This is a genomic window from Streptomyces sp. NPDC002004, from assembly GCF_053593975.1.
On the sequence record NZ_JBSFDP010000016.1, the window covers coordinates 36,026 to 92,631 of the forward strand.

Annotated in this window: 51 protein-coding genes and 1 riboswitch (1 of these 52 cut by a window edge); of the genes, 26 read left to right on the forward strand and 25 right to left on the reverse strand. The window is 73.3% G+C overall.

From position 1 onward, the window contains the following. Positions 1–131: 131 nt before the first annotated feature. The gene (locus ACWCP6_RS23040; protein ID WP_450934385.1) at positions 132–1,673 is read left to right on the forward strand and encodes a S8 family serine peptidase; all 1,542 of its coding nucleotides are present in this window, start codon (positions 132–134) and stop codon (positions 1,671–1,673) included. 66 nt (positions 1,674–1,739) lie between these two features. Beyond that, the gene (locus ACWCP6_RS23045) at positions 1,740–3,239 is read left to right on the forward strand and encodes a CoA transferase (protein WP_450934386.1); all 1,500 of its coding nucleotides are present in this window, start codon (positions 1,740–1,742) and stop codon (positions 3,237–3,239) included. A 108-nt stretch (positions 3,240–3,347) separates the two neighbouring features. Here ACWCP6_RS23045 and ACWCP6_RS23050 read toward each other — a convergent pair whose 3' ends face one another. From ACWCP6_RS23050 to ACWCP6_RS23085, 8 genes are all read right to left on the reverse strand, one after another. Then, positions 3,348–4,391, reverse strand: coding sequence for a zinc-dependent alcohol dehydrogenase family protein (locus ACWCP6_RS23050; RefSeq protein WP_450934387.1), 1,044 nt, complete (start codon positions 4,389–4,391; stop codon positions 3,348–3,350). A gap of 88 nt (positions 4,392–4,479) precedes the next feature. Further along, the gene (locus tag ACWCP6_RS23055) at positions 4,480–5,199 is read right to left on the reverse strand and encodes a lysoplasmalogenase (RefSeq protein WP_450934388.1); all 720 of its coding nucleotides are present in this window, start codon (positions 5,197–5,199) and stop codon (positions 4,480–4,482) included. Then, on the reverse strand, positions 5,196–6,098 hold the full coding sequence (locus tag ACWCP6_RS23060; protein WP_450934389.1) for a sterol desaturase family protein: 903 nt from the start codon (positions 6,096–6,098) through the stop codon (positions 5,196–5,198). The genes ACWCP6_RS23055 and ACWCP6_RS23060 overlap by 4 nt, the downstream gene beginning before the upstream one ends. A 162-nt stretch (positions 6,099–6,260) precedes the next feature. Then, positions 6,261–6,989, reverse strand: coding sequence for a VIT1/CCC1 transporter family protein (locus ACWCP6_RS23065; protein WP_450934390.1), 729 nt, complete (start codon positions 6,987–6,989; stop codon positions 6,261–6,263). A gap of 125 nt (positions 6,990–7,114) precedes the next feature. After that, on the reverse strand, positions 7,115–8,341 hold the full coding sequence (locus ACWCP6_RS23070) for an amidohydrolase family protein (protein ID WP_450934391.1): 1,227 nt from the start codon (positions 8,339–8,341) through the stop codon (positions 7,115–7,117). Further along, a complete protein-coding gene (locus ACWCP6_RS23075; RefSeq protein WP_450934392.1) occupies positions 8,338–9,642 on the reverse strand; it encodes an amidohydrolase family protein in 1,305 nt (434 codons plus the stop codon). The genes ACWCP6_RS23070 and ACWCP6_RS23075 overlap by 4 nt, the downstream gene beginning before the upstream one ends. A gap of 9 nt (positions 9,643–9,651) precedes the next feature. Continuing rightward, positions 9,652–10,539, reverse strand: coding sequence for an SDR family NAD(P)-dependent oxidoreductase (locus ACWCP6_RS23080; RefSeq protein WP_450934393.1), 888 nt, complete (start codon positions 10,537–10,539; stop codon positions 9,652–9,654). Next, complete coding sequence (locus ACWCP6_RS23085) at positions 10,536–11,336, reverse strand: acetoacetate decarboxylase family protein (protein ID WP_450934480.1); 801 nt, start codon at positions 11,334–11,336, stop codon at positions 10,536–10,538. Before ACWCP6_RS23085 ends, ACWCP6_RS23080 begins: the two co-directional genes overlap by 4 nt. A gap of 205 nt (positions 11,337–11,541) precedes the next feature. Here ACWCP6_RS23085 and ACWCP6_RS23090 point away from each other — a divergent pair, with 205 nt between their 5' ends. From ACWCP6_RS23090 to ACWCP6_RS23115, 6 genes are all read left to right on the forward strand, one after another. After that, positions 11,542–12,219: a TetR/AcrR family transcriptional regulator gene (locus ACWCP6_RS23090; RefSeq protein WP_450934394.1), complete on the forward strand. Its 678-nt coding sequence runs from the start codon at positions 11,542–11,544 to the stop codon at positions 12,217–12,219. A 205-nt stretch (positions 12,220–12,424) separates the two neighbouring features. Continuing rightward, a complete protein-coding gene (locus ACWCP6_RS23095; protein ID WP_450934395.1) occupies positions 12,425–13,435 on the forward strand; it encodes a DEDDh family exonuclease in 1,011 nt (336 codons plus the stop codon). A 124-nt stretch (positions 13,436–13,559) separates the two neighbouring features. After that, on the forward strand, positions 13,560–13,793 hold the full coding sequence (locus ACWCP6_RS23100; protein ID WP_143637050.1) for a hypothetical protein: 234 nt from the start codon (positions 13,560–13,562) through the stop codon (positions 13,791–13,793). 72 nt (positions 13,794–13,865) lie between these two features. Further along, positions 13,866–14,666, forward strand: coding sequence for an SURF1 family cytochrome oxidase biogenesis protein (locus ACWCP6_RS23105; RefSeq protein ID WP_450934481.1), 801 nt, complete (start codon positions 13,866–13,868; stop codon positions 14,664–14,666). A 193-nt stretch (positions 14,667–14,859) separates the two neighbouring features. After that, entirely contained in the window at positions 14,860–16,641 is a 1,782-nt protein-coding gene (locus tag ACWCP6_RS23110) for a glycoside hydrolase family 15 protein (RefSeq protein ID WP_450934396.1), read from the forward strand. Between the two features lie 4 nt (positions 16,642–16,645). After that, positions 16,646–17,401: an SDR family oxidoreductase gene (locus tag ACWCP6_RS23115; protein ID WP_450934397.1), complete on the forward strand. Its 756-nt coding sequence runs from the start codon at positions 16,646–16,648 to the stop codon at positions 17,399–17,401. Between the two features lie 45 nt (positions 17,402–17,446). On the opposite strand, the gene amaP is transcribed toward ACWCP6_RS23115, so the two are convergent. The 8 genes from amaP to ACWCP6_RS23155 form a co-directional block, all read right to left on the reverse strand. Then, positions 17,447–18,025 (reverse strand): alkaline shock response membrane anchor protein AmaP, encoded by a 579-nt coding sequence (gene amaP / locus ACWCP6_RS23120; RefSeq protein ID WP_450934398.1) that lies wholly within the window; start codon positions 18,023–18,025, stop codon positions 17,447–17,449. A 5-nt stretch (positions 18,026–18,030) separates the two neighbouring features. Then, positions 18,031–18,732 carry a DUF6286 domain-containing protein gene (locus tag ACWCP6_RS23125; RefSeq protein WP_450934399.1) on the reverse strand — a complete coding sequence of 234 codons (702 nt, stop codon included), beginning with the start codon at positions 18,730–18,732 and terminating at the stop codon, positions 18,031–18,033. Beyond that, positions 18,729–19,076 (reverse strand): hypothetical protein, encoded by a 348-nt coding sequence (locus ACWCP6_RS23130; protein ID WP_450934482.1) that lies wholly within the window; start codon positions 19,074–19,076, stop codon positions 18,729–18,731. The genes ACWCP6_RS23125 and ACWCP6_RS23130 overlap by 4 nt, the downstream gene beginning before the upstream one ends. Before the next feature lie 59 nt (positions 19,077–19,135). After that, positions 19,136–19,321, reverse strand: coding sequence for a hypothetical protein (locus ACWCP6_RS23135; protein WP_450934400.1), 186 nt, complete (start codon positions 19,319–19,321; stop codon positions 19,136–19,138). A gap of 129 nt (positions 19,322–19,450) precedes the next feature. After that, positions 19,451–19,906 (reverse strand): Asp23/Gls24 family envelope stress response protein, encoded by a 456-nt coding sequence (locus ACWCP6_RS23140; RefSeq protein WP_450934401.1) that lies wholly within the window; start codon positions 19,904–19,906, stop codon positions 19,451–19,453. Between the two features lie 214 nt (positions 19,907–20,120). Further along, positions 20,121–20,912 (reverse strand): enoyl-CoA hydratase/isomerase family protein, encoded by a 792-nt coding sequence (locus ACWCP6_RS23145; RefSeq protein WP_450934402.1) that lies wholly within the window; start codon positions 20,910–20,912, stop codon positions 20,121–20,123. Positions 20,913–21,041: 129 nt separating this feature from the next. Further along, positions 21,042–21,263 carry a helix-turn-helix domain-containing protein gene (locus ACWCP6_RS23150; protein ID WP_450934403.1) on the reverse strand — a complete coding sequence of 74 codons (222 nt, stop codon included), beginning with the start codon at positions 21,261–21,263 and terminating at the stop codon, positions 21,042–21,044. A 403-nt stretch (positions 21,264–21,666) separates the two neighbouring features. Then, positions 21,667–23,265 carry an ABC-F family ATP-binding cassette domain-containing protein gene (locus tag ACWCP6_RS23155; protein ID WP_450934404.1) on the reverse strand — a complete coding sequence of 533 codons (1,599 nt, stop codon included), beginning with the start codon at positions 23,263–23,265 and terminating at the stop codon, positions 21,667–21,669. Between the two features lie 354 nt (positions 23,266–23,619). Here ACWCP6_RS23155 and ypfJ point away from each other — a divergent pair, with 354 nt between their 5' ends. Both ypfJ and ACWCP6_RS23165 read left to right on the forward strand, forming a co-directional pair. Then, positions 23,620–24,507: a KPN_02809 family neutral zinc metallopeptidase gene (gene ypfJ, locus ACWCP6_RS23160; RefSeq protein WP_450934405.1), complete on the forward strand. Its 888-nt coding sequence runs from the start codon at positions 23,620–23,622 to the stop codon at positions 24,505–24,507. 194 nt (positions 24,508–24,701) lie between these two features. Continuing rightward, positions 24,702–25,118, forward strand: coding sequence for a VOC family protein (locus ACWCP6_RS23165; RefSeq protein ID WP_450934406.1), 417 nt, complete (start codon positions 24,702–24,704; stop codon positions 25,116–25,118). Between the two features lie 112 nt (positions 25,119–25,230). Here ACWCP6_RS23165 and ACWCP6_RS23170 read toward each other — a convergent pair whose 3' ends face one another. From ACWCP6_RS23170 to ACWCP6_RS23180, 3 genes are all read right to left on the reverse strand, one after another. Next, complete coding sequence (locus ACWCP6_RS23170; protein ID WP_450934407.1) at positions 25,231–26,622, reverse strand: hypothetical protein; 1,392 nt, start codon at positions 26,620–26,622, stop codon at positions 25,231–25,233. 155 nt (positions 26,623–26,777) lie between these two features. Then, complete coding sequence (locus tag ACWCP6_RS23175; RefSeq protein WP_450934408.1) at positions 26,778–27,905, reverse strand: alpha/beta hydrolase; 1,128 nt, start codon at positions 27,903–27,905, stop codon at positions 26,778–26,780. Positions 27,906–28,345: 440 nt separating this feature from the next. Next, on the reverse strand, positions 28,346–29,011 hold the full coding sequence (locus ACWCP6_RS23180) for a class II aldolase/adducin family protein (RefSeq protein WP_450934409.1): 666 nt from the start codon (positions 29,009–29,011) through the stop codon (positions 28,346–28,348). A gap of 467 nt (positions 29,012–29,478) precedes the next feature. On the opposite strand from ACWCP6_RS23180, the gene ACWCP6_RS23185 reads away from it, so the two are divergent. From ACWCP6_RS23185 to cobI, 9 genes are all read left to right on the forward strand, one after another. Further along, complete coding sequence (locus ACWCP6_RS23185) at positions 29,479–30,762, forward strand: anion permease (protein WP_450934410.1); 1,284 nt, start codon at positions 29,479–29,481, stop codon at positions 30,760–30,762. A gap of 12 nt (positions 30,763–30,774) precedes the next feature. Further along, positions 30,775–30,999, forward strand: a complete 225-nt coding sequence (locus ACWCP6_RS23190) for a hypothetical protein (RefSeq protein WP_450934411.1) — start codon at positions 30,775–30,777, stop codon at positions 30,997–30,999. Positions 31,000–31,225: 226 nt separating this feature from the next. Next, positions 31,226–31,356, forward strand: a riboswitch (cobalamin riboswitch). A 133-nt stretch (positions 31,357–31,489) separates the two neighbouring features. Further along, positions 31,490–32,440: a cobalamin biosynthesis protein gene (locus ACWCP6_RS23195; protein ID WP_450934412.1), complete on the forward strand. Its 951-nt coding sequence runs from the start codon at positions 31,490–31,492 to the stop codon at positions 32,438–32,440. After that, entirely contained in the window at positions 32,437–33,969 is a 1,533-nt protein-coding gene (locus ACWCP6_RS23200) for a cobyric acid synthase (RefSeq protein WP_450934413.1), read from the forward strand. Before ACWCP6_RS23195 ends, ACWCP6_RS23200 begins: the two co-directional genes overlap by 4 nt. Next, positions 33,966–37,616 (forward strand): cobaltochelatase subunit CobN, encoded by a 3,651-nt coding sequence (cobN, locus tag ACWCP6_RS23205; RefSeq protein WP_450934414.1) that lies wholly within the window; start codon positions 33,966–33,968, stop codon positions 37,614–37,616. The genes ACWCP6_RS23200 and cobN overlap by 4 nt, the downstream gene beginning before the upstream one ends. Next, positions 37,613–39,715 (forward strand): putative cobaltochelatase, encoded by a 2,103-nt coding sequence (locus ACWCP6_RS23210; protein WP_450934415.1) that lies wholly within the window; start codon positions 37,613–37,615, stop codon positions 39,713–39,715. The genes cobN and ACWCP6_RS23210 overlap by 4 nt, the downstream gene beginning before the upstream one ends. Continuing rightward, positions 39,715–40,323 carry a cob(I)yrinic acid a,c-diamide adenosyltransferase gene (gene cobO / locus ACWCP6_RS23215; RefSeq protein ID WP_450934416.1) on the forward strand — a complete coding sequence of 203 codons (609 nt, stop codon included), beginning with the start codon at positions 39,715–39,717 and terminating at the stop codon, positions 40,321–40,323. The genes ACWCP6_RS23210 and cobO overlap by 1 nt, the downstream gene beginning before the upstream one ends. Next, positions 40,323–41,726, forward strand: a complete 1,404-nt coding sequence (locus ACWCP6_RS23220; protein ID WP_450934417.1) for a cobyrinate a,c-diamide synthase — start codon at positions 40,323–40,325, stop codon at positions 41,724–41,726. The genes cobO and ACWCP6_RS23220 overlap by 1 nt, the downstream gene beginning before the upstream one ends. Further along, positions 41,723–42,472 (forward strand): precorrin-2 C(20)-methyltransferase, encoded by a 750-nt coding sequence (gene cobI / locus ACWCP6_RS23225; protein ID WP_450934418.1) that lies wholly within the window; start codon positions 41,723–41,725, stop codon positions 42,470–42,472. Before ACWCP6_RS23220 ends, cobI begins: the two co-directional genes overlap by 4 nt. A gap of 17 nt (positions 42,473–42,489) precedes the next feature. On the opposite strand, the gene ACWCP6_RS23230 is transcribed toward cobI, so the two are convergent. Further along, positions 42,490–43,218: a ZIP family metal transporter gene (locus tag ACWCP6_RS23230; protein WP_450934419.1), complete on the reverse strand. Its 729-nt coding sequence runs from the start codon at positions 43,216–43,218 to the stop codon at positions 42,490–42,492. Positions 43,219–43,332: 114 nt separating this feature from the next. On the opposite strand from ACWCP6_RS23230, the gene cobM reads away from it, so the two are divergent. The 5 genes from cobM to cobC are packed head-to-tail and all read left to right on the forward strand — an operon-like array spanning position 43,333 to position 49,291. Beyond that, positions 43,333–44,202, forward strand: coding sequence for a precorrin-4 C(11)-methyltransferase (gene cobM, locus ACWCP6_RS23235; RefSeq protein ID WP_450934420.1), 870 nt, complete (start codon positions 43,333–43,335; stop codon positions 44,200–44,202). Beyond that, positions 44,199–45,479 (forward strand): precorrin-6y C5,15-methyltransferase (decarboxylating) subunit CbiE, encoded by a 1,281-nt coding sequence (cbiE, locus tag ACWCP6_RS23240; RefSeq protein WP_450934421.1) that lies wholly within the window; start codon positions 44,199–44,201, stop codon positions 45,477–45,479. Before cobM ends, cbiE begins: the two co-directional genes overlap by 4 nt. Further along, positions 45,476–47,317, forward strand: coding sequence for a precorrin-3B C(17)-methyltransferase (cobJ, locus tag ACWCP6_RS23245; RefSeq protein ID WP_450934422.1), 1,842 nt, complete (start codon positions 45,476–45,478; stop codon positions 47,315–47,317). The genes cbiE and cobJ overlap by 4 nt, the downstream gene beginning before the upstream one ends. Then, positions 47,314–48,243 carry a sirohydrochlorin chelatase gene (locus ACWCP6_RS23250; protein ID WP_450934423.1) on the forward strand — a complete coding sequence of 310 codons (930 nt, stop codon included), beginning with the start codon at positions 47,314–47,316 and terminating at the stop codon, positions 48,241–48,243. The genes cobJ and ACWCP6_RS23250 overlap by 4 nt, the downstream gene beginning before the upstream one ends. Further along, positions 48,209–49,291, forward strand: coding sequence for an Rv2231c family pyridoxal phosphate-dependent protein CobC (cobC, locus tag ACWCP6_RS23255; RefSeq protein ID WP_450934424.1), 1,083 nt, complete (start codon positions 48,209–48,211; stop codon positions 49,289–49,291). The genes ACWCP6_RS23250 and cobC overlap by 35 nt, the downstream gene beginning before the upstream one ends. A 114-nt stretch (positions 49,292–49,405) precedes the next feature. On the opposite strand, the gene ACWCP6_RS23260 is transcribed toward cobC, so the two are convergent. From ACWCP6_RS23260 to ACWCP6_RS23280, 5 genes are all read right to left on the reverse strand, one after another. Then, positions 49,406–50,344 (reverse strand): SCO1860 family LAETG-anchored protein, encoded by a 939-nt coding sequence (locus tag ACWCP6_RS23260; protein WP_450934425.1) that lies wholly within the window; start codon positions 50,342–50,344, stop codon positions 49,406–49,408. A gap of 306 nt (positions 50,345–50,650) precedes the next feature. Further along, entirely contained in the window at positions 50,651–51,742 is a 1,092-nt protein-coding gene (locus ACWCP6_RS23265) for an amidohydrolase family protein (RefSeq protein ID WP_450934426.1), read from the reverse strand. Positions 51,743–51,954: 212 nt separating this feature from the next. After that, positions 51,955–52,767 (reverse strand): amino acid ABC transporter ATP-binding protein, encoded by an 813-nt coding sequence (locus ACWCP6_RS23270; RefSeq protein WP_450934427.1) that lies wholly within the window; start codon positions 52,765–52,767, stop codon positions 51,955–51,957. After that, positions 52,764–53,597 carry an amino acid ABC transporter permease gene (locus ACWCP6_RS23275; RefSeq protein ID WP_450934428.1) on the reverse strand — a complete coding sequence of 278 codons (834 nt, stop codon included), beginning with the start codon at positions 53,595–53,597 and terminating at the stop codon, positions 52,764–52,766. The genes ACWCP6_RS23270 and ACWCP6_RS23275 overlap by 4 nt, the downstream gene beginning before the upstream one ends. Then, the gene (locus ACWCP6_RS23280; RefSeq protein WP_450934429.1) at positions 53,594–54,439 is read right to left on the reverse strand and encodes a transporter substrate-binding domain-containing protein; all 846 of its coding nucleotides are present in this window, start codon (positions 54,437–54,439) and stop codon (positions 53,594–53,596) included. The genes ACWCP6_RS23275 and ACWCP6_RS23280 overlap by 4 nt, the downstream gene beginning before the upstream one ends. Before the next feature lie 192 nt (positions 54,440–54,631). Here ACWCP6_RS23280 and ACWCP6_RS23285 point away from each other — a divergent pair, with 192 nt between their 5' ends. Both ACWCP6_RS23285 and ectA read left to right on the forward strand, forming a co-directional pair. After that, complete coding sequence (locus ACWCP6_RS23285; protein ID WP_450934483.1) at positions 54,632–55,786, forward strand: pyridoxal-phosphate-dependent aminotransferase family protein; 1,155 nt, start codon at positions 54,632–54,634, stop codon at positions 55,784–55,786. Positions 55,787–56,105: 319 nt separating this feature from the next. Beyond that, positions 56,106–56,606: the 5' portion of a diaminobutyrate acetyltransferase gene (ectA, locus tag ACWCP6_RS23290; protein ID WP_450934430.1), read on the forward strand. 90 nt of this gene lie beyond the right edge of the window; the window shows 501 of its 591 coding nt (coding positions 1–501); the start codon lies at positions 56,106–56,108; its stop codon lies beyond the right edge, outside the window.

Here is a 56,606-nt window from a genome sequence, read left to right on the forward strand (position 1 = left end):
CCGTTATCGTCCCCCCCCACACGGCCTTTATCAGGCACTGCGCCGGGGCGGCACCCGAACCCCCCCCCCGCGCCGACGCGCGCCCCCGCGCGCGTCGCCGGCACACCGTTCTCGAACGAAACGGAGACCTCATGACGGCGCCTCTCGCGCGCTCCCGCCGTACGCTCGCCCTGCCGGTCGGCCTCGCCGTCGCATCGGCGCTCGCCTTCCTGCCGAACACCACGGCGTCGGCCGCGGACACCCCGCAGGCCCCCGCCGCCCAGGGGCGGTCGGCGGCGGACGCGACCGGGTTGAGCTACGTGGTCAACGTCCGCCCGGGACACGGGGCGTCCCGCTCCGTGAAGAATGCGATCACCGCTGCGGGCGGCACCGTCGTCGTGTCGTACGACCGGATCGGCGTCGTCGTCGTCCACTCGTCGAACCCCGATTTCGCCAAGGTCATACGCACGGCGCACGGCGTCCAGTCCGCCGGCGCCACCCGCACCGCCCCGCTGCCGGCGCAGTCCACCACCGACCTGGGCGCCCCGAAGGTGCTCACCGACGCCCAGGCGAAGGCGGCGGCAGCGACGACCACGGCGGGCCAGGACCCGCTGGAGCCGCTCCAGTGGGATCTGCCCGCGATCAAGGCGGACAAGGCCCATGAGAAGACGCTCGGCAGCCGGAACGTGACCGTGGGTGTCATCGACACCGGTGTCGACGACACCCACCCCGACATCGCACCGAACTTCGACCGCGGGGCGTCGGTGAACTGTGTGTCGGGCAAGCCCGACACCACGGACGGCGCCTGGCGGCCCAGCGCGTCGGAGAGCCCGCACGGCACGCATGTCGCGGGTGAGATCGCCGGCGCGAAGAACGGCGTCGGCATCACCGGTGTCGCGCCGGGCGTGAAGGTCTCCGGCATAAAGGTCGGCAACCCGGACGGCTTCTTCTACACGGAGGCCGTCGTCTGCGGCTTCGTATGGGCCGCCGACCACGGCGTCGACGTGACCAACAACAGCTATTACACCGACCCGTGGTACTTCAACTGCACCGACGACCCGGACCAGAAGGCGCTCGTCCAGGCCGTGTCCCGGGCCGCGCGGTACGCCGAGAAGAAGGGCACGGTCAACGTCGCGGCGGCGGGCAACGAGAACTACGACCTCGCCTCCGACTCGATCACCGACCCGTCGAGCCCCGACGACGGGACACCCTGGGACCGTGTCGTCGACCCGTCCAAGTGCCTGGACATCCCGACCCAATTGCCCGGTGTCGTGACCACCGCGGCGACCGGCGCCAAGGGCATCAAGTCGTCGTTCTCCAACTACGGCCTGGGCACGATCGACATCGCGGCCCCCGGCGGCGACTCGACCGCCTACCAGCGGCCCGCGCCGCCCGCCACCAGTGGTCTGATCCTGGGTCCGCTGCCCGGTGACAAGTGGGGCTACATGGCCGGTACGTCGATGGCCTCCCCGCATGTCGCGGGCGTCGCCGCGCTCATCAAGTCGACGCATCCGCACGCCTCGGCGGCCCAGGTGAAGGCGCTGCTCTACAAGGGCGCCGACGCCACGCCCTGCACCGACCCGTACGACATCGACGGCGACGGCAAGGCCGACGCGGTGTGCGAGAGCGGCAAGCACCGGACCGGCTTCTACGGCGCCGGCATCGCCGACGCGCTGAACGCCGTGACGAAGTAACCACGCGGCAGCGGGGTTGCGGGGGGCACCGGTCCGGCGCCCCCCGCAACCCCGCACACTGCCTGCATGACTCATGATTCCTCGAGGGGCACCCGTTCCGCCTGGGCCGCACTCGGCGGTGACCCCGCCCTGGTCTCCGGCGTCTCGACGGTCGTACGGGACGGTGCCCTTCCGGCACGTCTCCCGGTGCTCGAACTGGCGCGCGCCTGCGTCGGGGTGTGCGCCCTGGCCGCCGCCGAGCTCGCCGCCCGGCGTACGGGGCGGCCGGTGCCGCCGGTGCGCGTCGACGACGGCGCCGTGGCCACCGCATTCATCAGTGAACGGCATCTGCTGGTCGACGGCCGCGCACCGGTCAACTTCGCACCGCTGTCGCGGTTCTGGCGCACGGCCGACGGCTGGGTCCGCACGCACGCGAACTATCCGCACCACCGCGCGCGCCTGGCGGCGGCCCTGGGCCTCGGCGAGGCGGAGGCCGACGTGGACCGGGTGGCGGCGATGCTCGCCGAGCGGCCCTCCCGGGACATCGAGGAGACGGTGTACGCGGCCGGCGGTCTGGCCGTGGCCCTGCGCTCGCCCGAGGAGTGGGCGCGGCACGAGCAGGCCCGGGCGGTCGCCGCCGCACCGCTGGTCGTGCGGAGCTCCCCGGCCGGTGCGGCGCCACGCCGGCTGCCGGCTCCGTCCGGGGGTCCGCTGCTGCCGGCCGCCGGGCTGCGCGTCCTCGACCTCACCCGGGTCATCGCGGGCCCCGTCGCCACCCGCACGCTCGCCCTGCTGGGCGCCGACGTCCTGCGCGTCGACTCTCCGGAGCTGCCCGAACTCGACGACCAGCACGCGGACACCGGTTTCGGGAAGCGGTCGGCCGTGCTCGACCTCGCCACGCGCGCGGGGCGGCGGTCGTTCGAAGAACTGCTGGCGCAGGCCGACGTGGTGGTGAGCGGCTACCGGCCGGGGGCGCTCGACCGCTTCGGGCTCTCCCCCGACGCCCTGGCGGAGCGCCGGCCCGGGATCGTCGTCGGGCAGCTGTCCGCGTGGGGGTTCGACGGGCCGTGGGCCGGGCGGCGCGGCTTCGACAGCCTCGTCCAGGTCGCCACCGGGATCGCCGCGACGGAAGGGTCCGCCGAGGCGCCCGGGGCACTGCCCGCGCAGGCCCTGGACCACGGCACCGGGTATCTGACGGCGGCGGCCGTGCTGCGCGCGGTGACCGACCAGCTGGACGAGGGCGGCACGCGCGTCGTACGGCTGGCGCTCGCGCGGACCGCGCGATGGCTGACGAGCGGCCTGGCCGACGACACGGATGCCGTGCAGCCCGCGAACACCCCACGCCGCGCAACCGCCACGCCGGCCGGGGGCGCGGCGGCCTCCGGGGACGGGGGAGGTGCGGCCGCGAGGGTGCGCGGGGCGGCGTACGCCCCGCAGGACTGCTCCCCCTGGCTCGCGGTGACCGACAGCCCCATCGGGACGCTGCGGCATGCGCTGCCGCCCGTCGCCTTCGACGGCGGTCCGCTCGACTGGACGCGCCCGCCGGGGCGTTGGGGTTCGGACGCGGCCGTCTGGGAGCGCCCCTGAGACCGGCGCCCGGCCATCGGCGGGAAGGCCCGGCCGGAACCCGTCCGGTCGTCCGGCGGTGCCCGGCCGGCCGTCGGCTCCGCTCGCCGGCCGGGCACCCCGGGCCGGTCAGGCCGTGACGAGCACCTTCAGGGCGGTGCGCTCGTCCATCGCCTTGTAGCCGTCCGGCACGCCTTCCAGGTCGACGGTCAGGTCGAAGACCGGCGACGGGTCGATGGCGCCGTCGAGGACGTCCGGCAGCAGCTCGGGGATGTAGGCGCGGACGGGCGCGACACCGCCGCGCAGCGCGATGTTCCGGTCGAACAGGACACCGAGGTCCAGTCCGGTGCCGCTGCCGTGCGGGACGCCGACGAAGCCGATGGCGCCGCCGTCGCGGGCGATGTTCACCGCGGTGCGCATCGACTGCTCGGTGCCGACGGCCTCGACGACGGCGTGGGCGCCCTGGCCCCGGGTGAGCTCGCGGACCGCTTCCACGGCGGCCTCGCCGCGCTCGGCGACCACGTCGGTCGCGCCGAACCGGCGCGCGATGTCGGTACGCACCTGGTGGCGGCCCAGGGCGATGATGCGCTCGGCGCCGAGGCGCTTCGCGGCGAGCACGGCGCACAGGCCCACCGCGCCGTCCCCGACGACGGCGACCGTCGTACCCGGCCGGGCACCGGCACCGAGGGCCGCGTGGTGGCCGGTGCCCATGACGTCCGAGAGGGTCAGCAGCGCGGACAGCAGACGGTCGTCGGAGACCGCGTCGGCCGGCAGCTGGACGAGGGTGCCGTCGGCGTAGGGCACGCGGACGGCCTCGCCCTGACCGCCGTCGTAGCCGACGGAACCCCAGAAGCCACCGTGCTCGCAGGACGTGGTCAGCCCTTCGCGGCAGTAGTCGCACACGCCGTCCGACCACATGAAGGGCGCGACGACCAGGTCGCCGCGCCGCACACGGGTGACCTCCGCGCCGGTCTCCTCGACGATGCCCAGGAACTCGTGTCCGATGCGCTGTCCTGGCTGCCGCTCGGCCTCGCCGCGGTAGGCCCACAGGTCGCTGCCGCAGATGCAGGCGCGCAGCACCCGCACGACCGCGTCGGTGGGCAACTGCACCACGGGTTCGGGCACGTCCTCCACGCGCATGTCGAAGGGGGCGTGGATGGTGGTCGCGCGCATGGTGGGGCGGTCCTTCACTCGGCTGGTCAGGGGCGGAGCCCGGTCGGGGCCCGACGGGCGCGGCGCGGCGGGTGGCCGGTCGCGCCCGTCAACCGTACGCCCGCTCCGTCCGGCCCCGCGCGCCGAGGGTCCCGAGCGCGCCCCGGGCGAGCAGGTACTGGGCCGCCAGATAGGTAAGCATGATCCAGAAGTCGGGTCGCGGCAGCTGGGGCCAGTGGGCGACGCCGGTCGCGATGAGCGAGTCCGAGAGCAGGAACAGCGCGCCGCCCGCGCCCGCGACGAGACCGAGCCGGGTGGACCCGTACGCCATCGCCGTGAGCAGCAGGCTGTACCCGGCGACGGGTATGCGCAGGCCGGCGGGCAGATCGGGCCAGAGCAGCGCGACGCTTCCGACGAGCGCGGCTCCGTAGGGCAGCACGAGTGCCTGCGCCCGGGTGAGGCCCGCGCCCGGGCTCCTGAGGAGCGGTCCGGTGACCGGCTCGCGGCTCTTGAACAGGACGAGGTAGCAGACGTGCCCGACGGCGAACGAGCCCATGCCCGCGAGGAACGCCGGGTCGGCGTGGGAAAGCAGCAGCACGTCGCCGCCCCAGCCGAACAGCAGCGCCGCGATCAGCAGGCGCGGCCCGCCGCGCACCGCGACGTACCCGGCGAGCAGGGGCATGAGCAGCGGCTTGGCCACGGTGTGCCCGGTGCCGGAGCCGACGAGCAGCGCGACGAGGTCGGCGGCGGAGACGACGGCGAAGGCGCACAGGAGCACCTGTGCGAGCGGCACCGCGCGGGTGCGGTCCGCGGTGGAGGGCCCGGTCATGCCGCGCTCCCCGCAGCCGGCGCGGCCTGGGCCTCGGCCGCCGTGTGCGGCGCCGGGCCTTCCGCCGGTGGCTCGGGCTGCCATCCCGGGCCCTTCAGGACGCGCCCGGCCCGCTCGCGCCAACTCGAGGCGCTCCTGACGTCCTTGGCGATGGCGGCGTACTCGTGCGTGGCGACACGCAGCGGGTTGTGGGTCGCGATGTTCTTGGTGAGTCCGTACACGGGGCGCTCCGTCTCCGGCACGAAGGAGCCGAAGAGACGGTCCCAGACGATGAGGATGCCGCCGAAGTTGCGGTCCAGGTAGCCGCCCTGGGAGGCGTGGTGGACACGGTGGTGCGACGGGGTGTTGAAGACGGACTCGACGGGGCGGGGCAGCTTGTCGACGCGTTCGGTGTGGATCCAGAACTGGTAGACGAGGCTCACCGACGAGCAGAACGCGACCGCCGCGGGGTGCACTCCCAGGGCGATCATGGGCAGGTAGAACGGCCAGGACGTCAGCGAGGTCCAGGGCTGCCGCAGTGCCGTGCTGAGGTTGAACCTGCGGCTGGAGTGGTGCACCACGTGGCACGCCCACAGGATGCGGATGACGTGGTGCCCGCGGTGCTGCCAGTAGTAGAAGAAGTCCTGCGCGAGCAGGATCAGCGGGACCGTCCACCACAGGAGGGGCACCCGCAGCGGGGTCAGCGCGTAGACCGCCGAGTAGATCATGACGACCGGGATCTTCCACAGGGCGTCGAAGACCAGGCTGCCCAGGCCCATGGAGATGCTGGTCGCCGTGTCCTTGACCTCGTAGCCCTCGGCGTCGTCGTCGGGATGCAGGCGGTAGCTCACGATCTCCAGGACGGTGAGCAGCACGAAGGCAGGTATGGACCACAGCACGACATCGGGCAGGTTCGGCATGCGTGCACCGTAGAGGTGGCCGGCCCGGCTCGACTAGATGGTGTTACCGACAAGTATTACCAGCGGTATGGGGGCGGTTCTTGGCCATCTCCGCCAACGCGGCGGGTACGGCGCCCGCGCCGTACGCCGCTCCCCCGCTCACGTCCCCGGCGGCGCCCCGGGTCACACCCCCGCCACCCCCAGGAGTGTCCCCGCCGCATAGGTGACGCCCATCGCCACCGCGCCGCCGCTCATGTTGCGCAGTATCGCGGGCCGGAGCGCCGCGGCGCCGAGGCGGGCGCTCGACCAGCCCGTGAGGGCGAGGGCGGCGAGGACCGAGACGACGGTGACCGGAACGCGCCAGGGTGCGGGAGGCAGCACGATCGCCAGGAGGGGAAGCAGGGCGCCGGCCGTGAACGACAGGAAGCTCGCCCAGGCGGCGTGCCAGGGGTTGGTCAGCGCGTCGGGGTCGATGCCGAGTTCCACCCTGGCGTGGGCGCGCAGCGCGTCCCGCTCCGTGAGCTGTTCGGCGGCCTCGCGCGCCACGGCACGTGTGAGGCCGCGCTCCTCCAGCAGCTCGGTGAGCTCCTCCAGTTCGGCCTCCGGCTGTTCGCGCAGCTCCCGCTTCTCCATGGCGATCGCGGCCTTCTCGGAGTCGCGTTGCGTCGACACGGAGACGTATTCGCCGGCCGCCATCGACAGGGAGCCGGCGAGCAGCCCGGCGAGCCCCGCCGTGAGCAGCGCGCCGCGGTCCTGGGTGGCCCCCGCGACACCCACCACGAGGCCCGCGGTCGAGACGACGCCGTCGTTCGCGCCGAGGACGGCGGCGCGCAGCCAGTTGAGCCGTTCGCCGAGCGCGCCGTGGTGGGCCTCGCCGTGCTCCGGAACGTTCGAAGATGCCGGTTCGCTCACCCCGGGAGGATCCCATCCGTGCCGTACGCCTCCGCAAGGGCGCGCCGCGCCGTCGGGGACACCGGCGACGGCCGGGTCGCCGTGCCCCGGCCGTCGCCCGGGGCGGCCCGCGCGCGGCGGTGCCCTCACCACACGCGCACGGACCCGCCCCGCGCGAAGACCGGACTCGTGGCGTCTGCCGGGGGCTCCCCCAGCGGCCGCGTCAGTTCCTCGACGGTGGGGCCCACCTTGGCCGCGATCCCGTCCAGATAGGAGAGGTCGAAGCCGTACACGCGCGCGGCGTTGCCGCCGGCCATCGCGGCGATCTCGTCACGGGGCAGGCCCGCGTAGGCGATACGCAGACCTTCGCGGCTGTACGGGTAGGTGCCCTCGTCGTGCGGGTAGTCGCTGCCCCACATGATCTTGTCGAGGCCGATGCGGTCGCGCAGTGGCACCTCGTGCGGGCGCATGAAGCTGGCGCCGACGAAGCAGTGGTCCCGCCACGCCTCGGAGGGCCCCTTGCCCATCCCCGCGGCGAGTCCCGCGCCGAACTTGGACTCCGCGGTGGACGCCTTCGTGGCCGCCGCCACCATCCGCCCGTGGTAGTAGTCCAGCATCGCGAGGACTCCGGGGATCCATCCCGAGCCCTGCTCGGTGAGGACCAGCTTCAGCCCGGGATGCCGGCGGAAGGCGCCGCCGAAGATCAGATGCCACAGCGCCCGGTGCGAGAACCAGGTCGTCTCCACCATGAACACGGCCCGCGCGGCCGGTTCGTCGCCGAGCGGCGGCGAGGCCGAGCCCGCGTGATGGTTCACCGGGAGCCCGAGCTCGGCGCAGGCCGCCCAGATCGGGTCGTACACCGCCGAGTACAGCTCGGGCAGGCCCGAACCCGGGGGCGTACCGGGCAGCAGGATGCCGCCCTTGAGGCCCGCACCGGCCGCCCAGTGGATCTCCTGGACGGCCTGGTCGACGTCGTTGAGGAGGATCTGCGCGACCCCCGCCCTGCGCCCCGGCGCGGCGGCGCAGAAGTCGGCGAGCCAGCGGTTGTGGGCGCGCAGTCCGGCCCAGCGCCGCTCGAAATCCTCACGCGTCGGCGCGGGGGCCATCAGCGATGCGGACGGGAAGAACGGCGGGATGGTGTTGGGGAAGACGACCTCGGCGACGATGCCGTCCCGTTCCAGTTCGGCCAGGCGGCGCTCGGAGTTCCAGTTCCTGTCGGCGGTGTCGGCGAGCAGGTCCTCGTAGGGGTTGACGTAGTCGGCCGCCCAGGCGTCGAAGGCGTCGTGGTGCCGGGATTCCAGGTAGGGCTTGTAGTCGAGGAGGTCGGCGCCGGCATGGCAGTCGGCCGAGACGACCGTGTAACGATCACTCACGGGGTCACCCCCAGGACGGGGAACTCGTGGTCGGTCAGCCAGTGGCGGCCCACCTCGCGCGAGCGCGCCCAGGACGCCTCGACGGCCGCCTGGTCGTCCGGCTGGCCGAGCTCGTCGGGGGTCGGTCCGATGCGCCGGGCCAGCGGGGCGAGCCGGTCGGTGTCGAAGCCGAAGACCTGTGCGGCGGCCAGGCCGAGCATCCGGCGGGTCTCGGCGACGGGGATGTCGTGGAAGGTCTTCCTCAGCCAGGCGCGGGTGTCGGGCCAGGTGCCCTCGGGGTGCGGGAAGTCGCTGCCCCAGAGGATGTTGTCGACGCCGATCTCGTAGCGCTGGGCGAGCTCGCGCCGCTTGGTGTTGGTGGCGCAGACGAACACCTGGCGGTCCAGGTACTCGTGCGGGGGCCGCTTCAGCTCGGCGAACGGCGAGAGCTTCTTGCCGCCGTGGGCACCGAGGTAGAGCCGGTCCATGAACCACAGCAGGTTGGGCAGCCACCAGCAGCCGGACTCGGCGACCCCGAACCGCAGCCCGGGGTGGCGTTCGAACGCGCCGGACCACAGCAGGAACCACAGGGGGCGCGCGGGCCACCAGGTCACCTCGGAGACGTAGATGCCGAGATGGTCGCCGTACTCATGGCGCGGAGCCGCTCCGGAGTGGGTCAGCACGGGCATGGCGCACTCCGCCGCTGCGGCCCACACCGGGTCGTAGCGACGGTCGTGGTAGGGCTCCCTGTCGACCCACATGGAGGGGATCATCAGGGCCCCGAGGCCGGACTCCTTCGCGCGGTGGATCTCGGCGACGACCCGGTCGGTCTCGCCGGTCACGGGCAGCAGGGCGACGCCGCAGTGGCGTTCGGGGTGCTCGGACACGAAGTCGGCGAGCCAGCGGTTGTGCGCCTGGGCGCCCGCCATGCCGAGCTCGGAGTCCTGGTCCCCGGAGAGGCCGAGACCCACTCCGAAGGGCGCAGCGGTGCGGCTGTCGACGGCGTCGGCGTCCGGGAAGACGACCTCCGCCGCGACCCCGTCGCCGTCGAGCTCCTTGAGGCGCTGCGCGGGGTCCCAGCCGCCGCGCAGCCCCTCCTCGTGGTCCTGGAACCACTTCTCGGCGAACGCGTCGTTGCGGATGCCGAGCCGTGTCGCCTCCTCGCGGCGGGCGTCGCGCTGCCCGAGGAAGTCGTCGAAAGCGCGGTGGAACCTGCGGTCCAGATAGGGCCGGTACTCCTCGGTGGGCAGTCCGGCATGGCAGTCGGAGGAGATGATCAGGTAAGGCTCCCGACGGGCCTTCCCCTGTGCCTGGTCGGTCATCGATGCCTCTCAGTCGTCGAGTACGAAGCGCTCCAGGTACGTCGGATCGGCGCGGTCGAGCATGGACTGCGACCGTGCCCGGATCTGCCGGTCGCTGTGCTCGGAGGCGGGCAGCAGCCAGAAGCGGTCCGCCGCAATGCCCTCGGCGACCAGGTCGGCGACCTCCTCGACGGGCGTGAACGTCACCTCCTGCCCTGCCTCCCGCATCGCGGCCTCCCACTGGTCGAGGCTGCGGTAGGGGGTCCTGCGGGGACGTGACTTGGCGTACTTCCGGGGCCGGTTGCGGTGCGACTCCCACAGGCCCGTGCGCAGCATGTGGGGGCCGGGGAAGAGGACGGAGGCGCCGACCCGCGCGTGTTCCGCCTTCAGATGTGCGTACAGGGACTCGGTCATCGTCACGACGGCGGCCTTGGTGACCGCGTAGACGGAGGCCGTCGGCAGCGGGGCGATCCCGCCGTCGCCCGACGAGGTGTTGACGACGTGGCCCTCCTCGCCGGAGGCGAGCATGCGCGGTACGAAGGCCTGGATGCCGTGGAAGACGCCCCACACGTTGACCGCGAAGGCCCACGTCCAGTCGTTCGGGTCGTGCTCCCACATGCGGCCCTCGGCGCCTGAGCCGACACCCGCGTTGTTGCACAGCACATGGACGGCGCCGAAGGTGTCGTAGGCGGCGTCGGCCAGGGCGAGGACCTGGTCGCGCTCGCCGACGTCGACCACGCGCGCATGCACCTGCGCCCCGCCGGCGCGCAGGTCCGCGGCGGCCTTCTCCAGGGCGCTCTCCTCCACGTCGGCGAGGACGACCCTGAGGCCGTCCGCCGCGAACCTGCGCGCCATGGCGAGCCCGATTCCGCTCGCGGCGCCGGTGACGACGGCGACCTGCCCCGGGCGCAGCCTCATCGGGCGCTCCCTTCCGGGGGACCGTCGAGGATCTGCTGCGGGTCGTCGTACCTCTGGTGGATGTACGGCAGCAGGGCCTCGGCGCTGACGCGATCGACGACCGTGCCCCGCTGGTCGGTGGTCTTCTCGCCGATGGTGATCTCCACGAGGGTGCGCACCGGAAGGTCGGCCACCGGGTCGTACATGGACTCGCGCAGGACGACGTCACCGGTGATCCGCTCCAGCCTGCGCACCTTCTCGTTGCGCAGGCAGTGCACGAGGACCGGGTCGGCGTCGAAGCCCGAACCGTCCACGGCAGGCAGGAACTTGAAGTAGAAGTCGGTCTTCCGCGCCGGCTCCGGGAGAGGCAGGTCGCCGGCGACCGCGCCGCGCACCTCGACGAAGGCGATGCCGTGCCGGGCGAGGGCGGCCCGGACGACGAGCCCGTCCCGTTCGACGGTCACCTCGCCGAGCTTCTTCGGCTCGCCGAAGACCTCGCGGCCGCCGATGAGGGCGCGCTCGTGGGTCATCGGCATGACGAGCGGATACCAGCCCTCGACGCCGTCGTGCCGCGCGGCGACCGCGACGGAGCCGGCGCCCAGGGGGTAGCCGGGCAGGTCGACCTTGCTGATGTTCACCCGCACCAGGGGGCGCTCGCCGGGTTTGAGGGGCGGCGGGAGGACGGCGCTCACCGCGTCCGGTTCGGTCTCCCACACGGCGACGACGCCGGTGGACCAGATGTCGGGGAGTGCGGAGCCCGCGGCGCGCGCGGCGGCGATCTCCGCCTCGGTGCGCGCTCCGTAGCGTACGCGTGCCATGTCGTACCACCCTTCGTCGGTCATGCTCCGGGGGTCTGTCATGCGGCGCCTGTAACACAGTTACACCGACGGCGATGAAGGGTAAATAGCCGTGCGCCAACGGGAGTCGGCGTGGTGTGCGGCCCGCGTCCGGGTGCCGCACGCGTCACGTCCGGGCGACCGCAGGGTGGTGCCGGGTGTGCCGGGACACGGAGTTGGGGGCAGCATGGTGAGGGCGTCGCTCACGCGCGAGGAGGTGCTGCGGGCCGCCGCGGGGCTCGTCAAGCGGCACGGCCCGCAGGCGCTGACGATGCGGGGGCTCGCCGCCGAGCTGGGCACCGCCGTCACCTCGATCTACTGGCACGTCGGCAATCGCGAGTCCCTTCTGGACGCCCTCGTCGAACGCACCGTCGCCGACCTCGGCGAGATCCGTCCCACGGGCCGGACGCCGGGGCAGCGCATCGTCTCCGTCGCGCGCGCCCTGCGCAGCCGGCTGCGCGACCATCCGCACCTCGTCGCGATGGTCCACGAACGGGGCCTGACCGAGCAGATGTTCCTGCCCGCACAGGAGGCCCTGGTGCACGAGGTGCACGCGGCGGGCCTGCGCGGTGCCCGGGCCGCCGACGTGGTCCGCGCGGTGCAGTTCCAGGTGGTCGGGCACGTCCTGGTGGAGCGCAACCGCGAGCGCGCACCGGTGCAGCGGCCCGGCGAGGAGGAGCTGTGGGGTTCCCGTGCCACCGAGCAGGACCCGGCCCTGGCCCGCGCGCTGGCCCGCCCGGCCGATCCGGAGCGGCTGTTCACGCTCTCGCTGCGGGCCCTGGTCGCCTCGCTACTGCCCGACACCGAAAGGATCAAGAGGGACAAATCGGAATCCCCGTCGGGTGGACCGCCCTTGAGGCCGTGACAGGACGGCGGCGCCGCACCCGCCACGGCGCGGTCCGCCCGGAGCGGGGCCGGTGACCGCGACGCGGCGGCCGCGCCCCGCGCACAACACGGCGCGCGGCCGCGCCCGTTCGAGCCCGCCACGGCCCACCCGCCGGCCGCGCACGCCCCTGGCGGCCGGACGCCGGGGACGGCGCTGTCGGTCACGCCCCTTATCCTCAATGACCATGCTCGAAGACCACACGACGACCGCAGCGTCCGCCGCACCCTGGCCGGCCTCGTACCCGAAGGGGTACGCGGTCGTCGACGTGGAGACCACCGGGCTCGCCCGGGACGACCGGATAGTCTCCGCCGCCGTCTACCGGCTGGACGCCCGGGGCGAGGTCGAGGACCACTGGTACACCCTCGTCAACCCGGAGCGGGATCCGGGGCCCGTCTGGATCCACGGCCTGACGAGCGACGTACTGGAGGGGGCGCCCCTCTTCGGGGACATCGCCGAGGAGTTCGCCGGCCGGCTCGACGGCCGGGTGCTCGTCGCGCACAACGCCGTCTTCGACTGGTCGATGATCGCCCGAGAGTACGCGCGCGCGAAGCGCACCGCCCCCGTGCGGCAGCGGCTGTGCACCATCGCGCTCTCCAAGGAGCTCGGGCTGCCGCTGCCCAACCACAAGCTGGAGTCGCTCGCCGCGCACTTCGGGGTCGTCCAGCAGCGCGCGCACCATGCGCTGGACGATGCGCGTGTGCTCGCCGAGGCGTTCCGGCCGAGCCTTCGGGCCGCGGCGCACGGCGGGGTCCGGCTGCCGCTGCTGGAGTGCCGCCCGCTCACCGAATGGGTCGACGGTGCGGCGGCCGGAGGCGCGAGCGCGCCGTTCGCGCAGAGCGGGAGGATCGGGCACCAGTCGGCATACCGGGCCACGAGCTGGCGGGCCACGAAGAAGCGGCCTCCGTGCCCCTACCCCAACCCGGGCCGGTACGAACCGGGCGAACCGCTCAAGCAGGGCATGCGGGTGGCGTTCTCGGGGGACACCTCGGTCGAGCGTGAGCTCCTGGAGGACCGGGCGGTCGAGGCCGGGCTGCACATCGCGACCAGCCTGTCGCGGCTGACCAGCCTGCTCGTGACGAACGACCCGGAGTCCGGCACCTCCAAGGTGGTCAAGGCGAAGCAGTTCGGCACTCCGGTCGTGGACGAGGCCGCGTTCGGGCAGCTGCTGCGGGACGTGGCCCCGGCCGACCGGTAGCCGCGGCGAGCCCGCGGGAGGGCCGGGCGGAGCGGTGCGCGGCGGACGTCAGACGGGTGATTGTCGGGCCGGGTTCCGCCAGCCCGCTCGCATTGACGGCGCCCCGGGTCCCACCCTGTGGCGCATGGCACGTTGCGAGGTCTGCGGAAACGACTACGGCATGACGTTCGAGGTGCACGCGCAGGGCGCGGTGCACGTCTTCGACTGTTTCTCCTGCGCCATCCACCGCATGGCGCCGATCTGCGAGCACTGCCGCGTCCAGATCATCGGCCAGGGCGTCGAGGTCGAGGGCCACTGGTACTGCGGCGCCCATTGCGCCCGCGCGGAGGGGAGGGTGGGCATCATCGACAAGGTGTGATCCGGCAGGGATCCGCACGCTCATCCCCCACCCCCCGGCGATCGCCCCATGGCCGAGTTGTACGGTCATGGGGTGTACCGCTTCCTGTTGTCCCGGCAGTGGGTGATCCTCACCCTCATCACCTTGCTGCTCATCCCCGTGATGATCAGGCTGGGCTTCTGGCAGCTGCACCGGCACGAACACCGGGTCGCGCAGAACACGCTGATCTCCGACGCGCTCGCGACCAAGCCCGTGCCCGTCGAGACGATGACGTCGCCGGGACACCCGGTCCCCCGCTCCGAGCTGTACCGGCGGGTCACCGCGACCGGTACCTACGACACGGACCACGAGGTGGTCGTCCGGCGCCGCACCGACGCGGACGGCAAGGTCGGCTACCACGTCCTCACCCCGTTCGTGCTGACCGACGGCAAGGTGCTGCTGGTCAACCGCGGCTGGATCCCGGCGGACGGCCCCCAGACGGCCTTCCCGAGGATTCCGGCGCCCGCCCGGGGCCAGGTCACCGTCACCGGCCGGCTGATGCCCGACGAGACCACCGCGGAGAGCGGGATCAAGCAGGTCCAGGGGCTGCCGAAGCGCCAGGTGATGCTGATCGACGGCAGCGCCGCGCGGTCCCTCGGCAAGCCGGTGCTCGGCGGCTACATCGAGCAGACCGCGCCGGCGCCCAGGGGCGGCAGCCCCGAGCTGATCCCGGACCCCGAGCACAGCGACATCGGTCCGCACATGGCGTACGCGGTCCAGTGGTGGCTCTTCTCCGCGGGCGTGCCCGTGGGGTGGGTGATCCTCGTCCGGCGCGAGCGTCGTGACCGCGCGGCCGCCGCCGCGTCGACGGAGACGGAGCAGGAGCAGGAGACGGCCGCCCCGGCAGCGGTGTGACCACTGCCCGGGCGGCACGGCCCGGCGCCGCGCACGCGCGCTCCCGTCCTCCCGGTCGCCACCCCTCTCGCGGAACCCTTCCCCGCTCGCGTCCCCCTCTCCTCCCCGGCCGCCCCGCCCTCGCCCTCCCCGCCCTCGCCCGGACGCCGTACCCCGCTGATTGGCGATCGCACCGGACGGGAAGCCGGAAGGGATGCAACCCCGCATCGAGGACTACGCCCTGATCGGCGATCACCAGACCGCCGCCCTCGTCGGCAGGAACGGCTCCATCGACTGGCTGTGCCTGCCCCGATTCGACTCCCCGGCGTGCTTCGCCTCGCTGCTCGGCGACGAGGAGAACGGCCACTGGCGCATCGCCCCCGCCGGCGCGGACGTCTGCACCCGCCGCGAGTACCGCGGGAACTCGCTCGTCCTCGACACCGTGTGGGAGACCGACGAGGGCGCGGTCCTCGTCACCGACCTGATGCCGCAGCGCGACCGCGCCCCCGACGTCGTCCGCATCGTCGAGGGCCTGTCCGGCGAGGTCGCCGTCCGCAGTACGCTCCGCCTGCGCTTCGACTACGGCGCGGTCGTGCCCTGGATGCGCCGGGCCGACGGCCAGCGTGTCGCCGTGGCGGGACCCGACTCCGTGTGGCTGCGCAGCGAACCCCCCGTGCACACCTACGGCAAGAACTTCGGTACGCACGCCGAGTTCACGGTCGCGGAGGGCGAGAAGGTGGCCTTCGTCATGACCTGGCACCCCTCGCACGCCCCCCGCCCGCCGCTCGTCGACCCGCACGAGGCGCTGCGCTGCAGCCTGGAGGACTGGCGAGCCTGGTCGGCGCAGTGCCTCTACCGGGGTCCGCACCGGGAAGTGGTGCTGCGGTCCCTGATCACCCTGAAGGCGCTGACCTACGCGCCGACCGGCGGCATCGTCGCGGCCCCCACCACCTCTCTGCCGGAGGAGCTGGGCGGCGTACGCAACTGGGACTACCGCTACTGCTGGCTGCGGGACTCGACGCTGACCCTCGGGGTGCTGCTCGCGGCGGGGTACCACGACGAGGCGAAGGCGTGGCGGGACTGGCTGCTGCGTGCGGTGGCGGGCGACCCGGCCGACCTGCAGATCATGTACGGCCTGGCCGGCGAGCGCCGTATCCCCGAGTTCGAGCTGCCGTGGCTGTCCGGCTATGCACAGTCGGCGCCGGTCCGGATCGGCAACGACGCGGTTCAGCAACTGCAGCTCGACGTGTACGGCGAGGTCGTCGACTCGCTGACGCTGGGGCAGCGTTCGGGCCTGCCCCTGAAGCCGCACGAGTGGAGCATCCTGCGGGCGCTCATGGAGTTCCTGGAGTCGGCGTGGCGGCAGCCGGACGCCGGCCTGTGGGAGGTGCGCGGACCGCGGCGGCACTTCGTGCACTCCAAGGTGATGGCCTGGGTCGCCGCGGACCGGGCGATGCAGGCCATCAAGGGGCATCCCCATCTGCACGGCGACGCGCCCCGCTGGCAGGCGATGCGCGACGCGATCCACCGCGACGTCTGCGAGCACGGTTACGACCCCGAGCGGAACACGTTCACGCAGTCGTACGGCTCGCGGGAACTGGACGCGGCACTGCTGCTGATCCCGCGCATGGGATTCCTCCCGCCCGACGATCCGCGGGTCATCGGCACGATCGACGCGGTGCGCGCGGAGCTGTCGAACGACGGGTTCATGCGCCGCTACAGCGCCGAGCGTGCGGCCGACGGGCTGCCCGGCGGCGAAGGCACGTTCCTCGTGTGCTCGTTCTGGCTCGCGGACGCGCTCCATCTGACGGGGCGCACGAAGGAGGCGCAGGAACTGTTCGAGCAACTGGTGGGGCTCTGCAACGACGTGGGGCTGCTCGCCGAGGAGTACGACCCGGCGGACGGACGGCAGCTCGGGAACTTCCCCCAGGCGTTCAGTCACATCGGTCTGGTGGGGACCGTGCTCACGCTTTTCGGGGACGGGCGGGCAGGATAGAGCCATGGATCTTGGGTTGAAGGACCGTGTCTTCGTCGTCACCGGTGCCACGCGCGGACTGGGCAACGCCGCCGCACGCGAGCTCGCGGCGGACGGCGCGAAGGTGATCATCACGGGGCGGGACGAGAAGCGGGTCGCCGAGGCTGCCGACGAGCTCGGGGACGGCGCGGTGGGCGTGGCCGCCGACAATGCCGATCCGGCCGTCGCGGAGCGGCTGATCGCGACGGCGCGCGAGCACTTCGGCGGCTTCGACGGCGTCCTGATCAGCGTCGGCGGCCCGCCTCCGGGCTTTGTCGCGGACAACACCGACGAGCAGTGGGGGGCCGCGTTCGAGTCGGTTTTCCTGGGTGCGGTGCGCATGGCGCGGGCAGCCGCGGCGGAGCTGAGCGACGGCGGCGTGATCGGGTTCGTGCTCTCGGCTTCGGTGCACGAGCCGATCCCGGGGCTGACCATCTCGAACGCCCTGCGTCCGGGGCTCGCCGGGTTCGCCAAGTCCCTCGCGGACGAGCTGGGTCCGCGCGGCATCCGTGTCGTGGGGCTGCTGCCCGCCCGGATCGACACCGACCGGGTGCGCGAGCTGGACGGGCTGTCGGCCGACCCGGAGGCGACACGCGCGGCCAACGAGTCGCGGATTCCGCTGCGCCGCTACGGCACGCCCGAGGAGTTCGGCCGCACCGCCGCCTTCCTGCTGTCGCCCGCTGCCTCGTATCTGACGGGCGTCATGCTGCCGGTGGACGGCGGCGCGCGCCACGGCTTCTGACGCCGGACCGGGCGGGCTCCCCGCCCCCACCGCGGAGTGCCGGGTTCAGCTCACGCGTTCCGCGCGGTGCCTGACCGTGCGGAGCCGTACCTCCGCCGGAAGCCGGGCCAGTCCGGCCGATGAGCGCGCATGGGCGAGCGCCTCGTCGGTCAGCAGGTGCAGGGCCTGCCCGGGGCTGCCGTGAGGCTGGAGGCGCAGGCCCGCGCGGGCCTGCGGGGTGCTGCGCCGCCCGGTGAGCCGGACCTGTGCGCGGTCCACACCGTCCAGCGACTCGGCATCGGCGAGGAGCACACTCTCCAGGGCGCGTCCGCGCAGCAGCGCGCCCTCTCCGTCGCCGGTGTCGACGAGCACCGTGGCGAGCCGGCGGCGGCGCAGCACCGCCGACAGCCACCACAGCGCCAGCAGCACCAGGACGGCGAGGGCCCCGATCACGGTGGGCCACCACCAGCCGGTGCCGCGCCAGCGCTCCCGCTCGGCCGTGCTGAGCAGGACGTCGTGCGGGCCGGTGTGGATCCACCAGCGCGGCGGGGGCACCCCGAGGCCGACTGCGAGCACCGAGCCGCCGAGGACGACGAGCACCAGACCGACCAGTCCGAGCAGCACGCGGTTCACGGGCCCGAGCATGCGGGTCACCCCTTTCGGCCGGACCGGCGGACGCGCACGGCGAGGCGGAGCGGCCGGGCGAGCCCCAGGTCCGCGAGGCCGTCGGCGAGCACGGTGTCGAGGTCGGTGCGGACGTCGTCGAGCTGCCGGAAGTGGGACACCGCACGGACGTCGGCCTTCCGGCGCGACACCCGGACCCGGGCGGACTGCACCCCGCTCACCTCCATGGCCCGGTCGCGCAGCACCATGGCGGCGGCCGTGCGGTACAGCCCGGCGCGGACGTCGGGGTGGGTGCGCCGCATTGGCAGGACGGTCCGCTGTCCCGGGGTGAGTGCGAGCAGCAGGAGCCAGAGGCCGAGCGCCACGACCAGGGCGGCGCCGGCGAGTACCACGGAGTCGTCGAGGGGCCGGGTGGCGAGCTGGTGGGCGAGCGTCCTGCGCCACTGCATGGCGGGCCGGCCGAGGCGCACCGCGACGACGTCGTACAGCAGCAGTGCCGCCCCGGCGAGGAGGAGCAGCGCGACGATCCCGGCCGGGACCCGGCGCCGCGACCACCAGCGCCGGTTGCGCCCGCCGTCGTCCGGCATCGGCACCGGCTCGTACGAGGCCGCGGAACCGGACTGGCCGAGGCCGCCCGGTCTCCCGGCGCCGGCTGCCTTCCCGGTGTCGCCGGGCTTCTCGACGACGGGGAGCCGGCTGGTGCCGCCGGGGCCCTGGGGCTCGCTCATCGTGTCCTCCGCCGCTCCGCTCCGCGGGTCCGTGGCGAGTGCAGCCGCTCCACCTCGACGGCGACCTCGCGCACGTCCATTCCCGCCAACGCACCTACCCGCTCGACCACATGACGACGCACCGCGCCGCACTGGCCGCCGATGTCGCAGGGGTAGTCGAGTTCGACGCCGACCCGGACGCGGGCGGTGTCGCGGTGCACGGTGACGGTGGCGTGCGGCGGTGCGCCGCCCTCGGGGAGGGTGTCGAGCGCCTCCCGGGCCGCCCGCGCGGCGATCTTTGCGACGACACGGTCGGCGATCCGGGTCGCGCCGCGTTCGGCGGCCGGGACGGTCCGGCCCGACACCGGATTCACGGGATCCACCGGATCCGCGGGGCTCACGGGATCCACCGGATTCACCGGATTCACCGGCGGCGGTCGCCGCGTGAGCGGAAGAAGTCACCGAACTCCAGGTCCCCTTCGAGGAATCGCCCGGCGAAAAAGCCGATGGCGCCGAGCGCGGCCACCAGCAGGAAGGCCCCGAAGCCACCGAAGTATCCGGCGAAGGCCAGCAGCATTCCGGCGATCATGCCGGTCATGGCCATGCTCATGTCCGCTCCTCTGCGCGGTGCGTCGCCGTCCCCCTCGTACGCCGGGCGTACGCCGGTACTCTTCACTGTCCTACGGCCGGTCCACCGCCGTTGGGGCCGGTCCTCGCCGCCGTTCTGCGCCGGTCCTCGCTACTGGAGCCGCGTCTCCGGCTCCTCTTCCTCCTCGTCCGGCAGCTTCACGTCGCTGACCGCGAGGTTGACCTCGACGACCTCGAGCTCCGTCATCCGCTCGACGGCCATGATCACGTTCTCCCGGACGGCGCGGGCGACGTCGGCGATCGACACGCCGTAGTCCACGACGAGCTCCAGGTCGATCGCGGTCTGCACCTCGCCCACTTCCGCCTTCACACCGCGCGTCACGGACTTGGATCCGCCGGGGACGCGGTCGCGCACCGCGCCGAGGGTGCGGGCGAGGCCGCCCCCCAGGGCGTGCACGCCCACGACGTCGCGTGCGGCGAGCGCGGCGATCTTCTCCACGACGCCGTCGGCGATGGTCGTACGTCCACGGGTCGCGGCGTCACCCCCTCCCCGCTTGGTCACCACCGGCCTGATGCCGGCCTGCTCGGTCGACGCACCTTCGGTCATCGTCCACGTCCCTCTCGTGAGGTACAGGGGATCTGCTCCTCGGCCCACACTAAGCAGGAAGCGGGACCGACGCCGCAGGAAGGCGACGTTGGGGGGACATGGCGGCGGCATGGCCGTCCGGGCCCGCTTCCGGGCACGGAGCAGCCGTCCGCCCGCCTCGCGCACGAGAGTCCCGGCACATGGCCGTCGCGGCGAAGCGGGCGGGCGCGCGTGATCAGTCGCCGAGCCCCGCGAGGTCCCGCAGGCGGCGCGCCTGGGCCGCGCGCTCGGCGGTGCGCTGCTCCTCGTAGGACCGCCCGCCGGCTCCCTGGAGCAGCGCCTTCGTCTCGATGACCGCGCTCCGCGGAGCGGCGAGCAGCGCGGCTGCCAGATCCCGCACCGCGCCGTCGAGCTGGTCGAGGGGCACTGCGAGGTTGGCGAGTCCGATCCGCTCGGCCTCGTCGGCGTGCACGAAGCGCCCGGTCGCGCAGATCTCCAGGGCTCGCGCGTATCCGACCAGCCCGACCAGCGGATGCGTCCCCGTGAGGTCGGGCACCAGCCCGAGGCTGGTCTCGCGCATGGCGAACTGCGCGTCCTCCGCGGCCACCCGCAGGTCGCACGCCAGGGCGAGCTGGAAGCCGGCCCCGATGGCGTGCCCCTGCACGGCGGCGATGGACACGAGGTCGCTGCGCCGCCACCAGGTGAACGCCTCCTGGTACTCGGCGATCGTCGCGTCGAGCTGCTCGTCCGACCCGCGCGCCAGATCGATGAACGACGGCTCGCCGTCGAAGCCTTCCGGTGTGAAGGCCTGACGGTCGAGGCCCGCGGAGAAGGACTTGCCCTCGCCACGCAGCACGACGACACGGACGCTGCCGGGCAACGACCGACCGGCTTCGGCAAGCGCGCGCCACAGGGCAGGGCTCTGGGCGTTGCGCTTGCTCGGGTTGGTCAGCGTCACCGTGGCGAGCTCACCGTCGACGGTGAGCCGCACGCCGTCCTTGTCGAATACCGGGTCGAGCGAAGCCATGGGGCGCCTCCGATGGGTGCAGTCGGATCGGGTGCTCTACCCGAACCCGTAAGTGACTGCACAGTAACCACCCGGCCGATCTGCGGACCGACCGGGTGGCCACCACCGAAGTCGGCGGGCGGCCGCCCGTCAGGTCGCTGCGGCCTTCTTGCCCCGCGTCGCCCCGCCGCGTCCTCGCAGCGTGACCCCGGACTCGCTGAGCATCCGGTGTACGAAGCCATACGAGCGGCCGGTTTCCTCGGCCAGTGCCCGGATGCTCGCACCGGAGTCGTACTTCTTCTTCAGGTCAGCCGCGAGCTTGTCGCGCGCGGCGCCGGTCACCCGGCTGCCCTTCTTCAGAGTCTCGGCCACCCGATGCCTCCTCACGGGAAGTGCGCTCTGGACTCTCATGATCACCCCTACCGCGCGTCCTGGCCACCCATTCGGCAAGGTCGATCCGACGGGAATCTCCGCCCAGGGTCGATCTTCACGATCGGAATTGCTCATTCCGGTGACGGGCGTGACCGCGGTCCCACGGGTTCCCGAACGAAGGCGCTGGTCAGCACGGCACCCCGGTTCTGACCCGGTAAAACCGGGCCCCGCCGGCGTACCCGACGTCGACACGCCGGGGTACGAGGAGATCTCACACAGATGACGGATCACCGATGGGCCGAATGATCCATACGCAGTGGATCATCACCGCCGGGTCGAGCCCCGGGGCCCGTGCACGGGCCGTCCCGCGCGGGGCGCGCGGGCACCCGGGGCCCCGGTCGGGTCAGGCCAGGGCCACCAGGTCCGCGTAGTCCGCGCCCCACAGGTCCTCGACGCCGTCGGGCAGCAGGATGATCCGCTCGGGCTGCAGCGCGTCGACCGCGCCCTCGTCGTGCGTGACGAGGACGACGGCGCCCTTGTAGGTGCGCAGCGCGCCGAGGATCTCCTCGCGGCTGGCCGGGTCGAGGTTGTTGGTGGGCTCGTCGAGCAGCAGCACGTTCGCCGACGAGACGACCAGGGTGGCCAGCGCCAGACGGGTCTTCTCACCGCCGGACAGCACGCCGGCCGGCTTGTCCACGTCGTCGCCGGAGAAGAGGAAGGAGCCGAGCACCTTCCGCACCTCCACCAGGTCCATGTCGGGGGCGGCGGAGCGCATGTTCTCCAGGACCGTGCGCTCCGGGTCCAGGGTCTCGTGCTCCTGGGCGTAGTAGCCGAGCTTGAGGCCGTGGCCCTCGACGACCGCCCCGGTGTCCGGCTGCTCGACGCCGCCGAGCAGCCGCAGCAGGGTCGTCTTGCCGGCGCCGTTGAGGCCGAGGATGACGACGCGGGAGCCCTTGTCGATCGCCAGGTCGACGTCGGTGAAGATCTCCAGGGAGCCGTACGACTTCGACAGGCCCTCGGCCGTGAGCGGCGTCCTGCCGCACGGCGCGGGCTCGGGGAAGCGCAGCTTGGCGACCTTGTCGGACTTGCGCTGGGCCTCCAGCCCCGCGAGCAGTTTGTCGGCGCGGCGGGCCATGTTCTGCGCGGCGACGGTCTTGGTGGCCTTGGCGCGCATCTTGTCGGCCTGCGCATTGAGTGCGGCGGCCTTCTTCTCGGCGTTCTGCCGTTCGCGCTTGCGGCGCTTCTCGTCGGCCTCGCGCTGCTGCTGGTAGAGCTTCCAGCCCATGTTGTAGACGTCGATCGTGGAGCGGTTGGCGTCCAGGTAGAACACCTTGTTGACCACCGTCTCGACCAGCTCGACGTCGTGCGAGATCACGATGAACCCGCCGCGGTAGGTCTTCAGGTAGTCGCGCAGCCAGACGATCGAGTCGGCGTCGAGGTGGTTCGTCGGCTCGTCCAGGAGCAGCGTGTCCGCGTCCGAGAAGAGGATGCGGGCCAGCTCGATACGGCGCCGCTGACCGCCGGAGAGCGTGTGCAGCGGCTGGCCGAGCACGCGGTCGGGCAGGTTGAGCGCGGCGGCGATGGTCGCGGCCTCGGCCTCGGCGGCGTAACCGCCCTTGGTGAGGAACTCGGTCTCCTGGCGCTCGTACTGCTTCATCGCCTTGTCGCGCGTGGAGCCCTTGCCGGTGGCGATGCGCTGCTCGTTCTCGCGCATCTTCCTGATCAGCACGTCCAGGCCGCGCGCGGAGAGGACGCGGTCGCGGGCGAGGATGTCGAGGTCCCCGGTGCGCGGGTCCTGCGGCAGGTAGCCGACCTCGCCGGAGCGGGCGACGTTTCCGGCGGCGGGGATGCCCTCACCGGCGAGGACCTTGGTGAGGGTGGTCTTGCCCGCACCGTTGCGGCCGACCAAGCCGATGCGGTCGCCCTTGGCGACACGGAAGGTGGCGGACTCGATGAGGACACGGGCACCGGCACGCAGCTCGATACCGGAGGCGGTGATCACGGACAGACTCCTGGGCGGGATGGACGACGGGGTGGGCTGCTGAGGCGGATCACGCCGTCTAATGCACGAGGAGAATGGCCATGACGGCAATTCTAACGGGGCGGCGCAAGCGGTTTTCCCGCTCGCACTTTCGACGGGGAGGCCCTGGTCGCCGATGGGGCGCACGTCACCGGGGCACGGTGCCCGGACGGCCGCCCGGCGGGACGGGCCCGGCGAGTGTGCCACCTCACGCCCGGCCCCCCGCGGCCGCGGTCGTACATGATCCGCAAGACGGGCAGACCGCCGTGAACTGGCAGATACTCGGCTCAGGGCGGTGGAGAGCCGTCCGGACGCGAGGCAGAGGGTGATGCGCCCATGCAGTTCGACGACGACGCCGAGCTGGACACGTCCGAGGTGCAGGATGTGCGCGGCAGGCGGATCCCCGGCGGCAGGGCGACCATCGGCGGCGGTCTCGCGGGGCTGATCGCGCTCCTGCTGGCTCTGTTCCTGGGCGTCGGACCCGATCAGCTCGGCCTGTCGTCGGGCGGCGGTCCCGCGCCCGCGGTGTCGTCGGCGGCGCAGCTCGACCAGAGCTGCCGCACAGGGCACGACGCCAACACCCGGGACGACTGCCGCATGGTGGCTGTGGTCAACAGCGTCCAGGACTTCTGGCGGTCGGAGTTCGCCGCCAGGGGCGGCCGCTACACGGACTCCCCGACCGTGTTCTACACGGGCCGGGTCACCACCGCGTGCGGCGCCGCGACCTCGGCGGTCGGGCCCTTCTACTGTCCGGCCGACCGCCGCGTCTACCTCGATCTGGGCTTCTTCGACGACCTGCGGACGAAGTTCGGCTCGTCGGGCGGCCCGTTCGCCCAGGCGTACGTCGTGGCGCACGAGTACGGGCACCACGTGCAGGATCTGATGGGGACGCTGCAGCGCACCCAGGACGGGGTGACCGGCGCGAACAGCAACTCCGTGCGGGTCGAGCTGCAGGCCGACTGCTACGCGGGCGTGTGGGCACACCACGCGACGACCACACCCGACCCGAGGACCGGGCGCCCGCTGGTCACCAGGCTGACCGACGCGGACATCCGCGACGGCCTGGACGCGGCGGCGGCCGTCGGCGACGACCGTATCCAGGAGCGCTTCCAGGGCAGGGTGACCCCGGAGACCTGGACGCACGGGTCGTCGCAGCAGCGGCAGCAGTGGTTCTACCGGGGTTATCTGACGGGCGACATGGCGCAGTGCAACACCTTCCGCTGAGCCCGTCCGCCGTCCCGGCGCACCCGTGCCCGGCCCCGTGGACGTACCCGTGCCTGCGCCCGGCCGCCACGCCCGCTGCCGGACCTGCCCGGTCCCGCCCGCTCGGCGGGGACCGGCTCCGCTCCGGCGGGCGTTGTCGGTGGCCGGTGCAAGACTGTGGCGCGGGTCACGCATCCACGACAAGGAGTGATCACATGGCAGGCAGGGACACCGCTCGCCCCAGCGTCTATCCGTCGATCCTGTACACCGACGCGAAGGCGGCGATCAAGCAGCTCACCGAGGCCCTGGGCTTCACGGAGGTGAGTGTGTACGAGGGCGAGGACGGCTCGGTGATGCACGCCGAGCTGGCCCAGGGCAACGGCGCGGTGATGCTGGGCTCCAGGGGCCGCGGCGGCAGGTTCGACGAGGCGATGCGGGGCGGCGGCCCGGTCGGCGTGTACATCGTGGTGGACGACGTCGACGCCCATCACCGGCGGGCGGCGGACCACGGGGTGGAGATCCTCATGCCCCCGACGGACCAGGAGTACGGCTCGCGGGACTACATGGCCCGGGACATCGAGGGCAATGTGTGGAGCTTCGGGACCTACGCGCCGGAGCTGGGCTCCCGGTAGGACGGCACCCCACAGCCGGGCCCCGCAGGAGCGCCCGCGCCCGGGGGTGTGTTGCGGCGGGTGCCGGGCGCGGCCACCCGGCACCGTCCGCAACACATCTCCGGGGTGCTGCCTAGGCGCCGCCGGTGTGCACCTGGAAGGCGGCGCGGCGCACCACCTTGGCGAGCGCCGGATCGGGGTGGGCCGCGGCGAGAGCGACGAGGACCTGGACGGTGCGGGGATGCCCGACCGCGCGGATCTCGTCGAGGAGCGCGGGCACGGTGGGCTGCGGCGCGGACTCCAGGTGACGTACGAGCAGTTGGACCTCACCGTGGTCCGCGACGGCCGCCGCCGTGTCCACCCAGAGCCAGGTGGCCTCGTCCCGGGTCAGCACCGCGGAGGCGTCCTCGGGGTCCACGCCCTCCTGCTCGGCGAGCCAGAGCAGGGCATAGGGCCGCAGCGACGGCTCGTCGACGACGGCGCGGACGGCGGGCTCGGCGGGGGCGCCGACGACACGGAGCGCGTCGAAGGCGAGTCCGCGCAGCAGCGCATCCTCGCCGCGGGCGGCCGCGATGAGTTCGGTGACGGCGCTGCTCACGGTGCGGGCGGCGAGCCAGGCCCGGTACTCGGCGCGTGCGGCGTTCGGGCGCAGGCGGGCACAGCCGCGGAGCATGTCCTCGGCCGCCTGCTCGATGTTGCCTGCGGGGCTCTGGGCGGCCACGCAGATCTGCTCCAGCTTGACCCACACCGCCCAGCTGCCCAGCGGTGTGAGCGTGGCCTGCCCGTCGGCGCAGGTGAGCGCGCCGACGTCGGCCAGCGCGTGCAGGGCCCAGTCGAGCAGCGGCCGCAGCGGTGCGTCGTCGGCGGGCTCGGGCTGCGGGCCGTACGGGATCTCGCACCGTTCGGTGCGCAGCTCGGTCACCCGCTGGTCGAGCAGGTCGAGCAGCTGCTGCACGGGCACGGGCCCGGCGGACAGCTGCAGGAAGGACAGCACCTGCGGCATGGCCCCGACGACCTCCGCAACGGCGGCCGCGGGCAGCTCGTCGCCCGCCGGGTGCGCCAGCGACCAGGCGTCGAAGAGGGCGACCCAGCCGCGCAGTACGGCGCTGTCGTCACGGTCCCAGGCACGCAGCCGCCACCCCGGGCGGGCGCTGTCGCCGTGCACCTCCACGAGTCCGGACAGCCGTGCGATGTCCCATTCGGCGCGGACCTGCCGCGTGGTCAGGCCCAGGTCCCGACCGGCTCGTTCCGCGGTCGCGTCGGAGAGGGTGCCCAGGCTGTCCGGGGTGTGGCCGGTGCGGTTGCGGCCGGGGCTCAGGGCGGTGTCCGCCCAGCGGGCCACCCGCACGGCACCGGCGAGTTGCCGGCGGGCCGCGCGCGCCAGCTCGGAGGGCGGCGGGGTGCCCTCGGGGGGCCGCGGCGCGGGGCGTCGGGACGGCCTCTGGGTCACCGCGCGCGGGGCGGCGGCAAGGGGTCGTGGGCGGACGAGTCGGAGCCTGGAGTCGCGCGGGATACGGGACGTCACGGGAGCAGTCTTCCGGGTGACGCGCCGAAATCCCAAACGGAATGTCACAGGAGCCGACAAGCAGCGCCGCGCCGATGCCGCGGGCAGGCCGGCCGGAGGAGCAGGAAGACGGGGTCACCGCACCCTCCGGCGCGGCGGCGCACCGCTGCGGCGCCCTACATCAGCGGTGTGAGGAAGCGGCGGAGCGCCTCCTCGTAGGGCTCGGGAGCGGCGTTCCACATCGCCGCGTGGGGCGCGTCCGTCACCTCGTGGAAGGTGACGAGGTCGGGCCGCGCCGCGGCCAGCGCGCGCGACAGCGACCAGGGGGCGATCGCATCGCCCGGGCCGTGGAAGAGGAGCGTCGGAACCCTGAGGCCGCCGGGGTCGGCGACCCGGTTGATGCGGTCGCCGCGCAGGCCTGTCCGGCCCTGGGCGGCGCGCACCGCGAGCGGCAGCAGGGGACCCGGCGTGCCGTGCGCCGTCGCGAGGGCGCGCAGTGTCGTCTCCCAGTCGAGGACCGGTGAGTCGAGGACGAGTCCGGTGATCCGGTGCCGCAGCGCCGAGTGCGCGGCGGCGTGCAGGGCCATCGACGCGCCGACGGACCAGCCGTACAGCACGACCCGCTCGGCGCCGTACCGCACGGCGTAGCGGATGGCGGCGTCGAGGTCGCGCCACTCGGTCTCGCCGAGGTGACTGAGGCCGTCGGGCGACGGCGGTGCCCCGAGGTCCCCGCGGTAGGCGAGGTCGAGCACCGGAAGGCGCAGGCGGTGCAGGAAGTCCATCACCACCATGGGGTGCTCGCGCGTGGTGCCCAGGCCGTGCGCGGTGAGCACCCAGGTGGCGCGGGGGCCCGGCACGAACCAGGCGGGCAGACCGCCGAGTTCTCCGGGGACGTCGACGTCGGCGTGGTCCAGGCCGAGGGCCGTGGAGGGGTTGCCGATGTGCACCTGGGGGGTGAACCAGACGTCGTCGCCCGGTGCCAGGGTGCCGTGGGTGACGCGTTCGAGACGGCGTACCACGGTGTCGGCGGCGTGCGGCTCGGTGCCGACGACCGGGCCGACGACGGCGTGGCAGCCGTCGCCGCCGAGCCCGTAGACGCCGGGGCGCAGGGAGGCCAGGTCACGGGTCAGCGTGATCCTGCCGGGGGCGGTCGCATGGACGGTGAGCCGCGGCTCCGTGGGCAGCGGGCGCCCCGGGGCCGGCCGCAGGGCGGCGTCGCTGGCGAGCCGGCCTGCCGCGACGGCGGCGGCGCCGGCGCCCACTGCTGCGGTGACGGCGGCTGCCGTCGCTGTGGCGGTGCGCACCTGTCCAGTGTTGTCGGGGTTCCGCGCGACGGCCAGCCGGACCGTCCCCACGGGCGGGTCGCCGTGCCGCTGTGCGGAGGCCGCAGCCTGCGGGAGAGCTGCACTGCCGCACGGAAGCGGCACGGCCGCGCGGCAGCTTGCACCGAGTGGGAAGCCGCGCCGCCGGGAGAGGCCGCACTTCCGCGGGAATCCGTCCTCCCGCGGGTGAGCCGCGCCACCGCGCGGAAGCCGCACCAGCGCGGGAAGCCGCCCTTGGGCGCGCAGGTCGCACCACCGCGCAAGCGGACCAGCCCGGGTACGTCCGCCCCCTGCGTCCCGTAGCGGCAGCGCCCCCAGGGGAGACGGTGCATCCGCACAGCCGGGGAAAGGCGGAATACATCGGGAATAACGGGCATTCAATACCAAACCCGACAAGGAACTGGAAAACGGACGCCCGGTCTTCAGTCGCCGGGCTGCCCGTATCCCCGCAGCTTCTCCCCCGCCTCCCTCAGCTGGGCCTCCGACAGGAGCGACGGGGACAGCCCCGGCACCGATCTGGCCGTCAGCCAGACGCGGCACATCCATTCGAGCTGGGCGGTGCGGTCATAGGCCTGGGAGAGGGTGTCCCCGTAGGTGACGGTCCCGTGGTTCTGGAGGAGGCACCCGGAGCGCCCGTCCAGTGCTGCGAGCATGCTCTCGGCCAATTCGTCGGTGCCGTACAGGGCGTACGGGGCGACCCGGACCACTCCGCCCAGTGCCCCGGCCATGTAGTGGATGGGCGGGAGCTCCGGGACGAGCGTGGAGACGGCCGTGGCGTGGACGGCGTGCGTGTGGACGACGGCACGGGCCGGGGTCGTCCGGTGGATCGCGAGGTGCAGCGGGAGCTCGCTGGTCGGGGCGAGGTCGCCGATCAGCTGCTCGCCGTCGAGGCCGACCCCGACGGCGTCACCCGGCCCGAGAAGGTCGTAGGGGACACCCGTCGGTGTGATCAGGACGGTGTCCCCCACACGTACCGACACGTTCCCCGAGGTGCCGACGACGAGGCCGTCCGCCACGGTCCTGCGGGCCGCGGCGACGAGTTCGCCCCACGCCCGGTCGAGCTCCTGCGCCGTCCCGTGATCCGTCATGGGCCGATCCTCGCAGGCCCTCGCCGCCACCGGTGCTCTTCGCGGGAGGATTGGCCGTCCCGCCCGGAAGGCGGGTACCGGAGCACGCACGGACCGGCGGCGCCCGTCGGGGCCGCGGCGACGCCGGGGTGACGAGGATCTCTTTCAGGCCTCGTCGAGCCCGCCGGGCCGTTTCGCCGGGGAGCGGCCCGGGCACCCGCGAAGGGGTCGTACGAGAGCCGCCCGGAAGGTCATGGACCCTGAAATTCCGCGGCATTCCGGGGTCGGCACGCTCGCCCCGGATTGCGGCCGGGGGGCCGTCGGCGGCCACCCCGGAGATCCCGTGGAGTCCGCAGGTCAGCCCGGGGACGCAGCGGAATGGCCGGACCCCGCATCACGACACCCCTCATCTGGCCCCAGTTCATCTTCCGTTCACCCAGGTTGCCTACGGTCGGCACGCCACTGACGTCCAACAGAAGCCTGGGTAAATGGAACACATCACGCTTCTCCTCGGGATCGTGATCGTCACCGCTCTCGTGTTCGATTTCACGAACGGTTTCCACGACACTGCCAACGCGATGGCGACGACCATCTCGACCGGCGCTCTCAAGCCCAAGACGGCGGTGGCCATGTCCGCCGTGCTGAATCTCGTCGGTGCTTTCCTCTCCGTCGAAGTCGCCAAGACGATCTCCGGCGGCATCATCAACGAAGAAGGCATCAGGACCGAGGTCATATTCGCCGCGCTCGTCGGCGCCATCCTCTGGAATCTGCTGACCTGGCTCCTGGGTCTGCCCTCCAGCTCCTCGCACGCCCTCTTCGGCGGGCTGATCGGTGCCGCGGTCATGTCCGCGGGCTGGTCCTCGGTGGACGGCTCGACCGTCATCACCAAGGTGCTGATCCCCGCCGTCTGCGCCCCGGTCGTGGCCGGACTCGCCGCCATGCTGGCGACCCGCCTGTCGTACCGCATCGGCAGCAAGGCCGACGAGAAGACGACCGCCAAGGGCTACCGCGCCGGGCAGATCGCCTCCGCGGGCCTGGTCTCGCTGGCCCACGGCACGAACGACGCGCAGAAGACCATGGGCATCATCACGCTGGCCCTGGTCACCGGTGGCGTGCTGCACCCCGGCGCCAACCCGCCGGTCTGGGTCATCACCTCCGCCGGCCTCGCCATCGCGCTCGGCACCTACCTGGGCGGCTGGCGCATCATCCGCACCATGGGCAAGGGCATCACCGACCTCGCGCCGCAGCAGGGTTTCGCCGCGCAGACCAGCGCCGCGACCGCGATCCTGGCCTCGTCCCACATCGGCTTCTCCCTCTCCACCACCCAGGTCTGCTCCGGCGCCGTCATGGGCGCGGGCGTGGGCCGCAAGGGCAGCGTGGTCCGCTGGTCCACGGCGACCCGGATGCTCATCGCCTGGGGCCTGACGCTGCCCGCCGCCGGTCTGGTCGGTGCGAGCGCCGAGTTCCTGAGCAAGCAGGGCACCTGGGGCATCGTCACCACCGGTGTGCTGCTCGTGGCCGGCGCGGGCGTCATCTGGACGCTGTCCCGCCGCAAGCCGGTCACCCGTGACAACGTCAACGACGTCGAGGCCGAGCCGGCCGGAGCCGTGACGACCGCGATCGCCGCCGTCACGCCGCCCCCGGCGGGCACCGTGGCCGCCGTTCCCGCACAGGGCGACGGCACGCAGACCGACGGCGAGAGCGACGATCTGAAGACCACCGTCGCGGCCGGCTCGGCCGCCGACTCCGCCGGCCGCCCGGCCAGGGTGTAAGGAAAGAACGGCATGAACATCGACTGGGCAGCTCTCGGCTCCGTCTTCGGAGTGAGCCTCATGGTCACGGTCGGCCTCGTCGGCCTGTTCACCCTCGGCGTCGTCGGACTCTCCAAGCGGGAGACCTCGGCAACACAGGGCGGCGGCTCCGCGGCCCTCGCGGTCACCGGTGCGTACGTCTGCTTCGCGGCGTGCGCGGCGGCCGTCGGCTACGGGATCTTCCTGATCGTCGCCTGACCCGGGCCACGGCAGGACAACAGCAGCACCACGCGCGCGTGGGGTGCGGGACGCTCGGTCGTCCCCGCCCCGCGCGCGCTGTCGTGTGCGCCCACGTGCGCTGTCGTGTGCCCCCGCGCACAGGGCGCATGTGTGCCTGCGCACACTCCCCCGTCGCAGGTCAGCGGCAAGTTGACGGGTGTTCTCGGGGCGTGGTGGACTGCCCGGGCCATGTACGGCGGCAGGAGAGGAAGCCGGTGCGAATCCGGCGCGGTCCCGCCACTGTCACCGGGGAGCACTCCCCCACACCGGAAGTCACGGCCCGCACCATGGGGTTGGAAGACCGGGGGAGCTGCGGATCCGGGAGCCAGGAGACTCTCGTCGTCGTTTCCGTCGAACCAGGGCGCGGACCCTGAGTGAGGACATACAGCGATGCCGGGCTGCCCGTCACCCGATTCTGTGCACACGACGCGTACGAGGGTTTCCAGAGGCGTAACGGCGGCCTGAACCGATGCGTGGCGAACGTGTCTTCGCGTACGGCGCCACCGCCGGCCTCCTCGGTGACCTCCTGTTCGGCGATCCCCGCCGCGGGCATCCGGTCGCCGGATTCGGACGTGCGGCGAGCGCCGTGGAACGCGTGCTGTGGCGCGACCACCGCGGGTGGGGAGCGCTGCACACCCTGGTGTGCGCGGGTGGCGCCACCGGACTCGCAGCGCTTGCCGCGCGTTCCGTCCGCACCTCCGGTACCGCCTCCGTCGCACTGACCGCGGCAGCGACCTGGGCCGTCGTCGGCGGTACGTCACTGGGCCGGGAGGCGCGGGCCGTCGGCGCCGCGCTGGAGGCCGGGGACGTCGAGGGGGCGCGGGAGCGGCTGCCCCATCTGTGCGGACGGGACCCTCAGGCGCTGGACGGCCCGGGAATCGCCCGGGCCGTGGTCGAGTCCGTCGCCGAGAACACCTCCGACGCGGTCGTGGGGGCGCTGGTCTGGGGCGCCCTGGGCGGTGTTCCGGGGCTGGTCGGGTTCCGGGCCGTCAACACGCTGGACGCGATGGTGGGGCACAAGTCGCCGAGGTACCGGCGGTTCGGCTGGGCCTCGGCGCGGCTGGACGACCTCGCCGGATGGCCGGGGGCCCGGCTCACCGCGGCGCTGGCCGCCATCGCGGGCGACGACCCACGGGGCGCCCTGCGGGCGTGGCGTGCCGACGCGGACCGGCATCCGAGTCCCAACGCGGGCCCCGTGGAGGCGTCGTTCGCCGGGGCACTCGGCGTACGGCTCGGCGGAACGCTGTCCTACGGGGGGCGGGTGGAACACCGGCCCGTGCTCAACGGCGCCGGACGGACCGTCGGCGTGGCCGACGTGGAACGGGCGGTGCGGCTGTCGCGTCGGGTGAGCTGGCTCGCCCTCGGGGCGGGCATCGCCGTGGGTGCCGGCCGTCGTCGGCTGTGGAGGGGGACGTCATGAGCGGTGGCGGACTGTTGGTCGCGGGCACCACGTCGGACGCGGGCAAGAGCGTCGTGACCGCCGGGATCTGCCGGTGGCTCGTCCGACAGGGGGTCAAGGTCGCCCCCTTCAAGGGGCAGAACATGTCCCTCAACTCCTTCGTGACCCGCGAGGGTGCCGAGATCGGACGGGCACAGGCCATGCAGGCGCAGGCCGCCCGGGTGGAGCCCAGTGCGCTGATGAACCCGGTGCTGCTCAAGCCGGGGAGCGACCGGAGCAGCCAGGTGGTGCTCATGGGCAGGCCGGTGGGCGAGTTGAGCGCACGCGGTTACCACGGCGGGCGGCAGGAGGCGCTGCTCGGGACCGTCCTGGAGTGCCTGGAGCAATTGCGGGGCAGCCATGACGCCGTGATCTGCGAGGGGGCGGGCAGTCCGGCCGAGATCAATCTGCGGCGGACGGACATCGTGAACATGGGCATCGCGCGGGCCGCGCGGCTGCCCGTGCTCGTCGTGGGCGACATCGACCGCGGCGGGGTGTTCGCGTCGTTCTTCGGTACGACCGCGCTGCTGGACCGCGCGGACCAGGAGCTCGTCGCCGGGTATCTGGTCAACAAGTTCCGCGGCGACGTGTCGCTGCTGGAACCCGGTCTCGACATGCTGCGCGACCTCACCGGACGGCCGTCCTACGGCGTTCTGCCCTACCGGCACGGCCTCGGGATCGACGAGGAGGACGGGCTGCGGGTGTCGCTGCGGGGCACGGTGCGGGAGTCCGTCGTGGCGCCGCCGGTCGGCGAGGACGTGCTGCGGGTCGCCGTCTGCGCGATCCCTCTCATGTCCAACTTCACGGACGTCGACGCGCTCGCCGCCGAGCCGGGCGTGGTCGTGCGGTTCGTGGACCGCCCCGAGGAGACCGCCGACGCCGACCTGGTGATCGTGCCGGGGACCCGGGGCACGGTACGGGCGTTGGAGTGGCTGCGGGAACGCGGTCTGGCGGCGGCCCTGGCACGCAGGGCCGCCGAGGGGCGCCCGGTGCTCGGGATCTGCGGCGGCTACCAGCTGCTGGGCGAGCACATCGAGGACGAGGTGGAGTCACGTGCGGGCTCCGTGGACGGTCTCGGACTGCTGCCCGTGCGGGTGCGCTTCGCACGGGAGAAGACGCTCACGCGTCCGTCCGGCAGGGCGCTGGGCGAGTACGTCGAGGGATACGAGATCCATCACGGCGTCGCCGAGGTGCTGGGCGGCGACGCGTTGATGTGCGACGACGCCGGACACCCCCTGGACGGCTGCCGGGTGGGCCCGGTGTGGGGCACGCACTGGCACGGCTCGCTGGAGTCCGACGGGTTCCGGCGCGCCTTTCTGCGCGAGGTGGCCGCCGCCGCGGGCCGCCGCTTCGTGCCCTCGCCCGACACGTCGTTCGGCGCGCTGCGCGAGGAGCAGCTCGACCGGCTCGGCGATCTGATCGAAGAACACGCGGATACGGACGCGCTGCTGCGGCTCATCGAGTCGGGCGCTCCGTCGGGACTGCCTTTCATTCCACCGGGAGCGCCATGAGCACCGTGCTGTTGTTGTCCACCGCCGATACGGACCTGCTGGCGGCCCGTGCCTCGGGCGCGCCCTACCGGATCGGCAATCCGACCCGGGTGGACGTCCGGGAGGAACTGCCCGCGCTGGTCGAGGGCGCGGACCTCGCCGTCGTACGCCTGCTGGGCGGCAAGCGCGCCTGGGAGGACGGGCTCGCGGCGCTGAAGGCATCCGGGCTGCCGACGGTCCTGCTGGGCGGCGAGTCGGTGCCCGACGCGGAGCTGATGGCCGAGTCGTCGGCACCGGCGGGTGTGGTCGCGGAGGCGCTGCGCTATCTCGTCGAGGGCGGCCCGGACAACCTCGCCGAACTGGCGCGGTTCCTGTCCGACACGGTGCTGCTGACCGGCGAGGGCTTCGAGGAGCCGCGCAGGATGCCGGAGTACGGCGTCCACGGCGAGCGCCCGTCCGTGGCGGGGCGCCCGACGGTCGGCGTGCTGTTCTACCGGGCGCACGAACTCTCCGGGAACACGGCGTTCGTGGACACCCTGTGCGACGCGATCGAGGCGCGCGGCGCCAACGCCCTGCCGGTGTACTGCGGTTCGCTGCGCGGCGCCGACGCCGGACTGTACGAGCTGCTGGGGCGGACGGACGCGCTGGTCGCGACGGTCCTCGCGGCCGGCGGCACGCACGCCTCGCAGGCGTCGGCGGGCGGCGACGAGGAGGCTTGGGACATCGGCGCGCTGGCCGAGCTCGACATCCCGGTCCTCCAGGGCCTGTGCCTGACCACGTCGCGCGCCGCCTGGGCGGAGTCCGACGCGGCGCTCTCCCCCATGGACGCGGCGATGCAGGTCGCGATCCCCGAGTTCGACGGGCGCCTCGTCACGGTGCCGTTCTCCTTCAAGGAGCAGGGCCCCGACGACGTCCCGGTGTACCGGGCCGACCCCGAGCGCGCCGCCCGGGTCGCGGGCATCGCCGTGCGCCACGCCCGGCTGAAGCACCGGCGGAACGAGGACAAGAAGCTCGCCCTCGTCTTCACGGCGTACCCGACGAAGCACTCGCGCGTCGGCAACGCGGTCGGTCTGGACACCCCCGCCTCGGCTGTGCGGGTGCTCGACGCCCTGCGGGACGCGGGATACGCCGTCGAGGGCTACCCCGACAACGGCGACGAGCTGATCCACCGGCTCATCGAGGCCGGCGGCCACGACGTGGAGTGGCTGACCGAGGAGCAGTTGTCGGCGGCACCCGCGCGCGTGCCGCTCGCCGACTACCGGGCGTGGTTCGACACGCTCGACCCGGAGCTGCGCGAGGCCATGCTGGAGGCCTGGGGCGAGCCCCCGGGCAGCCTGTACGTCGACGGCGACGACATCGTCCTGGCCTCCCTGCAGTTCGGGAACGTCGTCGTGATGATCCAGCCGCCGCGCGGCTTCGGCGAGAACCCCATCGCGATCTACCACGACCCGGACATGCCGCCGTCGCACCACTACATGGCGGCGTACCGCTGGCTGGACAACACCTTCGGCGCGGACGCGATCGTGCACATGGGCAAGCACGGCACCATGGAGTGGCTGCCCGGCAAGGGCCTCGGACTGTCCGGCGGCTGCGCCCCGGACGCGGTGCTGGGCGATCTGCCGCTCATCTATCCGTTCATCGTGAACGACCCCGGCGAGGGCACCCAGGCCAAGCGCCGCGGGCATGCCACGGTCGTCGACCACCTGGTGCCGCCGATGGCGCGCGCCGACACCTACGGCGACCTGGCGAAGCTGGAGCAGCTGCTCGACGAGTACGCGCTCGTGTCCGACCTGGACCCGGCGAAGGCGCCCGCCGTGCGCGCCCAGATCTGGACGCTGGTCAAGGCGGCGGAGCTCCACCACGACCTGCATGTCGACGAGCAGCCCGACGACGACGCCTTCGACGAGTTCGTCATGCACATCGACGGCTATCTGTGCGAGATCAAGGACGTGCAGATCCGTGACGGTCTGCACATCCTCGGCGGCGGGCCGGTCGGTGAGCCGCGGGTCAATCTGGTGCTGGCCGTGCTGCGGGCCTCCCAGGTGTGGGGCGGGCAGGCGCACGCGCTGCCGGGCCTGCGCGCCTGTCTCGCGGCCCACTTCGGGCTCGACGAGAAGGAGCTGCTGGCGGCGCCGGGAACGCCGGTGAAGGTGCCGGCGGAGCTGACGGAGCTGGTGTCCGGTCCCTCCCGGACCGCCGCCGACACGATCGACCTGCTGGAGCAGCTGTGCCGCCGGGTCGCCGAGGCCATGGAGACCCGCGGCTGGGCCGTCGCCGATGCGCCCGCCGTGGTCCGCGAGGCCGTGGGCACGGAACTCGCCGACGCGGTGGCCGTGGTGGAGTTCGCGTGCCGCGAGGTGGTGCCGCGGCTGGCCCGTACGACGGACGAGATCGCGCACATCCTGCGCGCGCTGGACGGCGGCTACGTCCCGGCGGGCCCGTCGGGTTCGCCGACGCGCGGTCTGGTGAACGTCCTCCCGACGGGCCGCAACTTCTACTCCGTCGACCCGAAGGCGATCCCCTCCCGGCTGTCCTGGGAGGTCGGACAATCGCTCGCGGACTCCCTCGTGGCGCGCTACCTGAGCGACACGGGCACCTACCCGAAGTCCGTTGGTCTGACGGTCTGGGGCACCTCCGCGATGCGCACCCAGGGCGACGACATCGCCGAGATCCTGGCGCTGCTGGGCTGCCGCCCGGTGTGGGACGACGCCTCGCGCCGGGTGACCGGCTTCGAGGTGGTTCCCCTCCAGGAGCTGGGCCGGCCGCGCATCGACGTCACGGTCCGCATCTCCGGCTTCTTCCGGGACGCCTTCCCGCACGTCGTGGCGCTGATCGACGACGCGGTCCGTACGGTCGCGGAGCTGGACGAGCCGGCCGACCGCAACTACGTACGGGCGCACGCGGACGAGGACACGGCCGAGCACGGCGACCGGCGGCGCGCCACGGCCCGCATCTTCGGCTCGAAGCCGGGTGCGTACGGAGCGGGGCTGCTGCCGCTCATCGACGCGCGCAACTGGCGCTCGGACGCCGACCTCGCCGAGGTGTACGCGGTGTGGGGCGGCTACGCGTACGGGCGCGGGCTCGACGGGCGCGCCGCGCGCGGGGACATGGAGACCGCGTTCAAGCGGATCGCGGTGGCCGCGAAGAACGTCGACACACGCGAGCACGACCTCGTCGACGCGGACGACTACTTCCAGTACCACGGCGGCATGGTGGCGATGGTGCGCCACCTCACGGGTGCCTCGCCCGAGGCGTACGTGGGCGACAGCGCCGTACCGGACCAGGTGCGCACGCGCACCCTGGGCGAGGAGACGCACCGCGTGTTCCGCGCCCGCGTGGTCAACCCGCGCTGGATGGCGGCGATGCGCCGGCACGGCTACAAGGGCGCGTTCGAGATGGCGGCGACCGTCGACTACCTCTTCGGGTACGACGCCACGGCGGGGGTCGTCGACGACTGGATGTACGAGAAGCTCAGCGCCGAGTACGTCTTCGACGCCGAGAACCGCGACTTCATGAAGAAGTCCAACCCGTGGGCATTGCGCGGCATCACGGAGCGGCTCCTGGAGGCCGCCGAGCGCGGGCTGTGGGCGGAGCCGGACGCGGACACGCTGGAGCGGCTGCGCGCCACGTATCTGGAGCTGGAAGGCGACCTGGAGGGCGACGAGTGAGTACCCCCTATCCGTTCACCGCGATCGTCGGGCAGGACGATCTGCGGCTGGCGCTGCTGCTGAACGCCGTGTCGCCGGCCGTCGGCGGTGTGCTCGTGCGCGGCGAGAAGGGCACCGCGAAGAGCACGGCCGTGCGGGCGCTTTCGACGCTGCTGCCGCAGGTCGAGGTCGTCGCCGGGTGCCGGTTCTCGTGCGACCCCGCCGCACCGGATCCGGGGTGCCCGGACGGCCCGCACGAGGCGGGCTCCGGCGGGCCGCGCCCGGCGCGCATGGTGGAGCTGCCCGTGGGCGCGTCCGAGGACCGGCTGGTGGGCGCGCTGGACATCGAGCGGGCGCTGGCAGAGGGCGTGAAGGCGTTCGAGCCCGGCCTGCTCGCGGACGCGCACCGCGGCATCCTCTACGTCGACGAGGTCAACCTGCTCCACGACCACCTGGTCGACCTGCTGCTCGACGCGGCGGCGATGGGCGCGTCGTACGTCGAGCGCGAGGGCGTGTCCGTGCGGCACGCCGCCCGCTTCCTGCTGGTCGGCACCATGAACCCGGAGGAGGGCGAGCTGCGGCCGCAGCTGCTCGACCGGTTCGGGCTGACCGTGGAGGTGTCGGCGTCCCGCGAACCCGACCAGCGCGTCGAGGTGGTGCGGCGGCGGCTCGCCTACGACGACGACACGGAAGGGTTCGCGGGACGCTGGGCCGACGAGGAGCAGGCGCTGCGCGGGCGGATCGTGGCCGCGAGGGCCCTGCTGCCGTCGGTCCGGCTGGGCGACGGTGCGCTGCGGCAGATCGCCGCGACCTGTGCGGCCTTCGAGGTCGACGGGATGCGCGCGGACATCGTGATGGCGCGCACGGCGACCGCGCTGGCCGCCTGGGCGGGCCGCACCGAGGTGCTCGCCGAGGACGTGCGGCAGGCCGCGCTGCTGGCTCTCCCCCACCGGCGCCGCCGCAACCCCTTCGACGCGCCGGGTCTCGACGAGGACAAACTCGACGAGACGCTGGAGCAGTTCGCTGCGGACGAGGACGACGACCCGGACCCCGACGGTCCGGACGGGGGCGGCGGCCGGCCGCCGCAGGACGGCGGTCCGGACGCGCCGCCCCGGGACGGCGACGCCGAGGGTCCGGCGCCGGAGAGCGCCGAGGCCGACGGAGCCGACGGAGCGAGCGACCCGGGCCACTCCATGGGCCGGCCGTCCGACGACGGCGAGGGGCGCGGCGGCTCCGGTGCCGAGCAGGCCGCCGTGCGCGCCGCAGAGCCGTTCCGTACGAAGGTGCTGACCGTGCCCGGTCTCGGCGAGGGCGCCGCGGGGCGCCGCTCCAGGGCCCGTACCGAGCACGGCCGCACGACCGGGGCGCGCCGGCCCCGCGGCGCGCTCACCAAACTGCATCTGGCGGCGACCGTGCAGGCGGCGGCGCCGCACCAGCGGGCGCGCGGACGGTCGGGGCCCGGACTGGTCGTACGCCGCGACGACCTGCGGCAGGCGACGCGCGAGGGGCGCGAGGGCAACCTGGTGCTGTTCGTCGTCGACGCCTCCGGGTCGATGGCGGCGCGGCAGCGGATGAGCGCCGTGAAGGGCGCCGTGCTGTCGCTGCTGCTCGACGCCTACCAGCGGCGCGACAAGGTGGGCCTGGTGACCTTCCGGGGCTCCTCCGCCGAGGTCGCGCTGCCGCCGACCTCGTCGGTGGACGCGGCCGCCACCCGTCTCGAGTCGCTGCCCACGGGCGGCAGGACGCCGCTGGCCGCCGGGCTGCTCAAGGCGCACGAGGTACTGCGTGTCGAGCGGCTGCGGGACCCGGCGCGCCGGACGCTGCTGGTCGTGGTGACCGACGGGCGGGCCACCGGTGGGGTCGAGCCGGTGACGCAGGCCTCGCGTGCCGCGCGGCTGTTCGCCGCCGACGGCACGGCGTCCGTCGTCGTGGACTGCGAGTCGGGGCCCGTGCGGCTCGGCCTCGCGGGCCGGCTGGCCGGCGATCTGGGCGGCACGGCCGTCTCGCTCGGCGACCTGCGCGCGGACTCCATCGCGGGACTGGTCAGGGATGTGCAGGGCACGGGGCCCGGCACGGATGTTCGGGGCGCCGGGCGCGGCGCCGGAAGGAGGGCCGCCTGATGCCGCAGGGACAGCCGAACGTCGTTCCGGACGACGGACTCACCACCCGCCAGCGCCGCAACCGTCCGCTCGTCGTCGTGCACACCGGTATCGGCAAGGGCAAGTCGACGGCCGCGTTCGGGCTCGCGCTGCGCGCCTGGAACCAGGGGTGGCCGATCGGGGTGTTCCAGTTCGTCAAGTCGGCGAAGTGGAAGGTCGGCGAGGAGAACGCACTGCGGGTGCTGGGCGCGTCCGGCGAGGGCGGCAGCGTCGACTGGCACAAGATGGGCGAGGGCTGGTCATGGATCCAGCGCGCGCCCGCCGACGGCGAGCTCAGCAACGAGGACAAGGCCCGTGAGGGCTGGGAGCAGGTCAAGCGGGACCTGGCGGCCGAGACGTACAAGCTGTACGTGCTCGACGAGTTCGCCTACCCCCTGCACTGGGGATGGGTGGACGTCGACGAGGTCGTGGAGGTCCTGCGGGACCGGCCCGGGACCCAGCACGTGGTCATCACGGGGCGCAACGCCCCGGAGAAGCTGGTCGGGTTCGCCGACCTCGTCACCGACATGTCCAAGGTCAAGCACCCCATGGACGCGGGCCAGAAGGGCCAGAGGGGCATCGAGTGGTGATGTCGGTGCCTCGGCTGGTCGTTGCCGCGCCGGCTTCCGGCAGTGGCAAGACCACGGTGGCCACGGGGCTGATGGCGGCGTTCGCCGAGCGGGGTCTCGGCGTGTCGCCGCACAAGGTCGGCCCCGACTACATCGACCCCGGGTACCACGCCCTGGCCACCGGGCGGCCGGGGCGCAACCTCGACGCGTTCCTGTGCGGCCCGGACCTGATCGCTCCGCTGTTCGCACACGGCGCACGGGGCTGCGATCTCGCCGTGGTCGAGGGGGTGATGGGCCTGTTCGACGGTGCGTCCGGCCACGGAGAACTCGCTTCGACGGCCCATGTCGCGAAGCTGCTGCGGGCGCCCGTCGTGCTCGTCGTCGACGCCTCCTCGCAGTCGCGGTCCGTGGCGGCGCTGGTGCACGGCTTCGCCTCCTGGGATCCCGAGGTGCGGGTCGCCGGGGTGATCCTGAACAAGGTGGGGTCGGAGCGGCACGAGACGCTGCTCCGTGAGGCGCTGGACGAGTCCGGGGTGCCGGTGTTCGGCGCCCTGCGCCGGGAGGCGGAGGTGGGGACGCCGTCCCGGCACCTGGGTCTCGTGCCGGTGGCCGAGCGGCGGCCCGACGCGGTGGGCGCCGTGCGGGCGCTGGCCGCGCAGGTGCGCCGGAGCTGCGACCTGGACGCGCTGCTCGCGCTGGCGCGCAGTGCGCCCGCGCTGCCCGGGGCGGCCTGGGACGCGGCCACAGCCGTGGCCGAGGGCGCTTGCGTTCCCCCGGCCGACGCCGCGGTGGCGGGCGGCACGGGTGGGCGCGGCCCCGGGCGCCCGGTCGTCGCGGTGGCCGGTGGGGCGGCCTTCACCTTCTCGTACGCCGAGCACGCCGAGCTGCTCGACGCGGCCGGGGCGGACGTCGTGACGTTCGACCCGCTGCGGGACGAGGAACTGCCGGACGGCACCGCCGGGTTGGTCGTCGGGGGCGGCTTCCCCGAGGTCCATGCGGCGGAGCTGTCCGGCAACGAGCCGTTGCGGAAGGCCGTCGGCGAACTGGCGCGCGCCGGGGCACCCGTCGCGGCCGAATGCGCCGGGCTGCTGTATCTGTCGCGGTCGCTCGACGGCCTGCCGATGTGCGGCGTCGTCGACGCCGAGGCCCGGATGTCGGAGCGGCTCACGCTCGGCTACCGGGACGCCGTGGCCGTGTCGGACAGCGTGCTCGCGGTGAACGGCACCCGGATGCGCGGGCACGAGTTCCACCGCACCGTCGTGGATCCGGGCGCCGGGGCGGCTCCCGCATGGGGGTTCCGCACCCCTGAACGCCGGGTCGAAGGTTTCGTACAACAGGGCGTGCACGCGAGTTATCTGCACACGCACTGGGCCGGGGAGCCCGGTGTCGCCCGTCGGTTCGTGGAGAGGTGCGTGCGCATATGAGCAGCAGGCTGATCGGGGTCGGGGTCGGTCCCGGAGATCCGGAGCTGGTGACCGTCAAGGGGGTCAACGCCCTGCGGGCCGCCGACGTCGTCGTCGTGCCCGTCATGGCGGGGCCCGACGGCACGGACGGCGGCGAGCCCGGCCGCGCCGAGGCGACCGTGCTGCACTACGTCCCCGACGACAAGGTCGTACGGGTCGTCTTCGCGCTCAACGAACGGACGGACCGGGCGCGGCGGGGGGCCGCATGGGACGCCGCAGGTGAGCGGGTCGCGGAGCTGCTGCGGACGCACGGCACGGTGGCGTTCGCGACGATCGGGGACCCGAACGTGTATTCGACGTTCACCTATCTCGCGCAGACGGTGGGCGAGTTGGTGCCGGGGACGGAGGTCGAGACGGTGCCCGGGATCACCGCGATGCAGGACCTGGCGGCGCGCAGCGGTGCCGTACTGACCGAGGGGACGGAGCCGTTGACGCTCGTCCCGGTCACGGCGGGCGCCACGGTGCTGAGGGAGGCGCTGGCCGGGCCCGGCACGGTCGTGGCGTACAAGTTCGGGCGCCTGGCGCACGACGTGGCGGCGGCGCTCGCGGAGACGGGCCGTGCCGAGGGCGCCGTGTGGGGGTCGGCGCTCGGGCTGCCCGAGGAGTCCATCCGTCCGGCGTCGGAGCTGGAGGACGGCCCGCTGCCGTATCTGTCGACGCTCATCGCGCCCGCGCGGCGCGACGGCGGGCGCGGCGGGAAACTGTGACGGCGGCCCGGCCGGGGTCAGTCCGGGGCCGTGCCGATCACCAGCCACATCAGTGCGGCGCCCGCCACCGTGCACAGCAGGGTGGAGCGGGCCGGGTGGCGGTGTCCGGCCTCCGGCAGGATCTCGGCCGCCGCGATGTACAGCAGGACGCCGCCGAAGAAGCCCAGGTATCCGGCGAGCACATCGGCCGGGACGGTGAACAGCAGCGTCGACGCGACGCCCACGACCGGGGCGAACGCGTCGGCGAGGAGCATCGCGAAGGCCTTGCGGTGGGCGTTCCCGTAGGCGCGGGTCACGGTGTACGTGTTGAAGCCGTCGGCGAAGTCATGGGTGATCACGGCCAGCGCCACGGTCAGCCCCATGGTCTCGCCGACCCGGAAGGACGCCCCGATGGCGACGCCGTCGGCGATGCTGTGGCCGACCATCGTGGCGGCGGCGCCGACACCCGCGTCCGGCACGTGGCCCGGTGTGTGGGCGCCGTGTTCGGCCCTGCGCAGCGCGAGCAGCCGTTCGGCGACGTGTGCCGTGAGGAAGCCCGCGGCGAACAGCAGCAGCGCGGCCGGCACACCGTGGACGGGGTGGCCCGCGCCGCGGAGCGCCTCCGGCAGCAGGTCGAAGGCGACCACGCCGAGCATCAGCCCGCCCGCGAAGCCGAGCACCAGATGGCGCCGGTCGGCGACGTGCTGGGCCGTCCAGCCGCCGACCAGCGTCATCACGAACGAACCCAGCGCAACGAGCACCGCCATGGTCCCTTGCTAGCGGATCGGCCCGCCCGGCGCACGCTCCGCCACCCCTGACCGGTGCGGCACCCCCGCCGCGTACCCCCGACTCCCCGCACGACTCCCCGAGAGGACCCCGTCATGGCAGCCGAAGCCCCCGTCGGCCCCCAGTCCGTCGCCGGCGACCGGCCCGTCGCCGGCAAGGTGACCTTCGTCGGTGCCGGCCCCGGCGCCGCCGATCTGCTCACCCTCCGCGCGGCCCGTGCCATCGCCGAGGCCGACATCGTCATCTGGGCGGCCAGCCTGGTGCAGGCGGAGGTCCTCGACCACGCGCGCGAGGGCGCCGAGATCCTGGACTCGGCGACGATGTCGCTCGAAGCGGTCGTCGCCGTGTACGAGCGTGCGGCGGCCGAGGGGCTGAAGGTCGCCCGTATCCACTCCGGCGACCCGGCCCTGTGGGGCGGCACCCAGGAACAGCTGGACCGGTGCGCGGGACTCGACCTGGAGACGGAGATCGTGCCGGGCGTCTCGTCGTTCTCGGCGGTCGCTGCGATCGCGCAGCGCGAGCTGACGATCCCGGAGGTCGCCCAGTCGGTGATCCTCACCCGGCTCGGCGGCGGCAAGACACCGATGCCGCCCGGCGAGGAGGTACGGGAGTTCGCCCGGCACGGCACGACGATGGCGCTGTTCCTGTCCGCGGCCCGCAGCGGCCAGCTGGTGCGGGAGCTGCTGGAGGGCGGCTATCCGACGTCGACGCCGGTCGTGGTCGCGTACCAGGCGACGTGGCCCGAGGAACTCGTGGTCCGGTGCACCATCGGAACGCTGGAGGAGACCGTCAAGGAGCACAAGCTGTGGAAGCACACGCTGTTCCTGGTCGGTCCGGCGCTCGACGCGCACGGCACCCGCTCGCACCTGTACCACCCGGGGCACTTCCACGGCTTCCGCAAGGCGGAACCGGAGGCCCGGCGGGCGCTGCGCGCGGAGCGCGCGGCGGGGACGTCACCGTCGTGATCACGGTCGTCGGTACGGGGACGGGGGCGCCGCTCCCGCCGGACGCGGCCGCGGCGTTGGCCGCCGCGGGGCTCGTCGTCGGCGGACGGCGTCATCTGGACGCCGCGCCCGTACCGGAGCGTGCCGAGCAAGTCGTGCTGGGGCCGTTGGCGCCGGCGCTGGACGCGGTCGAACGCCACCGGAAGGAGGAGCGCGGCGGCGGGGTGGTGGTACTGGCCTCGGGCGACCCCGGGTTCTTCGGGATCGTACGGGCCCTGGCCGAACGGTTCGGACCGGCCGAACTCGACGTCCACGCCGGGGTGTCGTCGGTCGCGACCGCGTTCGCACGGCTCGGGCTGCCGTGGGACGACGCCGTCGTGGTCAGCGCACACGGCCGTGACCCGCGCACCGCCGTGAACGTGTGCCGCGCGCACCCCAAGGTCGCCGTGCTCACCGGCCCCGGCGCCGGGCCCGCCGAGCTGGCCGCCGAACTCGTCGGCCACCGCCGCACCCTCGTGGTCGCGACCGCGCTCGGCGACCCGGAGCGCGAGAGCGTCGAGCGGGTCACCCCGGCCGATGCCGCCGCCCGCGACTGGGGTCCGGCCGTCAGCGTCGTCCTCTGCCTGGACGAGGGCCGTGCTCCGGCGTCGACGGCGCGCACCGTCGCGGGCCACGGGTACGGGCCGGAGCGGTGGGCGCTGGACGAGGACGCGTTCCGCCACCGCGACTCGATGATCACCAAGTTCGAGGTGCGGGCGCTGGCACTGGCCCGGCTCGGGCCGCGCCTCGGCGACCTGGTGTGGGACGTCGGCGCGGGGTCCGGATCGGTGGCCGTGGAGTGCGCGCGGTTCGGAGCGGCCGTCGTCGCCGTCGAGAGGACGGCGGACGGCGCCGGACGGATCGAGGCAAACGCCGCCGCGCACGGCGTCGACGTGCGGGTCGTGCACGGCGCCGCGCCGGACGTGCTGGCGGAGCTTCCCGACCCCGACGCGGTGTTCGTCGGCGGGGGCGGCACGGATCTGCCCGCCATCGTCGCGGCCTGCGCGCGGCGGGCACGGCGGGGTGTCGTCGTCGCCCTGGCCGCACTGGACCGGGTTCCGGCGGCGCGCGCCGCGCTGGCCGGAGCCGGGTATGCCGTGGACGGCGTGCTGCTCCAGTCGTCCCGGCTGGCGCCGCTGCCGGGCGAGGTGTCCCGGCTCGCGGCGGCCAACCCCGTTTTCCTGCTGTGGGGCACCCGGCCCCCGGCAGGCACCGAGTGCGCTGGACGCACCGAAGAAACCGAAGGAGTTGCCCAGTGATCGGCCTGATCTCCGCCACGGCGGCGGGCGCGGTGGGCCGCGACCGCCTTGCCGCGGCCTGGCCCGAGCGGACTCGGGTGTACGACGGCCCCGTGGGGGAGGCGGTGCGTCGTGCGTTCGGCGAGTGCGAGCAGGTGGTGTGCTTCCTCGCCACGGGCGCCGTGGTGCGGCTGGTGGCACCGCTGCTCTCGGACAAGGCGTCCGACCCCGGTGTGGTGTGCGTCGACGAGGGCGGGCGGTTCGCCGTGTCCCTGGTCGGCGGGCACGGGGGCGGGGCCAACGAGCTGGCCGGGCGGGTGTCCGAGGTGCTGGGATCCGTGCCCGTGGTGACCACCGCGACGGATGCGGTGGGGATCCCGGGCCTGGACACGCTCGGGATGCCCGTCGAGGGGGACGTGGCCGGGGTGTCCCGGGCCCTGCTGGACGGTGAGGCCGTCGCCTTCGAAGCGGAGTTCACCTGGCCGCTGCCGGCGCTGCCGCCGGCCCTGACGCGGTCCTCGGCCGAGGCCGGGGCGGGACGGAACGGGGACGAGCAGCGGCCGCGTACCGTGCGGCTCACCGACCGGGACGTCGCACCCGCCGAGCGCGAGGTCGTCCTGCGCCCGCCGTCGCTCGTCGTCGGTGTGGGCGCCAGCAGGGGCGCTCCCGTGGAGGAGGTGCTCGGTCTCGTCCGGGACGCCCTCCGCGGCGCCGGGCTCTCCCCCGCGTCCGTCGCCGAGCTCGCCACGGTCGAGGCCAAGGCCGGGGAACCCGGGCTCGTGGCGGCGGCCGAGGCGCTCGGGGTGCCGCTCGTGACCCACTCCGCCGACGCGCTGGCGCGGGTCGAGGTGCCCAACCCCTCCGATGCGCCGCTCGCGGCCGTCGGCACCCCGTCCGTCGCGGAGGCCGCGGCGCTGGCCCTCGGCGGGGAACTGCTGGTGCCGAAGCGGAAGTCGGTGCGCGCCGACGGCGCGCCCGCCATGGCGACGTGCGCCGTGGTGCGCCGGCCGGCACGCGGCCGGCTCGCCGTCGTGGGACTCGGGCCCGGCGCGCGGGATCTGCTGACGCCTCGGGCCAGAGACGAGCTGCGCAGGGCCTCCGTGCTCGTCGGTCTCGACCAGTACGTGGACCAGATCCGGGACCTGCTGCGCCCGGGGACCCGGATCCTGGAGTCCGGGCTCGGTGCCGAGGAGGAGCGGGCGCGCACCGCCGTGGCCGAGGCCCGCAAGGGGCACGCGGTCGCCCTGATCGGGTCGGGCGACGCGGGGGTGTACGCGATGGCGTCCCCGGCGCTCGCCGAGGCGTCGGACGACATCGAGGTGGTCGGCGTACCGGGCGTGACCGCGGCGCTGGCCGCTGCGGCGATCCTCGGGGCGCCCCTCGGGCACGACCACGTGTCGATCAGCCTGTCCGATCTGCACACGCCGTGGGAGGTCATCGAGCGGCGGGTGCGGGCGGCCGCCGATGCGGACATCGTGGTCACCTTCTACAACCCGCGCAGCCGCGGCCGCGACTGGCAGCTGCCGAAGGCACTGGCGATCCTCGCCGAGCACCGGGAGCCGGCGACACCGGTCGGTGTGGTGCGCAACGCCTCGCGCCCGGACGGGTCCAGCAGGGTGACGACCCTCGCCGGACTCGACCCGGCGAGCGTCGACATGATGACCGTGGTGACGGTCGGGAACACGGCGACCCGCGAGATCGCGGGCCGTATGGTCACGCCGCGCGGCTACCGCTGGCAGACCGGGGAGTCCCCCGACACCACGTCCCCGGCTTCCTCGCCGGCCGCTTCTTCTTCCGTCCCTTCCGCTTCTTCTTCCGTCCCTTCCGCTTCCGCTTCCGTTTCCGAGGAGAACTCGTGAGCACCCCGCCCCCCGCACTGCTGATCGCCGGCCATGGCACCCGGGACGACGCGGGCGCCGAGGCCTTCCGCGCGTTCGTCCGGGAACTCGGCCGCCGCCACCCCGACCTGCCCGTCGCGGGCGGGTTCATCGAGCTGTCCCCGCCGCCGCTGGGCGAGGCCGTCACGGAACTGGTGGAGCAGGGCGTGCGCCGGTTCGCCGCGGTGCCGCTGATGCTGGTGTCGGCCGGGCACGCCAAGGGCGACATCCCCGCGGCGCTGAGCCGCGAGAAGGAACGGCACCCGGGCATCTCGTACGCCTATGGGCGTCCCCTCGGCCCGCACCCGTCGCTGCTGCAGGTCCTGGAGCGGCGGCTGGACGAAGCGCTGGGCGGGGGTGCGCGCACGCCCCGGGACCGGGCGGACGTGACCGTGCTGCTCGTCGGCCGCGGATCGACCGACCCGGACGCCAACGCCGAGGTGCACAAGGCGGCTCGGCTGCTGTGGGAGGGGCGCGGGTACGCGGGCGTGGAGACCGCCTTCGTGTCGCTGGCCGCGCCCGATGTGCCCACGGGCCTCGACCGCTGTGTGAAGCTCGGCGCGCGCAGGATCGTGGTGCTCCCCTACTTCCTCTTCACCGGGATCCTGCCGGACCGGGTGCGGCAGCAGACCGAGGGGTGGGCCGCCGCGCACCCCGAGATCGAGGTCCGCTCGGCCGATGTCATCGGTCCGGAGCCGGAGCTGCTGGACCTGGTGATGGAGCGCTACGAGGAGGCGGTGAAGGGCGACCTGCGGATGAACTGCGACTCGTGCGTGTACCGCATCGCCCTGCCCGGTTTCGAGGACAAGGTGGGGCTGCCGCAGCAGCCGCACTTCCACCCGGACGACGACGGGCACCACCACGGGCACGGCCATGGGCACGGCCACTCGCACGCCCACGCCCACTGAGGTGGGGGACGGCGAGGTGCACGATCTGCGGCACCACGGGGACGCGGAGGTGCGGGGCGCCGGCGGTGGTCTGGTGGACCTGGCGGTGAACGTGCGGGCGGACACGCCGCCCGCATGGCTGCGGGACCGGATCGCCGCGTCGCTCGGCGGTCTCGCCGCCTATCCGGACGGCCGTGCGGCACGGGCCGCGGTCGCGGCGCGGCATGGCGTCGACACCGGCCGGGTGCTGCTGACGGCGGGCGCCGCCGAGGCGTTCGTGCTGCTGGCGCGGGCGCTGAAGGTGGCGCGGCCGGTCGTGGTGCACCCGCAGTTCACCGAGCCCGAGGCGGCGCTGCGCGATGCGGGGCACTCGGTGGGGCGGGTGGTGCTGCGCGAGGAGGACGGGTTCCGGCTCACGCCGGAGGACGTTCCCGACGATGCGGACCTGGTCGTCGTCGGCAACCCGACCAACCCGACCTCGGTGCTGCATCCTGCCTCGCTGATCGCCGGACTCGCCCGCCCGGGGCGGACGGTGGTGGTCGACGAGGCGTTCATGGACGCGGTGCCCGGCGAGCGCGAGGCGCTGGCGGGCCGCACGGACGTGCCGGGGCTCGTCGTCCTGCGCAGCCTCACGAAGACGTGGGGGCTGGCGGGGCTGCGCATCGGATACGTCCTGTCCGATCCGGAGACCATCCGTGCGCTGGAGACGGCGCAGCCGCTCTGGCCGGTGTCGTCGCCGGCGCTGGTGGCGGCGGAGGCCTGCATGGAGCCGCGGGCGCTCGCCGAGGCGGAGCACGCGGCGCGGCGTATCGCGGAGGACCGGGAGTATCTGTGTGCGGGGCTGGCGGCCGCGGGGCTGCGGACGGCGGGGCCCGCGGAAGGCCCGTTCGTCCTGGTCCGGGTACCCGACGCGATGGCCGTACGCGACCGTCTGCGTGCCCTCGGCTTCGCCGCCCGCCGGGGCGACACCTTCCCCGGCCTGGGCCCCGCTTGGCTCCGTCTGGCGGTGCGTGACCGGGCCACGACCGGCCGGTTCCTCACCGCGCTGGACAAGGCGCTGCACCCGTGATCCCCGGCCCCACCGGCCGGCTGGACGGTGGGGCCGACGGGCAGCGCTGCGGCGGGACCGGGGCCCTGCGGGCGGTGGGCCCGGGGGTCACCCGGTGGCCGGGTGCGGTGCGGATCAGGACTGGTTGCGGCGGCGGCTTCGGGCCAGGACCGCGGCGCCCGCGACGAGGAGGGCCACCGAGCCGGCGGCGAGGTAGGGGGTCACCGAACTCCCGCCGGTCTCGGCCAGGTTGTCCTTGGCCGGTTCGGGATCGGCCCCGCTCCGGGGCTTGACGTCGTCCACGGGCGCGGCCGGGGCGGAGGCCGCCGGGGCCGGTGCCTCCGGTGCCGCCGGGGCCTCGCAGGTGGCCTTGGCGAGGGTGACCGTGCCCTCGACGTCCGCCACGTTCAGCTTCAACGGGTTGACGGACACCTTCAGTTCGAGAGCGGACGCGGCGGCCGAGTGCGATGTCGTGGTGTGCTGGGACAGGTTGAGGGTGACCTCTCCGACCCCGGGCACCTTGACCTCGGTCGGCCCGCCCGCGGACAGCGTCACCCGCTTGCCCAGGACCGTGACCGCACCCAGCACGTTCGCCTCGGCGACCGGCCGCCTGCCCGCCTCGCACAGTGCCTTGGCCGTGACCTGGTCGACCTCGATGAGCGACAGCAGCGGCAGACCGGGCACATGGACCCTGGCGTGGACGAGCCGTGTCGTCCCCTCGGCCCTGTCCGCGTCGACGACCGCCTTCGCGGAGGCGACGTCGGCCCGCAGCACACTGAACGGCCGACCGCGGTCGACGCCCTTCACCTCCGCCGTCAGGGCGGTCCTGTCCGCGCTCGCGGGAGCCTGGACGTCGTTGAGCGAGACCGTGAGCGGTACGTCCACGGTCTTGTTGAGCAGCGACACGTCGAGGCCGGTGCGCAGGACGACGGCGCCGGCCTTGCCGCCGCCGTGGTGGTCGGTGGCGTGGGCCGGGCCCGCGGTCGCGAGGAGCGCGGGCCCGGCGGCCAGCGCGGTGGCGGCCGTCGCGGCGGCGAGACGGCGTGCGGGCATGCGGAAGACGTTGCTGTTCAAGGTGGTGGGACCCCCACAAGAGACTTCGACAGGTGCACGACGTCGTCGGTCGCCCAACCCACGGGGACACGGCCAGGGCGCCGACGACGTCGTTGCGGGGAATCCTTACGCACGGAGAGTGAACGGTCAGCCACCTGACGTGAGTTCACCCCAAAGTGAGGTTTCCGGGCGTTTGATCGAATATCCCGGCACGTGCGTTCCCATCCGTCACCCGCTCACGTGACCTGCGGGGCGCATACCGGTGGCGACAAGCGGCGCGCACGCCGGTGCGGGCAACCCGCGCTCCCGCTCCGGGTCACTCCCGGGTCACTCCACGATCCGCCCGTTCAGCACCACGCGGCGTGGCGCCGCGAGCACCCGTACGTCGGCCCGCGGATCGCCCTCGTAGACCACCAGATCGGCGGGCGCGCCCTCCGTCAGACCGGGGCGGCCGAGCCACGCCCGCGCACCCCATGCCGTCGCGGAGAGGGCGTCGACCGCGGGCAGGCCGGCGGTGACGAGCTCGGCGACCTCGCCGGCGACCAGGCCGTGGGCGAGTGAGCCTCCCGCGTCCGTACCGACGTAGATCGGAATCCCGGCGTCGTAGGCGGCGCGCACGGTGTCGTAGCGGCGTGCGTGGAGCCGGCGCATATGGTCGGACCAGCGCGGGAACTTCTCCTCGCCGCCCGCCGCGAGCCGCGGGAACGTCGCGATGTTGATCAGCGTCGGCACGATCGCGACCCCGCGCTCGGCGAACAGCGGGATGTCGTCGTCGGTGAGGCCCGTGGCGTGCTCGATGCAGTCGATCCCCGCCTCGACGAGGTCGCGCAGGGAGTCCTCCGCGAAACAGTGGGCGGTGACGCGCGCGCCGAGGCGATGGGCCTCGGCGATCGCCGCCTCGACCGCGTCGCGCGGCCAGCAGGCCGTGAGGTCGCCGGCCTCGCGGTCGATCCAGTCGCCCACGAGTTTCACCCAGCCGTCGCCGCGCCGGGCCTCCTGCGCGACGTAGGCGACGAGGTCGTCGGGCTCGATCTCGTGCGCGTAGTTGCGGATGTAGCGGCGGGTGCGGGCGATGTGCCGCCCCGCACGGATGATCTTGGGGAGGTCCTCGCGGTCGTCGATCCAGCGGGTGTCGGAGGGGGACCCGGCGTCCCGGATGAGCAGGGTGCCGGCCTCGCGGTCGGTGAGTGCCTGCTTCTCGGCGACGTCCGCGTCGACCGGGCCGTGGGCGTCCAGGCCGACGTGGCAGTGGGCGTCGACGAGGCCGGGGAGGGCCCAGCCCTCCACGGTGCGGATGTCCCGGGCGGCCGCGGGGCGGTCGTAGGTGATCCTGCCGCCGACCACCCAGAGTTCGTCCCGCACCTCCTCGGGCCCGACGAGCACCCGCCCCTTCACGTGCAGTACCGCGTGATCGCTCATGCCTCGCACCCTAACGCCGTGCGGTCCGCCGCGGGATGGGCGGGAGCGGGGCCCCGTACGGCCGGACCCGCCGGGCGGGGACGCGCGGTGGCTCCCCACGGGGAGTTCCGGCGAGGCCGCAGTCACCGCACCCGGCACGGGGCCGTGCCCGCCCGCTCTCCGCCCTGGCGGAACGATTGTCCACAGCGGGTACCGGGTGCGACGACGGAGGGCTACTCCTTCTCCTCGACCTCCGCCTTCGCGGGGTCGAGCACGCGGGCCAGGAAGTGGCGGGTCCGCTCGTGGCGCGGATTGCCGATCACCTCGTCCGGGGTGCCCTGTTCCACGATGACGCCGCCGTCCATGAAGACCACGCGGTCGGCGACCTCGCGGGCGAAGGTCATCTCGTGGGTGACGACCATCATCGTCATGCCGTCCTCGGCCAGCCGGCGCATCACGGCGAGGACGTCGCCGACGAGTTCCGGGTCGAGCGCCGAGGTGGGCTCGTCGAAGAGCATCACCTCGGGCCCCATGGCGAGCGCGCGGGCGATGGCGACGCGCTGCTGCTGACCGCCGGAGAGGGCGGAGGGGTACGCCGTCGCCTTCTCGGCCAGGCCCACCCGCTCCAGGTTCTCGGCGGCCACCCGGGCCGCCGCGGCCTTGTCGCGCCGCAGGACCCGCCGCTGCGGCAGCGTGAGGTTCTCGGTCGCCGTCAGGTGCGGGAACAGGTTGAACTGCTGGAAGACCATGCCGATACGGCGCCGCACCGCGTCGATGTCGACGTCGGGGTGGGTGACCTCGGCACCGCCCACGACGACCGTGCCCGAGGTGGGGGTCTCCAGCAGGTTCACACAGCGGAGCAGCGTGGACTTGCCGGAGCCGGACGGGCCGATCACGCAGACGACCTCGCCGGAACCGATCTCCAGGTCGATGCCGCGCAGCACCTCGTTGTCGCCGAACGACTTGTGCAGGCCGCGCACCTGGATCTCGGGTACGGACCCTGCGGATGGAGCGGCGGCGGAGGACGGTGTGCCGACCTTGTTCATCGGGTGTCACCCGCCTTTCCCTCGAGACGGCGCACGACGAAGCCGAGCGGAATGGTGACCAGGAGGTAGCACAGCCCGGCCACCAGGATGGGCGTGGAGTTGGCGGTCTCGCTGGCCAGGTCCCGGCCGAACTTGGCGAGTTCACGCTCCTGGAGCGTGACGCCGAGGAACAGCACCAGCGAGGAGTCCTTGAAGAGCAGCACCAGTTCGTTGGTGAGCGGCGGGATCACGATCCGGAAGGCCTGCGGAATGATGATCGAGACCATGGCGCGGGCGTGCGAGAAGCCCAGCGACCTGGCGGCCTCCATCTGCCCCCTGGGCACGGCCTGGATGCCCGCGCGAATCGTCTCGGCCATGTACGCGGCGGAGACCAGACCGAGGGCGATGGCCACCTTGCCGTAGGTACCGCCGGGGATCTCCGTGCCGGGGAAGGCCAGCGGCACCGCGACGCCGACGAAGATGAAGATCAGCAGCGCGGGCAGGCCGCGGAAGATCTCGATGTAGATCCCGGAGACCCAGCGGTAGGGCGCGACCGAGGAGAGCCGCATCAGCGCGATGACCATGCCGAGGACCAGTCCGACGACGAAGCCGGACATGGTGTAGAGCACGGTGTTGCGCAGCGCCGTCGTGATGATGTCCGGGAACAGCTGCTTGGCCAGGTCGGGCTGCGCGAACTGGTTCGCGAGCCGTCCCCAGTCGGCGGTCGCGCCGATCGCGACGATCGCGGCGACGAAGACGACGTACTGCGCGCCCTGCGAGAGGGCGCGCTTCTGCCGCTTGCTCAGTCCGGTCCTGGTCGGGGTGCGGGTGACGTCCGTGCCGCTGCTCATGAGGCGGACGGGGAGGCCGCGGACTGGCCGTACGGGCCGATCCACTTCTCGTAGAGCTTCTTGTACGTGCCGTCGGCCTTGGCGTCCTTGAGGGCCTTGTTGATCGCGGCGAGGAGCTTGGTGTTGCCCTTCTTCACGGTGAAGCCGTACTGCTCACCGGTGTGGAGGTTGTCCACCAGCTTGAACGCGTCGGCGTTCGCCTTGTCCTTGAGCCAGCCCTGGACGACGGGATAGTCGATGACGACGGCGGAGACCTGGCCGGTGCGCAGACCGTTGAGGACCGCGTCGGAGCTCTCGAAGGAGATCGGGTCGTAGCCCTTCTTCTGGGCGTACTCCTCGCCGGTCGTCTGGGCCTGGGCGCCCAGCTTCTTGTGCTTGGCCTTGAGGTCGGCGAGGGAGTTGACGCCGGCCTTCTTGTCGACGAGGACGGCCTGGGTGGCGTCGAAGTAGGGGTCGGAGAAGTCGACGTTCTTCTTGCGCTCCTCGGTGATGGTCATGCCGGCCGCGGCGAGGTCGCACTGGCCGGAGTTGAGGAAGGCGCCCGTCTTGAAGTTCTCGAAGGGGGTGTCGACGATGTCCTGCTTGACGCCGAGGTTCTTGGCGACCAGGTCGATCAGGGCGACGTCGAAGCCCTGCACCTTGCCGCCGACCTCCGACTGGAAGGGCGGGTACGGAAGGTGGGTGCAGGTCGTGAGCTTGCCGGCCTTGACCACCGGGACACCGTGCGCCGTGGCCTTCTTGCCGCCGTTGTCGCTCGAGGAGCAGCCGGCGGCGAGCATCAGTCCGGCGGCCGCGGTGGTGGCGGCGAGTACGCGGGTGCGGCGGCCGAAGACCGTCTTCACGGGAACCTCCTGAGGGGGTCGGATACGGGGTCCTCAGGCTCTGAATCCCCTCCCAGCCCAAAGAACAGACCTCAGATTATAAGGATAGGTTTGAGTGTCTCAAACCAATCACAAGGTCGATACGCTCGTTCCGCCCCGTATGACCCGGTGAACCGGGGAATCGACGACCCCGTGAGCGAAGAGAGCACCGCTGTGACCCACCCCTTTCTCGATCTTGCCCCGCTGAGCGCCGCGGACTTCGCCGCGATCGAGCGGCGCGTGGCACGACTGCTCCGCACCGAGCAGGACGTGGTGATCACACAGGGCGAGGCGCTGCTGCCCCTCGAGGGCTGCATCCGCGGGGCGGCGGGCCCCGGCACGACGGCGCTGAACGTGATCACGGGCCCGTACGGCCAGACGTTCGGGAACTGGCTGCGGGACGCCGGGGCGACGGTGATCGACCTCACGGTGCCGTTCCACACGGCGGTGACCGCCGACCAGGTCGGCGAGGCGCTGGCCGCGCACCCGGAGATCGGCTTCGTGTCGCTGGTGCACGCGGAGGCGGCGACCGGCAACACGAATCCGGTGGCGGAGATCGGCGAGGTCGTGCGGGCGCACGGCGCGCTGTTCATGCTGGACGCGGTGGCCTCGGTGGGCGCGGAGCCCCTGCTGCCGGACGCGTGGGGCGTGGACCTGTGCGTGATCGGCGCGCAGAAGGCGATGGGCGGTCCGGCGGGCGTCTCGGCGGTGTCGGTGAGCGAGCGGGCGTGGCAGCGGATGGCGGCCAACCCACAGGCGCCGCGCCGCTCGTACCTGTCACTGCTGGACTGGAAGGAGCGGTGGATCGACGGCGGCCGCAAGGCGCTGCTGCACGCTCCGGCGCAGTTGGAGATGCTGGCGCTCGACGCATGCCTGGAGCGCATCGAGGCCGAGGGCCTGGACGCGGTGATGGACCGTCACGCCCGGGCCGCAGCGGCCACCCGGGCGGGCGCCCTGGCGCTGGTACCCGACGGCGCGGGGCACGGCGTATCGGCGGAGGCGGACGGTGCACGGCGGACGCGGGGGCTGGAGCCGTTCGTGCACGAGGCGCGGGATGCGGCTCCGGTGGCGACGACGCTGCGCACCCCCGCGGGCGCCGACGCGTCGGAGCTGGTGGCGAAGGCGCTGGCCGGCACACCGGGGCTGCCCCTGGTGGCGGGCGGCGGGGCGCTGGCCACGGAGATGATCCGGGTCAACCACTACGGTTCCGACGCGACGCCGCAGGCCGTCCGGGCGTCGCTCGCGGCGCTGGGTGCGGCGCTCGCCGAGTCGGGCCTGACGGTGGACGTGGCGGCTGCACACAGTGCGGCGACATCAGCGTTCTGCTAATTTTCAGGGAATTATCCGAGACCTTTTTCACGCGCATTCCGTGAGCAGCTTCCCGTATTCTTCTGCCCGCTTTCCCTCGGACTAAACGCAAAGATTCCGCGAACATCAACCGACGTAATTCGGGCGGGTGCCGTCCGAGTTACACGCGTGTGACGCATTCCACAAGGCGCCCACTTCGCCCCTTAAATCCGGGGCGAAGTGGGCGTTTTCCCGTCCTGCTCGCGCAGGAGCACGCGCCCGCGTGATAACACAACAGGCCGCCCGATGTAACCCCGCCCGACGATGCAATTTCAAAAAGTGGTCGGTAAATTCAATTTGCATGACCGCTGCACAAGCAGACCTACAGCCCGACACCCGAGCAGACCTGCCGGCAGAAGCAGAGGCGCAATTCCTGGAAATGCCGGAAGGCCTGCGCGCCGACCGCCCGACGGTGGCGGACGGCGCCGCGCTCTGGCGGATCGCCCGGGACTCCAAGACCCTCGACCTGAACTCCTCGTACAGCTATCTGCTGTGGTGCCGTGACTTCGCCGGCACCTCGGTGGTGGCGCGCGACGCGGACGGCGAGCCGGTCGGGTTCATCACCGGCTACATCCGTCCGGAGCGTCCCGGGACCCTGGTCGTGTGGCAGGTGGCCGTCGACGAGGCGCACCGCGGCCGCGGTCTGGCCGCCGCGCTGCTCGACGGGCTGACCTCGCAGGTCGCCGCCGAGCGCGCGCTGATCTCGGTCGAGACCACCATCACACCCGGCAACACCGCGTCGGAGCGTCTGTTCACCTCGTACGCCGCCCGGCACGACGCGCCGCTGGAGCGCGAGGTGCTG

Excerpts from the sequence above, each read along its gene's own strand:
- ACWCP6_RS23040 (WP_450934385.1), top strand. The coding sequence starts at position 132 with ATGACGGCGCCTCTCGCGCGCTCCCGCCGTACGCTCGCCCTGCCGGTC.
- ACWCP6_RS23045 (WP_450934386.1), top strand. The coding sequence starts at position 1,740 with ATGACTCATGATTCCTCGAGGGGCACCCGTTCCGCCTGGGCCGCACTC.
- ACWCP6_RS23050 (WP_450934387.1), bottom strand. The coding sequence starts at position 4,391 with ATGCGCGCGACCACCATCCACGCCCCCTTCGACATGCGCGTGGAGGAC.
- ACWCP6_RS23055 (WP_450934388.1), bottom strand. The coding sequence starts at position 5,199 with ATGACCGGGCCCTCCACCGCGGACCGCACCCGCGCGGTGCCGCTCGCA.
- ACWCP6_RS23060 (WP_450934389.1), bottom strand. The coding sequence starts at position 6,098 with ATGCCGAACCTGCCCGATGTCGTGCTGTGGTCCATACCTGCCTTCGTG.
- ACWCP6_RS23075 (WP_450934392.1), bottom strand. The coding sequence starts at position 9,642 with ATGACCGACCAGGCACAGGGGAAGGCCCGTCGGGAGCCTTACCTGATC.
- ACWCP6_RS23080 (WP_450934393.1), bottom strand. The coding sequence starts at position 10,539 with ATGAGGCTGCGCCCGGGGCAGGTCGCCGTCGTCACCGGCGCCGCGAGC.
- ACWCP6_RS23085 (WP_450934480.1), bottom strand. The coding sequence starts at position 11,336 with ATGGCACGCGTACGCTACGGAGCGCGCACCGAGGCGGAGATCGCCGCC.
- ACWCP6_RS23090 (WP_450934394.1), top strand. The coding sequence starts at position 11,542 with ATGGTGAGGGCGTCGCTCACGCGCGAGGAGGTGCTGCGGGCCGCCGCG.
- ACWCP6_RS23095 (WP_450934395.1), top strand. The coding sequence starts at position 12,425 with ATGCTCGAAGACCACACGACGACCGCAGCGTCCGCCGCACCCTGGCCG.
- ACWCP6_RS23100 (WP_143637050.1), top strand. The coding sequence starts at position 13,560 with ATGGCACGTTGCGAGGTCTGCGGAAACGACTACGGCATGACGTTCGAG.
- ACWCP6_RS23110 (WP_450934396.1), top strand. The coding sequence starts at position 14,860 with ATGCAACCCCGCATCGAGGACTACGCCCTGATCGGCGATCACCAGACC.
- ACWCP6_RS23115 (WP_450934397.1), top strand. The coding sequence starts at position 16,646 with ATGGATCTTGGGTTGAAGGACCGTGTCTTCGTCGTCACCGGTGCCACG.
- amaP (WP_450934398.1), bottom strand. The coding sequence starts at position 18,025 with ATGCTCGGGCCCGTGAACCGCGTGCTGCTCGGACTGGTCGGTCTGGTG.
- ACWCP6_RS23125 (WP_450934399.1), bottom strand. The coding sequence starts at position 18,732 with ATGAGCGAGCCCCAGGGCCCCGGCGGCACCAGCCGGCTCCCCGTCGTC.
- ACWCP6_RS23135 (WP_450934400.1), bottom strand. The coding sequence starts at position 19,321 with ATGAGCATGGCCATGACCGGCATGATCGCCGGAATGCTGCTGGCCTTC.
- ACWCP6_RS23140 (WP_450934401.1), bottom strand. The coding sequence starts at position 19,906 with ATGACCGAAGGTGCGTCGACCGAGCAGGCCGGCATCAGGCCGGTGGTG.
- ACWCP6_RS23145 (WP_450934402.1), bottom strand. The coding sequence starts at position 20,912 with ATGGCTTCGCTCGACCCGGTATTCGACAAGGACGGCGTGCGGCTCACC.
- ypfJ (WP_450934405.1), top strand. The coding sequence starts at position 23,620 with ATGCAGTTCGACGACGACGCCGAGCTGGACACGTCCGAGGTGCAGGAT.
- ACWCP6_RS23165 (WP_450934406.1), top strand. The coding sequence starts at position 24,702 with ATGGCAGGCAGGGACACCGCTCGCCCCAGCGTCTATCCGTCGATCCTG.
- ACWCP6_RS23180 (WP_450934409.1), bottom strand. The coding sequence starts at position 29,011 with ATGACGGATCACGGGACGGCGCAGGAGCTCGACCGGGCGTGGGGCGAA.
- ACWCP6_RS23185 (WP_450934410.1), top strand. The coding sequence starts at position 29,479 with ATGGAACACATCACGCTTCTCCTCGGGATCGTGATCGTCACCGCTCTC.
- ACWCP6_RS23190 (WP_450934411.1), top strand. The coding sequence starts at position 30,775 with ATGAACATCGACTGGGCAGCTCTCGGCTCCGTCTTCGGAGTGAGCCTC.
- ACWCP6_RS23195 (WP_450934412.1), top strand. The coding sequence starts at position 31,490 with ATGCGTGGCGAACGTGTCTTCGCGTACGGCGCCACCGCCGGCCTCCTC.
- ACWCP6_RS23200 (WP_450934413.1), top strand. The coding sequence starts at position 32,437 with ATGAGCGGTGGCGGACTGTTGGTCGCGGGCACCACGTCGGACGCGGGC.
- cobN (WP_450934414.1), top strand. The coding sequence starts at position 33,966 with ATGAGCACCGTGCTGTTGTTGTCCACCGCCGATACGGACCTGCTGGCG.
- cobO (WP_450934416.1), top strand. The coding sequence starts at position 39,715 with ATGCCGCAGGGACAGCCGAACGTCGTTCCGGACGACGGACTCACCACC.
- ACWCP6_RS23220 (WP_450934417.1), top strand. The coding sequence starts at position 40,323 with ATGTCGGTGCCTCGGCTGGTCGTTGCCGCGCCGGCTTCCGGCAGTGGC.
- cobI (WP_450934418.1), top strand. The coding sequence starts at position 41,723 with ATGAGCAGCAGGCTGATCGGGGTCGGGGTCGGTCCCGGAGATCCGGAG.
- ACWCP6_RS23230 (WP_450934419.1), bottom strand. The coding sequence starts at position 43,218 with ATGGCGGTGCTCGTTGCGCTGGGTTCGTTCGTGATGACGCTGGTCGGC.
- cobM (WP_450934420.1), top strand. The coding sequence starts at position 43,333 with ATGGCAGCCGAAGCCCCCGTCGGCCCCCAGTCCGTCGCCGGCGACCGG.
- cobC (WP_450934424.1), top strand. The coding sequence starts at position 48,209 with ATGGGCACGGCCACTCGCACGCCCACGCCCACTGAGGTGGGGGACGGC.
- ACWCP6_RS23265 (WP_450934426.1), bottom strand. The coding sequence starts at position 51,742 with ATGAGCGATCACGCGGTACTGCACGTGAAGGGGCGGGTGCTCGTCGGG.
- ACWCP6_RS23270 (WP_450934427.1), bottom strand. The coding sequence starts at position 52,767 with ATGAACAAGGTCGGCACACCGTCCTCCGCCGCCGCTCCATCCGCAGGG.
- ACWCP6_RS23275 (WP_450934428.1), bottom strand. The coding sequence starts at position 53,597 with ATGAGCAGCGGCACGGACGTCACCCGCACCCCGACCAGGACCGGACTG.